The organism is Kluyvera sp. NPDC087067 (genome assembly GCF_044745165.1).
Taxonomy (GTDB): Bacteria; Pseudomonadota; Gammaproteobacteria; order Enterobacterales; family Enterobacteriaceae; genus Kluyvera.
This window is the reverse complement of the sequence record NZ_JBIUZS010000003.1, coordinates 1-57671: the sequence shown is the minus strand read 5'-3', so window position 1 is coordinate 57671 and position 57671 is coordinate 1. Positions and strand designations below refer to the sequence as shown.

The window sequence follows — 57671 nt, the reverse complement described above, 5'->3', positions numbered from 1 at the left end:
TTTTGGCGATTTGCATGGCAATATCTTTAAGCATTTCATCCGCTCAGCGGAATTCCAGGCAAGTTTTCACAAACCACCGGTGATCTGCCTGAGTATTTCCAACAAAAACAACTATGAACAAACCGGTAATCGCCATCCTGTATTAGGCATTGAATATCAGCAGCACGGTACTTCGCTGACGGAAAAATATTTCAGCAAAATGGGCTTAAAGGTGCGTTACTTTATGCCTAAAAACAGCGTGGCGCCGTTAGCCTTCTACTTCGCTGGTGATTTGCTGAGTGATTACACGGATCTCGAACTGATCGCGACCATCAGCACCATGGAAACGTTCCAGAAGATTTATCGACCTGAAATTTATAATGCAAACTCTGCGGCCGGATACTATTTCCAGCCGAGCCTTAATCACCAGGATCATTCATTAACCAAGATTGTTTACGATCGGGAAGAGCGTAGCCAATTAGCGATTGAACAGGGCAAATTCACGGAAGAGCACTTTATCAAACCCTATAAGCAAATCCTTGAACAGTGGTCTGCTCAGTACGCTATTTGATTAAAACAGAATATAAGGTCATTTATTATGAAAAAATTACTGCCAACATCGACTGCCGGTAGCCTGCCGAAACCTTCATGGCTTGCACAACCGGAAACCCTGTGGTCTCCGTGGAAGTTGCAAAACGAAGCGTTAATTGAAGGCAAACAGGATGCTCTGCGTCTGTCTTTAGCCGAACAGCTTCACGCCGGAATTGATATCGTCAGCGACGGTGAGCAAACGCGCCAGCACTTTGTCACCACGTTTATCGAGCACTTAAGCGGCGTTGATTTTGAAAAGCGCGAGACCGTGAGAATTCGCAATCGTTATGACGCCAGCGTGCCCACGGTGGTCAGCGCCGTTGAACGCCAAAAACCGGTGTTCGTGGAAGATGCGAAATTCTTACGCCAGCTCACCAGCCAGCCTATCAAATGGGCACTGCCGGGGCCGATGACCATGATCGATACGCTTTACGATAACCACTATAAAAGCCGTGAAAAACTGGCCTGGGAATTTGCCAAAATTCTCAATCAGGAAGCTCGCGAATTAGAGGCGGCGGGCGTGGATATTATCCAGTTTGATGAACCGGCTTTTAACGTGTTCTTTGATGAAGTGAACGACTGGGGCATTGCCGCATTAGAAAGAGCCGTTGAAGGGCTGAAGTGCGAAACCGCAGTGCACATCTGCTACGGCTACGGCATTAAAGCGAATACCGACTGGAAAAAGACCCTGGGTTCAGAGTGGCGCCAGTATGAAGAAGCGTTCCCTAAACTCCAGCAGTCGTCGATTGATATCATCTCACTGGAGTGCCATAACTCACGCGTACCGATGGATTTACTGGAACTGATTCGCGGTAAAAAAGTGATGGTGGGGGCGATTGATGTGGCAAACCACACCATTGAAACCGCCGAGGAAGTGGCCGACACGCTGCGTAAAGCGCTGCAATTTGTCGATGCCGATAAGCTCTACCCGTCAACCAACTGCGGCATGGCACCTCTGCCGCGCCACGTGGCCCAGGGCAAGCTCAACGCGCTGAGCGCGGGGGCGGAAATCATTCGTCGCGAGCTGGCGGCGAAGTAACGTCATAACATGCAGGCGATCGCCATGATCGCCTGTTGTTACGCGGGCTACGCGTTCTGATAAAGATCCCAGCGGTTGCCATACAGATCTTCAAACACCACCACCGTACCGTACTCCTCCTCACGCGGCGCTTCACAGAAATGCACGCCTTTCGCCTTCATGGCATGGTAATCGCGCCAGAAATCATCGGTCTGTAGGAACAGAAAGACTCTTCCACCGCATTGGTTGCCGATAAAACCTTCCTGCCGTTCGTTGGACGCGCGCGCCAGCAGCAGATTACAGTCGCTTTCCGGGTTGGGTGATACCACTACCCAGCGTTTGCCCGGCTGTGGCGTATCTTCAACAAGCGTGAACCCTAGTTTATCCGTGTAGTACTCAATCGCGCGGTCGTAGTCGTCGACCACGATGGCGACGTGCCCCAGGCACCGTTTTTGCGTTCTCATTCGTTGCTCCATTCAGATTCATACGCGAATACCCTACACGTTTTCACGCATAAAAAAACCGCCGATAAATCGGCGGTTTTTCACATCATCACGCTGGATTACATCAGCGGCATCGCCAGCTGAACAATACTAATCAGCGGCTGCGGATAAATACCCAGCACCAGCACCAGCAGTGCGGAGATAAGCACCACAATCCCGCCCGCGCTGTACTGCCAGTTCGATGGCGCATCGCGGTTTGGTTTTTCCGGCGCGCTCAGGTACAGGCTCACGGCTACGCGCAGGTAGTAGTACAAACCAATCGCGGAACCGACAACCACGGCACCTACCAGCCACCACAGATGCGCTTGCACACCCACGGCCAGCACGTAGAACTTACCGATAAAGCCGAGCGTCATTGGAATACCGGCCAGAGACAGCATCATCACGGTCATCACTGCCGCCAGAATCGGACGGTGCCAGAACAGACCACGGTAGGCGAACAGCGATTCAGCATCCGGGCCACGGTATGGGCTGGACATCAGGCTCACTACGCCAAATGCGCCGAGGCTGCTGAACAGATAACCGGCCAGATACACGCCGACGGTTTCCATCGACATCTCACCGCTGTGCAGAGCAATCAGCGCCACCAGCAGGTAGCCGAGGTGAGAGATTGAGGAGTAACCGAGCAGACGCTTGATGTTGGTCTGGCTCAGCGCCATCAGGTTACCGAAGATGATGGAAGCGAAGGCAATAAGGCCCAGCACCACGCGTACCGCTTCGCTGTCGCCCACCGGGGCGTACAGGAACAGACGCATCACCACGCCAAAGATAGCAATCTTGCTGGCGGTGGCCAGGAAGGTTGAAACCGGCGCAGGCGCACCCTGGTAAACGTCCGGCGTCCACAGGTGGAAAGGCACCAGTGAAAGCTTGAAGCCCAGACCAACAATCATCATCCCCAGACCCGCCAGCAGCAGCGGTTCGTGGAGCATGTTATCGCCAAGACTCTTACCGAGCGCGACGAAAGACAGGTTGCCGGACTGTGCGTACAGCAGCGCCATACCGAACAGCAGGAACGACGAGGCAGCGGCGGACAAAATGGTGTACTTGATACTGGCTTCCAGTGAGCGTTTCTGACGGAAGGCATAGCCCACCAGCCCGAACAGCGGCAGAGAAATCAGTTCAATACCAAGGAACAGCGCCGCCAGATGGTTGGCGTTCGCCAGCAGAATGCCGCCCATGGCCGCAATCAGCACCAGCAGGTAGAACTCTTCCTTGTTGTCGGTGTAGCCCTCAAGCCACGGATAGGCAAAGGTACAGGTGGCAAGGCTCGCCAGCAGCACCAACCCGGTGTAGAACATGGCGTAGGCGTCAACGCGCATCAGCGGCGTCACATCCATTGCGCCCGCCTGACCGACGAACCAGAGCGAAACCAGCGCAGCGTTAAGCCCCAGTACCGACAGCGTGGCATTGAGGAAGTGATTGCGTCGCCACGCAATGGAGAGCATCACAACCACCACCGTCAAGCCGACGATCAGCAGCGGTAATAGCGCGATCAGTTGTTGTGGAGTTATTGTCATGGCGAATTACGGCCTTGTAGTAGTAACGGAATTAACAAACCACTGCTGGATGTTACTCATCGCAGAATGTGACGTGTCCAGAATCGGCTGCGGGAAGAAGCCCAACAGCACCAGAAGCACGACCAGCAACAGGACGATAAACAGTTCACGCAGCGACATCCCTGGCAGTTCTTTTGCAGCAATCTCGGTTTTAGCTTTACCGAAATAGGCGCGGTGCAGCATAGCCAGCGAGTAGACGGAAGCAAAGACCAGACCGAAAGTGGAAATCACGGTAATCACCGGTACCACTTTGTAGCTGCCGAAGAGGATCATGAATTCGCCGACGAAGTTACCGGTGCCCGGCATCCCCAGCGTACAGACCGCGAAGAACATCGAAAGCGCTGGCAACCATTTAATTTTGCTCCACAGACCGCCCATCTGACGCATATCACGAGTATGCAGACGTTCGTACAGCTGACCACAAAGAATAAACAGACCGGCAGCGGACAGACCGTGCGCAATCATCTGAATTACCGCGCCCTGGTACGCCAGCTGGCTGCCGGTGTAGATAGCAATCAGCACGAAGCCCATGTGGGACACGGAGGTGTAGGCAATCAGACGTTTGATGTCGTATTGGGTAAATGCCATCCATGCGCCGTAGAAGATACCAATAACGCCCAGCCACATGGCGATTGGCGCAAATTCAGCAGACGCGTTCGGGAACAGCGGCAGCGCAAAGCGCAGCAGACCGTAAGCCGCGGTTTTCAGCAAAATACCAGCAAGGTCAACGGAACCCGCAGTCGGTGCCTGGGAGTGAGCATCCGGCAGCCAGCCGTGCAGCGGCACCACCGGCATTTTCACCGCGAAGGCGATAAAGAAGCCCAGCATCAGCAGATATTCCACACCGTGCGACATTGGCGTTTTCAGCAGGTCTTCATAGTTGAAGGTCCAGACGCCGGTAGCACCGTGGTGAACAAACACCAGCCCGAGGATAGCAATCAACATCACCAGACCACTTGCCTGGGTGTAGATGAAGAATTTGGTCGCCGCCGTGATACGCGTTTTACCATCGGAAGCCTTGTGGCCCCAGAGCGCTATCAGGAAGTACATCGGCACCAGCATCATCTCCCAGAAGAAGAAGAACAGGAACATGTCGATGGCGAGGAACACGCCGATTACGCCGCCCAGGATCCACATCAGGTTGAGGTGGAAGAAGCCCTGGTATTTCTGGATTTCACGCCAGGAACAGAGCACCGCCAGCACGCCCAGCAGCCCGGTCAGCACCACCATCAGCAACGACAGGCCGTCTAATGCCAGATGGACGGAGATACCAAAGCGCGGGATCCACGGCAGAATAAACTCAGACTGCCACTGCGGCAGGCCGGTGGATTGTGTGAGCGAGTAGCCACCCTGCAACCACAGTTGCAAAGACAGCGCCAGCGTCAGTCCCATGGTGATCAACGCAATCCAGCGCGGCATCTTCACGCCAAAGCGTTCAGTCTGCCAGCAGAGGAAACCGCCGATAAAGGGAATCAGTATTAGCCAGGGTAATAACATGGCAATTCATTTCCTTATTCATCTATCCGGTGACGAAACGCCCGCCGGAACAGGAAAACAGCACGACATTTTCATGGGGAGGAAAAACCTCCCCAACGAATTAACGCAACACCATCAACAACACCAGCACCACCACGGCACCAATGCTCATTGACGCAACATACCAGCGCAGGTAGCCATTCTCGCTCATCACAAGGCCTTTGCCCGCAAAGCGAGAGAGGATAGCCGGAATGTTCATCAGCGCATTGAGCGGGTCGCTTTTCAGCAACCAGGCGATGCCGAGGAATGGCTTAACGAACACTTTGTCGTACAGCCAATCGAAGCCCCAGGCGTTGTACCACCAGGTGCTCAACAGACGGCCCGGCGCGCTGTTGGCGATAACGGTCACAAGCGTACGTTTACCCAGCCACAGCCATGCCGCAATCAGGATGCCCGCAATCGCCACCACGCCTGAGGTAATTTCCAGCGTCAGTACACGGCCGTGTTCAAGCTCGGTGGTAGACGGCAGAACGCCCTGTAACGGTGGCACGATCATCGCGCCGATAAAGGTCGACAGGATCATCAGCACAATCAGCGGCAGGTGGTGGGTAATCCCCTTCCCTGCATGCGCGTGGATCTGCTCTTTACCGTGGAAGACGATGAAGATCATGCGGAAGGTGTAGAGTGAGGTCATGAATGCACCGACCAGACCCGCCACCATCAGATTGATATGACCGTTTGCCATGGCACCGGCTAAGATCTCATCTTTACTGAAGAAGCCTGCGGTAATCAGCGGCAGCGCGGACAGCGCGGCACCACCGATCAGGAAGCAGGCATACACCAGCGGAATCGACTTACGCAGGCCGCCCATCTTGAAGATGTTCTGTTCGTGGTGGCAGGCGAGGATAACCGAGCCGGACGCCAGGAACAGCAGCGCTTTGAAGAACGCATGGGTCATCAGATGGAAGATGGCCGCATCCCACGCCTGAACGCCCAGCGCCAGGAACATGTAGCCAATCTGGCTCATGGTGGAGTACGCGAGAACACGTTTGATGTCGGTCTGCACCAGCGCGGCATAGCCTGCCAGCACCAGCGTAATCGCCCCGACAATCCCGACCAGATGCAGCACTTCCGGCGTCAGCAGGAACAGGCCGTGGGTACGCGCAATCAGATAGACACCCGCGGTGACCATGGTTGCGGCGTGGATCAGTGCAGAAACCGGCGTTGGGCCCGCCATCGCATCAGCAAGCCAGGTTTGTAACGGCAGCTGAGCCGATTTACCCACCGCGCCGCCTAACAGCATCAGGGTTGCCCACATCAGCATGTCGTTGCCTGCGGCAAAGTGCGCTGGCGCCAGTTCAACCATTTCGCGGAAGTTCAGCGTGCCCAGCTCGTTGTAGAGAATGAACAGCGCGAACGCCAGGAACACGTCACCGACACGGGTCACCACGAAGGCTTTCATGGCTGCGGCACCGTTCTTCGGATCGGTATAGTAGAAACCGATCAGCAAGTAGGAGCACAGGCCCACGCCTTCCCAGCCGAGGTACATCAGCAGCAGGTTGTCCGCCAGTACCAGAACCACCATGCTGGCGATAAACAGGTTGGTGTAAGCGAAGAAGCGGGAGTATCCCTCTTCCCCACGCATATACCAGGAGGCGAACATGTGGATCAGGAAGCCCACGCCGGTCACCACGGAAAGCATGGTCAGCGACAGGCCGTCCAGCACCAGGTTGAAGCCGATGTTGAAGTCACCTACGGACATCCACGTCCACAGCGGCTGGCTAAACGCCTGCTTGCCGCCCGCGAAGAAATCCATACCGGCATACGCCGTCACCAGCGCAGACAGACCAATCGACCCGATACCGATAGTGGCGGAAAGATTTTCCGACCAGCGGCCACGGGAGAAGGCCAGCAGCACAAAGCCAATCAAGGGGAAAATAATGGTTAAGGCAAGCATGTTCATCCGCGCAACTCACTTACTGAATCGATGTTCAGGTTCTGGCGGCGACGATGGAGCTGCAGCAGCAGCGCCAGGCCAATACTCGCTTCCGCAGCCGCAAGGGTAATGGCGAGGATATACATTACCTGACCATCGGTCTGGCCCCAGTAGCTACCGGCGACCACGAAGGCCAGCGCGGCGGCGTTAATCATGATTTCCAGCCCAATCAGCATAAACAGCAGATTACGACGGATAACCAGACCGGTCAGACCCAGCACGAATAAAATCGCCGCGAGGATCAGCCCATGTTGTAAAGGAATCATGCGCGTTCCTCCGTTTTCCTTTTCGCGCTATCGCCTGCACGATTGCTCAGCACTTCACCCGGACGGTCTTCACGACCGAGGTGGAAGGCCACAACCAGACCCGCCAGCAGCAGCATAGAGGCAAGCTCCACCGCCAGGACGTATGGCCCGAACAGGGCGATACCCACTTCTTTCGCGCTGATGGCGTTGCCGTCAATGCCCTGGTCGTTAATGCCGAGAATGGCGTAAACCATCACCGCGAGCAGCACGGCGGACAAAATCGCCGGGCCAATCCAGATTTGTGGTTTCAGCCACTGACGTTCCTGGGCGATTTCAGCGCCGCCCAGGTTCAGCATCATCACCACAAAGACGAACAGCACCATGATGGCACCCGCGTAGACGATGATCTCCAGCGCACCGGCGAAGTAAGCGCCCAGCGAGAAGAACACCCCGGCAATAGCCAGCAGCGAGATGATCAGATACAGCAGTGCGTGTACCGGGTTAGTGTGCGTAATCACTCGCAGCGTCGCGAGGACAGCAACAAGGCCACAGATATAAAAAGCGAATTCCATTGCCCCTCTCCTTACGGTAACAGGCTCTTGACGTCGATAGGCTTAGCTTCGTTCTGCGCTTCGCCTTTATCTTTGCCGTCGATTGCCATACCCGCCATCCGGTAGAAGTTATATTCCGGGTATTTGCCCGGACCGGAAATCAGCAGATCCTCTTTTTCGTACACCAGATCCTGACGCTTGTATTCGCCCAGTTCAAAGTCTGGGGTCAACTGAATCGCCGTGGTTGGGCACGCTTCTTCACACATGCCGCAGAAGATGCAGCGTGAGAAGTTAATGCGGAAAAACTCCGGATACCAGCGGCCATCTTTGGTCTCTGCTTTTTGCAAAGAGATACAGCCTACCGGGCAGGCTACCGCACACAGGTTACAGGCCACGCAGCGCTCTTCACCGTCCGGGTCGCGTGTTAACACGATACGGCCACGATAGCGCGGCGGCAGGTAGACCGGCTCTTCCGGGTACATTTGCGTTTCGCGTTTGGCGAACGCATGCAGGCCGATCATCCAGATACTGCGTACCTGGGTGCCGAAACCTACGATAATTTCTTTTAAGGTCATGGTCTCATCGCCCCTTATGGCTGCTGCCAGAGAATGACAGCCGCCGTTACCAGCAAGTTGATTAGCGTCAGCGGCAGGCATACTTTCCAGCCAAACGACATTACCTGGTCATAACGCGGACGCGGTAATGAGGCGCGAATCAAAATGAACATCATCATGAAAAACGCGGTTTTCAGCGCGAACCAGATGAATGGCGGTAAGAACGGGCCTTGCCAGCCACCGAAGAACAAGGTCACTATCAGCGCCGACACGGTAACGATACCGATGTATTCGCCGACGAAGAACAGACCGAACTTCATGCCGGAGTATTCAATGTGGTAACCGTCCGCCAGTTCCTGCTCGGCTTCCGGTTGGTCAAACGGGTGACGGTGACATACCGCCACGCCCGCAATCGCAAAGGTCACGAAGCCAAAGAACTGAGGGATAACGTTCCACAGATGTGCCTGGTTGTTGACGATGTCGGTCATGTTAAATGAACCGGCCTGCGCCACCACGCCCATCAGGGAAAGCCCGAGGAACACTTCGTAGCTCAGGGTCTGTGCAGACGCACGCATCGCCCCCAGCAGGGAGTATTTGTTGTTGCTAGACCAGCCAGCAAACAGCACTGCGTATACCGCGAGGCCTGCCATCATCAGGAAGAACAGGATCCCGATGTTAAGGTCAGCAACCACCCAGCTTGGGCTAACCGGCACAATCGCAAAGGCCAGCAGCAGCGAGGTGAAGGCGATAACCGGCGCCAACGTAAAGATCATGCGGTCCGAGAATCTCGGCACCCAGTCCTCTTTAAAGAACATTTTGATCATGTCGGCAACCAGCTGGAGCGAACCGCCCCAGCCGACGCGGTTTGGCCCGTAGCGGTTCTGGAACAGACCCAGAAGGCGACGTTCGCCGAAGCTCATGAACGCCCCGCAGGTCACGACCACCAGCAGGATGACCACGGCTTTGATGATGCTAATCAGGATCTCAATCAGATCCGGCGTTAACCAACTCATTGCTGTGCCTCCTGCAGATTTTCAAGACGCGCACCCGCCAGCACCGGCGCAATACCCGGCATGCCCATTGGCAAACCAACCTGCCCTGCCACCAGCCCGCTGGAAATCACCAGCGGCAGCGTGACAGTCTGACCGTCGTAGCTAAACGCCATCGTCGCACCCGCATTCACGCCAAGCGCCGCGGCGTCCGCCGGGTTGAGCTTGAGGTAAGGCTGCGGCATACGGGTCTGGAACACCGGCGCGCGCTGTGACATTTCGTCGCTACCAAACAGATGGTAGTACGGGGCCACACGCCATTTTCCGGCTTCAGCCTGGAAGCTTTCCGGCACGGTGGTGAAGTAATCCAGACCGTTGTCAGAGGCTTCAATCAGACGTACGCCCGGATCGCCGTGACGCAGTTTGCCGCCCACTTCAGCCTGGAACTTGTTCCATGCCTGCGGGGAGTTCCAGCCCGGCGCCCATGCGAATGGGATCTGCGAGCGTGGTGCTTCTGGCTGGTTGTTCCCTTCCATCGAGAAGGCGAACATGGTGTCTTTATCCTGCGGCTGACGCGGTTCATGAACGCTGAGATTCGCGCGCATTGCCGTACGGCCACTGTAACGGTGCGGTTCACGCGCCAGTTTCTGACCACGAATACGGAACGACGCATCCGGCGCAGCATCTTTGATACCTGCCAGCTGCGGCAGTGCCGCAACGGCGGCGTCAATCACGTGATCAAGCTGGGTCCAGTCAACCTGACGGCTTTCCAGCGTGCTGTGCAGCGAATGCAGCCAGCGCCAGCTTTCCAGCATCACGGTTTTGCTGTCGTAGTAGCTTGGGTCATACACCTGGAAGAAGCGCTGTGCGCGGCCTTCGTTGTTAATGACCGTACCGTCGCTTTCCGCAAAACTTGCCGCCGACAGCACCAGATGAGCGTGATCCATAATGGCCGTGCGCTGATGGTCAATGACCATCACCAGCGGCGCTTTGTCCAGCGCAGCATTGACGCGGCTGGCAGAAGCATGACGGTGCAGATCGTTTTCCAGCACGATAACCGCATCTGCGGCACCGCTTTCCAGCTCAATGAGCGCTTCATCAAGTGAACCGCCGCCAATCATGCCAAGACCGACGCTGTTTACCGCGCGAGCAATCATCGTCACGCCGACATCGCTGCCGCGCGCTTTCAGCGCTTTCGCCACGTTAGCCGCCGCCTGAATCACGTCAGCGCTTCCGGCGTTGGTGCCGGAAATAATCAGCGGTTTCTTCGCCCCGGACAGCGCCTGGACAATAACGTCGATTTTGCCCTGCAGGTCGCGGTCAATACCGTCAACCGCCGGTGCGTTGTTATCCAGCGCATGGGCAATCGCAAAGCCTAAACGCGCCTGATCTTCTACCGGTGCGCGGTAGGTCCACGCGGCGATATCGTCCAGACGGGTGTCATCGACGTTGGTGACAAACAGCGGATGTTTCGCACGCTGACCGATGTTGAGGATCGCCGCAATCTGCCAGTCAGCCACTTTCTGGGCTGCGGCCATTTCGCGCGCTTTACCTTTCACCGCCTGACGAACCGCCAGCGCCACGCGCGCGCCGGTCTGGGTAATGTCTTCACCCAATACCAGTACCGCGTCGTAAGATTCAATATCACGCAGCGCAGGGGTATGAATTCCGCCTTCACGCAGCACTTTCAGCGCCAGTTGCAGACGTTCCTGCTCGCCTTTGGCGATACCGGTATAGAAGTTATCCGCACCGACTAATTCACGCAGCGCGAAGTTGCTTTCTACGCTGGCGCGCGGGGAGCCGATACCAATCACTTTCTTCGACTGACGCAGAATGTCCGCCGCGCCCTGCATTGCCTGTTCGGCGTTGAGGGTGATGAGATCGTTGCCACGACGCTGCACCGGCTGGCGTGGACGGTCTTTCAGGTTCACATAGCCATAGCCGAAACGACCACGGTCGCAGAGGAAGTAGTGGTTAACGGTACCGTTGTAACGGTTTTCGATACGACGCAGTTCGCCGTAGCGCTCGCCCGGGCTGGTGTTACAGCCGATGGAACACTGCTGGCAGATGCTTGGCGCAAACTGCATGTCCCACTTACGGTTATAGCGCTCAGAGTGCGTTTTGTCGGTAAAGACGCCGGTCGGGCAGATTTCTACCAGGTTACCGGAGAATTCGCTTTCAAGCGTACCGTCTTCCGGGCGACCGAAGTAGACGTTATCGTGCGCGCCGTACACACCCAAATCGGTGCCGTCCGCGTAGTCTTTGTAATAACGCACGCAGCGGTAGCAGGCGATGCAGCGGTTCATTTCGTGAGAGATGAACGGCCCCAGGTCCTGGTTGCGGTGGGTACGTTTAGTAAAGCGATAGCGACGGAAGCTATGGCCGGTCATCACGGTCATATCCTGAAGGTGGCAGTTACCGCCCTCTTCACAAACCGGGCAGTCGTGCGGGTGGTTGGTCATTAACCACTCCACCACGCTTTCACGGAACTGCTTCGCTTCTGCGTCGTCGATTGAAATAAAAGTGCCATCGGTTGCCGGGGTCATGCAGGACATGACCAGGCGACCACGCGTGTCTTCCGCGTTTTGATATTGCTTCACCGCACACTGGCGGCAAGCACCGACGCTGCCTAGCGCCGGGTGCCAGCAAAAGTACGGAATATCAAGGCCCATAGTCAGACATGCCTGTAACAGGTTGTCTGCACCATTCACCTCGTATTCTTTGCCGTCTACATGAATCGTAGCCATTAGCGTGCTTCCAGTTGGCTCAGTCGAAACCGAGTATTAATCAAAATTCGTTCCCCTCACCCCGGCCCTCTCCCCAAAGGGGCGAGGGAGAAAACCAGATCCGGTTCATCCTTTAAGGACGAGAGAGAAAACCATCTCCGGCTCGTCCCCTCTCCCCTCAGGGGAGAGAGTTAGGGTGAGGAGTGAAAATCACCAGCGCGTCTTAAGCAGGTTCGGCTGAATCCCATGAATAGCCTGGGTATTGCTGAACTGTTGCTTAATGCCTGCCTCGAATTCTTCGCGGAAGTATTTAATTGCGCTCTGCAGCGGTTCAACCGCGCCGGGCGCATGCGCGCAGAAGGTTTTCCCTGGGCCTAAGAATCGACACAGTTGCTCAAGTGTCTCGATATCGCCAGGCTGGCCTTCCCCTTTTTCCAGGGCGCGCAGAATTTTCACGCTCCACGGCAGACCGTCGCGGCACGGTGTACACCAGCCGCAGGACTCGCGGGCGAAGAACTCTTCCAGGTTACGCACCAGCGGCACCATGCCGATCTCATGATCGACGGCCATTGCCAGCGCGGTGCCCAGACGGCTACCCGCTTTACCGATGCTTTCAAATTCCATTGGCAGGTCAAGGTGCGCTTCGGTGAGGAAGTCAGTTCCCGCACCGCCCGGCTGCCAGGCCTTGAATTTCAGGCCATCACGCATGCCGCCAGCATAGTCTTCGAGGATTTCACGGGCGGTAGTGCCAAACGGCAGCTCCCACAGGCCCGGATTTTTCACGCGACCCGAGAAGCCCATCAGCTTAGTACCGGCATCTTTACTGGTAGAGATGTTCTGATACCACTCAACGCCGTTGGCCAGAATCGCCGGAACGTTACACAGGGTTTCAACGTTGTTAACGCAGGTCGGCTTGCCCCACACGCCCGAGCTTGCCGGGAACGGCGGCTTGGAACGCGGGTTGGCACGACGGCCTTCCAGGGAGTTAATCAGCGCGGTTTCTTCACCGCAGATATAGCGCCCGGCCCCGGTGTGCACGAACAGTTCGAAATCGAATCCGCTGCCCATGATGTTTTTGCCAAGCAGGCCTGCTTCGGTCGCTTCGGCAATCGCGCGGCGCAGATGCACCGCGGCTTCAATGTATTCACCGCGCAGGAAGATGTAACCACGGTACGCTTTCAGCGCAAACGCGGAGATCAGCATGCCTTCCACCAGCAGGTGCGGCAGCTGTTCCATCAGCAAACGGTCTTTGTAGGTGCCCGGCTCCATTTCATCGGCGTTACACAGCAGGTAACGGATGTTCATGGATTCGTCTTTTGGCATCAGGCTCCACTTTAAACCGGTGGAAAAGCCTGCGCCGCCGCGCCCTTTCAGGCCAGCGTCTTTTACCTGGTTGACGATTTCATCCGGTGCCAGACCGGTCAGCGCTTTACGCGCACCTTCATAGCCGTTTTTGCTACGGTATTCGTCCAGCCATACCGGCTGTTTGTCATCGCGCAGACGCCATGTCAGCGGATGCGTTTCGGGTGTACGAACAACGGTTTTCATTATTTGTACCGCTCCAGTAGCTCAGGAATGCCTTCCGGGGTCAGATGCGCGTGAGTATCCTCATCGATCATCATGCTCGGCCCTTTATCGCAGTTCCCCAGACAGCAGGTCGGCAGCAGCGTAAAGCGACCATCGAAAGTCGTCTGCCCCGGTTTGATGTCCAGTTTTTTCTCCAGCGCCGCCTGAATGCCCTGGTAGCCGTTGATGTGGCACACGACGCTATCGCAGTAGCGGATCACGTGACGGCCAACCGGCTGGCGGAAGATCTGGCTGTAGAAAGTCGCCACGCCTTCAACATCGCTTGCGGGAATATCCAGTACGCTTGCTATCGCATGGATAGCGCCGTCCGGCACCCAGCCGCGCTGCTTCTGAACGATCTTCAGCGCTTCAATGGACGCCGCACGCGGATCTTCATAGTGGTGCTTCTCGTGCTCAATGGCTTCACGCTCTACCGCACTCAGCTCAAAGGCCTCGGATTGGGATTGTTGGTTCTCGTGCATAATTAGCGGTCCACGTCTGACATAACAAAATCGATACTACCCAAGTGAACGATCAAGTCGGACACCAAGCTACCGCGCACCGCCGCCGGGATCTGCTGCAAATGCGCATAGCTCGGGGTACGGATACGGGTACGATAGCTCATGGTGCTGCCGTCGCTGGTCAGGTAGTAACTGTTAATACCCTTAGTTGCTTCCACCATCTGGAAGGATTCTTGCGCCGGCATAACCGGGCCCCAGGAAACCTGCAGGAAGTGGGTAATTAGGGTTTCGATATGCTGCAGCGTGCGCTCTTTCGGCGGCGGCGTGGTCAGCGGGTGATCCGCTTTGAACGGGCCTTCCGGCATGTTCTTGAGACATTGCTCAAGGATGCGCAGGCTCTGACGCAGCTCTTCCACTTTCAACATCACGCGGATATAGCAGTCGGATACACCGCCGCCAACCGGGACTTCAAAGTCGAAGTTTTCGTAGCCAGAATATGGACGTGATTTACGCACGTCGAAATCAATGCCGGTGGCGCGCAGCGCAGCACCGGTGCAGCCCCATTCCAGCGCTTCTTTCTTGCCGTAAGCGGCAACGCCTTTGGAACGACCAATCAGGATGGTGTTACGCAGTGCGGCTTTCTCGTAAGAGTCCAGACGTTTTGGCATCCAGTCGAGGAAGTCACGCAGCAGTTTATCCCAGCCGCGCGGCAGGTCGTGTGCAACACCGCCGATACGGAACCAGGCCGGGTGCATACGGAAGCCGGTGATCGCTTCTACCACGTCATAGACTTTCTGACGGTCGGTGAAGGCAAAGAACACCGGCGTCATCGCGCCGACGTCCTGAATAAACGTCGAGATGTACAGCAGGTGGCTGTTGATACGGAACAGTTCGGAGAGCATCACGCGGATCACGTCAACGCGCGCCGGTACGGTGATGCCAGCCAGTTTTTCAACGGCCAGCACGTACGGCATTTCGTTCACGCAGCCGCCGAGGTATTCGATACGGTCGGTATACGGAATGTAGCTGTGCCAGGACTGGCGCTCGCCCATCTTCTCAGCGCCACGGTGGTGGTAGCCGATATCCGGTACGCAATCGACAATCTCTTCGCCGTCAAGCTGAAGGACAATACGGAAAGCACCGTGTGAGGACGGGTGGTTCGGGCCGAGGTTGAGGAACATGAAGTCCTCGTTTTCGGTGCTACGCTTCATGCCCCAGTCTTCCGGCTTGAAGGTCAGCGCTTCCATCTCCAGATCCTGTTTGGCTTTGGTCAGCTCAAACGGGTCGAATTCGGTGGCGCGCGCCGGGTAGTCTTTACGCAGCGGGTGGCCTTCCCAGGTCGGCGGCATCAACAGACGCGTCAGGTGCGGGTGGCCATTAAAGGTAATGCCAAACATCTCCCAGGTTTCACGCTCATACCAGTTAGCGTTCGGGAAAAGTTTGGTGATTGTCGGCACATTCAGGTCGTTTTCAGACAACGCCACCTTGAGCATAATATCGCGATTGCGGTCTATTGAGATCAGGTGGTAGAAAACGGAAAAATCCGCGGCCGGTAAACCGTCGCGGTGTGTGCGTAGGCGTTCGTCCATGCCGTGCAGGTCGAACATCATGACGTAAGGTTTCGGCAGTTTCTTCAGGAAATCGATAATTTCCAGCAGTTGTTCGCGCTTAACCCAAACGACAGGTACCCCGGTGCGGGTGGCCTGAATGGAAAATGCATCCGGCCCAAAACGGTTGCGCATCTCGCCGATGACCGGATCATCAAGATGATCGCGGGTTTGCCATGCGGCGACTTCTGGCGCAGTTAAATCGGTCATATTGTTCACCATTGCAAAAGTTCGTGGTGACTGCCGGGCGTGGCTTCGCGCTGTTGTATATTGATTTGCGAATTTAAAAAGGTGCCACCGCCCGCAGGCGCAAATTAAATCTCGTCCGGGGAGCGGAGATTCGTCACAGCAATGCGTTCGCCGCGTTTACGCTCGCGTTCCGACTGCATATTGGCGCGATAAACGCCCTGATCGCCAACCACCCACGAGAGAGGACGGCGCTCTTTACCAATCGATTCTTGCAGCAGCATCAGCGCCTGCATGTAGGCTTCCGGGCGCGGTGGGCAGCCAGGAATATACACATCGACCGGGATAAACTTATCGACACCCTGCACCACGGAGTAGATATCGTACATGCCGCCGGAGTTTGCACAGGCGCCCATGGAGATAACCCACTTCGGTTCCAGCATTTGATCGTAAAGACGCTGAATAACCGGTGCCATTTTGGTAAAGCAGGTACCGGCGACAACCATCAGGTCAGCCTGACGCGGTGACGCACGCAGTACTTCTGCACCAAAACGCGCAACGTCATGCACGGCCGTGAATGACGTCACCATTTCAACGTAGCAGCAAGAAAGGCCGAAGTTGTAAGGCCAGATTGAGTTCTTACGACCCCAGTTGACCATGTCATGCATCGCGTGTTCGAGTTTCCCCATGTACACGCTTTTGTTCACTTCTTGCTCCAGGGGATCGGTCACAATCTCCTGTTTTTGCAGGGGGTAACGGTCGTTCTCACCGTTAGGATCTATGCGGGTGAGCGTATAATCCATCTTATTGCCTCGCTTTTACTGCGTATTACGGTTAGTGACGCTGTCGGTTTCTGGATTTACCAGCGTGCGGCGAGAACGCGCAGGCGTCCAATCAAGCGCGCCAATACGTACGAGGTAAACCAGGCCGGCCAGCAGCACAAATATGAAAATCGCGGCCTCAATAAAGCCAACCCAACCGCTTTCGCGAATGGAGGTTGACCAGGCATACAGATAGAGCGCTTCGACGTCGAAGATGACAAAGAACATAGCCACCAGATAGAACTTCGCGGACAGGCGCAAACGCGCGGTGCCAACGGAGTCGATACCCGACTCAAACGGAGTGTTTTTGCTTCTGGCGCGCGCGCGACCACCAAGGTACCAGCCGCCGATTAACATCATGCAGCAAAGGCCAATGGCAATGATCAGAAATATAGCGAATGCCCAATGATGAGCGATGATTTCAGTGGATGTTGACATACGCAAAGCTTTACCAAATAGGTAGCATGACCACCACTGCTCTTACCGGCAGATGGACGCTACATGATTCATGGGGAGGATTAAAAAACCTACAAACAGCCCAATTCAAAACATAGACCGCAAAATATGGAGGTTTTTTACTCCTTTCTATAACCTTTTGTCAACTTTAACAAAAGTTTCCTCACATTAATTTACATCAAAAGCATTTCATTAACATTACGTGCCCTTTGATTCATTTTGCTTCAGCAGACCTTACGGATTGCCTGTTGTTGAATCGTGTCCGTTTTGTAGCAATGACAAGAATTACCCCGCTATTTTGACAGGAATTTCTAATGATTCCTCCCCCTATTGAGGGGTATTTTCTTGATCTAAGACACGCTTTTGTTAATTCGACCAGTAAAACGGCAACAATCTATCCGTTTTTTTAACATTAGCAGGAGATATGATGTCATGTTTGATGATAAGCCATTTACAGAGAGTAATAATTGTAATTACATGATTATTATCACATTCCAGGATTTGATTTTTCAGATAGGTTCTACAAGTGTGAAAAAAGAACCGCAAACTGAGTTTTATTCGTCTACGGTTCTTTTTTGAAGTTACATTTTGTTACTACATTTCAACGGAGATGTTAATCCATATCCCTCTCATGAATAAGGGAATTATCTCCCTCTTCAGAGGTATATGCCCCCGCCTGCGGCCAGGGATCGTTACGCTGCACCTGAGACTGGAAAATCATCTGCGCCAGTTCATTTTCATTGTGTGGATTGTAGGTCAGCATGTATTCCGTTTCCGGTAATTCTGGCATTCCCTCAGCTTTCCCGAGCGCTCTGAGATCGGGGCTCATCATTTCAACCGGGCGCGCGGTGACGCCAAGCCCCGCTTTAACCGCCGCACGAACGGCTGACAGCGTCGAAGCAACATAGGCCAAACGCCATGGCATTCCCGCCGCATCCAGCGTTTTTATGATGGTGTCGCGGAATGGGCTAGGATCGTCGAGCAGAACCAACGGCACCGGTTCTTCCGCGCGCATTGAAAATTCAGCGGCACAGTACCAAAGCGTAGGTGACGCACGCAGTAGCGTCGATTCAAAACCTTCCAGCGGATGGGTGGTGAGGGCCAGATCGACCTCCCCGCTTTTCAGCATACCGGCCATCACACTATGACGTTTCACCCGAACATCAAGCGCCAGCTTAGGGTACGACGAGCTGACGCGATTTAATAAGAACGGCAAAATAGTGTCCGCTGATTCATCGGATGAGCCCAGCGTTAACTGCCCCTGTAGAGAGTTGAACATGAGGGAAGTACAGGCTTCATCATTAAATCGCAGGATTTTTCGCGCATAGCCAAGCAGCTGAATACCGTGTTCAGTCAGAAGCTTATTACGCCCATGACGGGCAAAAAGCTCTTTACCCACCAGCTGCTCCAGACGCTGCATTTGCTGACTCACCGCAGATTGCGTGCGGCACACCGCGGAGGCGGCGGCGGCAAAGGTGCTCAGGTCAGCAACAGCAACAAAAGTTCTCAGCAGATCGAGATCAAGATTTAGAATCGGACGATTGGCATTTATCATATAAATCCACTTACAGGTACGAATAAGACCTGACGTATTGATGCTGCACTCTAAAATTTCAGGCTAATCCTTTAAATCATCGTTCCCCAGTGAGGGAGTGAATGATGAGCTGATGAGTGTCAGTATTAAAATTGTCTGTTACTTCAAAGAGCAACAGTTCCCTTTGCAATATATCCTTTAACCCGAAGGCTATTTATCTGGTTCTCTCTCGGCAGTCTGCTGCGTAAGAAGTTGTAGGTTGTAATGCTGCTTTAATGCACCAGGAGGAAAGCCGTATTTTAAATTAATGCAATAAATAGACAAAAATCATCAAGTTAACTCAGACGCATTGATAATCATCAACAAAAATCGGAAGCAAAACTTGCATCTGCCTTCGCATATTAACCGAAAACCATTAACTTTATAAGCTTAATTAAGATCTATCTCAAGCGCACTGAAAGCTTCAGATTTCAACCAATTTAGGTAGCCTCACGATGCTTTGAAATACCTTTTCAAAATATAAAGAAATATTAATATATATTGAGGCCTGAGATTAACAACACTTTCACAAGGCGAGTATTAGTCCTAATACTTATTAGCCTGAATATAAATAAAGATATAAATAGGTAAAGTTAGTTAATGTATTTATGCCTATCAGTCCCTAAGGTAAACCATTTTCTTTTTGCTCAGTCAAAAAAACCATAAGTTTAGTTAATGATAGTGAATTGAGCTGCATAATTCCGAAGTCGCAATAGATATCATAGAAATCATCGGATGAAAGCAGTAAAAAAGAATGCTCCATCAATAAAAGCTGAACAAAATCTTCTACTGTTAACCCTTCAAAACTACGGGGATGCGGAGTACATTGTTCCGTGCTGACTTCCACGGCAGGGAGTGGCAATCACAGCTAAAAAGGTCAAAGATTCATGTCACCCATCGAAAAATCCAGCAAGTTAGACAACGTTTGTTACGACATTCGCGGCCCGGTACTCAAAGAGGCCAAACGCCTTGAAGAAGAAGGCAACAAGGTTCTTAAACTCAATATCGGTAACCCCGCGCCATTTGGGTTCGATGCGCCGGATGAGATTCTGGTTGATGTGATTCGTAACCTGCCAACCGCGCAGGGTTACTGCGATTCCAAAGGTCTGTACTCTGCGCGTAAAGCCATCATGCAGCACTATCAGGCTCGCGGTATGCGCGATGTGACGGTCGAAGATATCTACATCGGCAATGGTGTTTCTGAGCTTATTGTGCAAGCGATGCAGGCGCTATTGAACAGCGGTGACGAGATGCTGGTGCCAGCACCTGACTACCCGTTGTGGACAGCGGCCGTGTCGTTATCCAGCGGAAAAGCGGTGCATTATCTGTGTGACGAGTCGGCTGACTGGTTCCCTGACCTTGACGATATCCGTGCCAAAATTACGCCACGCACCCGTGGCATCGTCATTATTAACCCGAACAACCCAACCGGCGCGGTTTACTCAAAAGAGCTGCTGCAGGAAATTGTCGAGATCGCCCGCGAGCATAACCTGATAATCTTCGCCGATGAAATCTACGACAAGATCCTCTACGACGAAGCCCAGCACCATTCAATCGCCGCCCTGGCGCCGGATCTGCTGACGGTTACCTTTAACGGTTTGTCCAAAACTTACCGCGTGGCGGGTTTCCGCCAGGGGTGGATGGTATTAAATGGGCCGAAGAAGCACGCCAAAGGCTATATCGAAGGGCTGGAGATGCTTGCGTCCATGCGACTTTGTGCCAACGTTCCGGCACAGCACGCAATTCAGACCGCGCTGGGCGGCTATCAGAGCATCAGCGAGTTTATCGCTCCCGGCGGACGTTTATACGAGCAGCGTAACCGCGCGTGGGAGTTAATTAACGAGATCCCTGGCGTCTCCTGCATGAAGCCGAAAGGCGCGCTGTATATGTTCCCGAAAATCGATGCCAAGCGCTTTAACATTCATGATGACCAGCGCATGGTGCTGGATTTCCTGTTACAGGAAAAAGTGCTGCTGGTGCAGGGAACCGCTTTTAACTGGCCGTGGCCGGATCACGTTCGTATCGTGACGCTGCCGCGTGAAGACGATCTGGAAATGGCGATCACCCGTTTTGGCCGTTTCCTGTCGGGCTATCGTCAGCTGTAATCCCCTTCTCGCCGCCGGAAATTTGCATCCGGCGGCTTTCTCAGCGCACAATGCCTTTACTGAAGTCACCGAGTAAGGGATGTTATGAGTCAGAATCAGAGTCATTTTTTTGCCCACCTCTCCCGCCTGAAGTTAATCAATCGCTGGCCGCTGATGCGCAATGTGCGCACGGAAAACGTCTCTGAGCACAGTTTACAGGTTGCCATGGTCGCCCACGCCCTCGCGGCGATTAAGAATCGGAAATTTAACGGTCAGGTCAACGCCGAACGTATTGCGCTGCTGGCGATGTATCACGACGCCTCGGAAGTATTAACAGGCGATCTTCCAACCCCGGTAAAATATTTCAATTCGCAAATTGCGCAGGAATACAAAGCGATTGAGAAAATCGCGCAGCAGAAACTGCTCGATATGGTGCCAGAAGAGCTGCACGACATCTTCGCGCCGCTCATTGACGAACATCAGAGTAGCGATGAAGAGAAAGCGATTGTGAAGCAGGCTGATGCGCTATGCGCTTATCTGAAGTGCCTGGAAGAGCTATCGGCCGGTAATAATGAGTTTCTGCTGGCAAAAGGCCGCCTTGAAAAGACGCTGGCCTCACGTCGCAGCGATGAGATGGACTATTTTATGGCGATGTTTGTCCCAAGCTTCCATCTTTCGCTCGATGAAATAAGTCAGGACTCACCGCTTTAGTCCCTTCCTTCTACACATTCCGGGGTCCGGCACCGAGCCGCCCCGGAGTCGGTGCATTCGCACCTCGTCCGGGCTACAAAACCGCACCGCGCACAGAAAATGTAGCCCGGCCAAGCGCAGCGCCGCCGGGATGGCACCGCGCCGCCCCAGAGTCGGTGCGTTCGCACCTCGCCCGGGCCACAAAACCGCACCGCGCACAGAAAATGTAGCCCGGCCAAGCGCAGCGCCGCCGGGAACGTGCTATCAGAATGGGAACAGAATTGGGATCAGCACCACGCAGACAATCATCACCAGCACCGTAAACGGCACGCCAATTTTGAGGAAATCACTGAAGGTGTATTTACCAGGCCCTAACACCAGCGTATTCACCGGGGAGGAAACCGGCGTCATAAACGCCGCTGAAGCCGCCATTGCCACAACCATGGCAAACGGATAAGGCGACACGCCCATCGTTTTCGCCGCCGCGAGTGCAATTGGCGCCATTAATACCGCCGTGGCGGTGTTGGAGATAAACAGCCCAATGGCCGCACACATCACGAACAGACAGCCCAGCATCAAATATGGTCCCTGCCCGCCGCCGATATCCATCAAACCTTTCACAATAAGATCCACGCCGCCGGTTTTCTGCAAAGCCAGCGCGAACGGCATCATCCCGACAATCAAAATAATGCTCGGCCAGTGAATCGATTTATAGGCGCTCTGCGCATCGATGCAGCGGAATTTCCCCATCAGCAGGCACGAGATTATCGCGGCAATGGGGTTTGGGATTTCATCGGTGAGCATCAGCGCCACCATCAGTACCAGACAGAAAATAGCATGCGGAGCCTGGCTGTGCGCCGGTGACGCATCGCTGACTTCAACCGGCAGATTGAGCACCACGAAATCTCGCCCTTTTTGCGCCAGCTGGCTTATCAATTTCCAGTTGCCGACCACCAGCACAATATCGCCAAGTTGCAGAGGTTCATCGACCACCGACCCGTCTACCGCCTGACCATTACGCTTCATGCCCACAATATTGAGGCCGTAACGGGTACGAAAGCCCATTTCACGGACGGTTTTACCCAGCAGTTCGGAATCAGGGATAAGCGATACTTCCGCCATACCCACATCCAGCGCCTGGTCTGAGAAATATTCCCCGCGCAGAACCATCGGCTCAAGCATCTGCTCCGTGCAGAATTGGCGCAAATCTATCTCAGCCGCCGACATATCAATCAGCAGCACGTCGCGGGCACGGAATTCGGATACCCCGTTAACATTCACAATCACCCGACGAAAACGACGCCAGCGCTCGACGCCAATAATGTTGGCACCGTAACGTTCACGCAATTTCATGTCGTCAAGACGTTGGCCTATCATCGGCGAGCCGGGGCGGATAGCCAGGCGGCGTGCGCGTCCGGTCAGGCGATACTCTTTAATCAGATCGCGAAAGGTGCTGCGTTTGCGGCCGTCGCGCTGTTGATTTTCGTCATCGCCATTAAGCATAAATCGTGTCAACAGCATATAGATGATGCCGAGCACCAGAACGACCAGACCAATCGGCGTGACGCTAAAGAAACCAAAGCCGTCTAGCCCTTCGCGGAGCAATTCACTATTGATAACCAGATTTGGCGGCGTGGCGACTAATGTCATCATGCCGCTGATAAGCCCGGCGAAGCTTAGCGGCATCATCAGGCGCGAGGGGGAGATATTCATGCGTGTCGAGACGCTTAACACCACCGGGATAAAGATAGCCACCACCCCGGTTGAACTCATAAAGGCACCGAGTCCGGCGACGGTCAGCATCAGGAACACCAGCATTTTGATTTCGCTGTTGCCCGCGACCTGCACCAGCCAGGAACCCATTTTGGTGGCGACGCCGGTGCGAACCAGACCATCGCCAATAATAAACAGTGCGGCAATCAAGATAACGTTGGGATCGCTAAAACCGGAAAACGCTTCGCTTAACGTCAGCGTGCCGCTCAGGACAAATGCCACAATAATGCCCAATGCGATAGCATCCATGCGTACCTTGCCGGTGGCAAACAGCACCACCGCAATCGCTAATAAACAGAGCACCCAAATCAATTCACCGTTCACAGTACATCCTTGTCATCAAATAAGCGGTAACATCATCAACTATAAGGCGTTAATCATATTGACAGAAAAAAGCCCCAACGATGTGGGGCTAAATCATAAGATCATGCATTCTGCGTAACGTTTACCTGGTTATCCGGTAATTTTTCGACGCGCAGCGCATCGAGGGTCGAGAGAACAAAATCGACCTCCAACAGCTCCGGCGTTTCTGCCGGTACATTGACAGCCGCGACCAGACATCCCGCAGCGATTCCTGCCTGGATGCCAGCCTGAGCATCTTCAACCACCAGACACATTTGCGGTGGCAGCCCCAGAAGCTCGGCACCTAATAAATAGGCATCCGGCTGCGGTTTGCCGTGTTTAACCTGTTCGGCGGTGACAAACACTTCAGGCGTCGGCAGACCTGCCGCCCGATGGCGCGCGTGAGCCACCGGAATTGACCCTGAGGTCACAATGGCCCAGGGGATCGCGTTAGCCTCTAAGTGCTCCAGCAATTCAATGGCCCCCGGCAGCGCGCGAATCCCGTCCAAATCGGTAGCTTCAATATGCTCAAGACGCAGAAACTCAGCCTGGATCTCCGCTTCCGATTTATCCGGCATAAAGTGGCGCAAGGTGGTGATAGCCTGCTTACCGTGAATAAAATCCAGCACCGCATCCGGGTCAACGCCATAGCTTTTAGCCCAGCATCGCCAGGAGCGTTCGACCACGGGCAGCGAATCCACCAGCGTACCGTCTAAATCAAACAGGAAACCTTTGCACAGCACGGCCGCCTCCATTACGCGTTGATAATCTGGTTAATTTCGTTGCTGCTCAGGTGGTATTGGCGCGGGCAGCCGTGCCAGACATTCAGCATGCGCTGATATTTATCCCACATTGGCGTTTGGGCGTTGAAACCGTGAGTACCGGCGTCGAAGTGGGTATAGCGGCCTTCAACATTCACCATAAAGCGAACGTAGCCGAGGAAGCGCGCTTCCGTGGCGGCATCAAAGCCGAGGAAGGTGACGCGTCGCTCGTCAATGGCGGCGGCGTCTTTCAGATTGGTCCACGATACGTGCAGCGCATGGTACATCTCCATGATGTCGATGACGATACGACAGGTCTCTTCTTTGAGCTCGCCAAACTCGCGGTCCAGCTCACGCATCTGTAAACCATAACCACGTTCAATAATTGTTTGCAGGCGGCGATAGCGCTCAGCGTTGTCGGGATCAAGCATTGTCATCATTTTGTACTGATTGGACAAAATCAGACGTTGTGCATGGGTCATTTCCATTCTTCGACTCCTGTTGCGCTTGGCAGCATAAAAAAAGACACAATAATTGTGTCTTCTTTTATATGCGTTTTTCGCTATCAATTACAAATCATCGAGGAAAGTTTTATCCAGTTGTTTGAAGGCGCGCTTAAGCGTGTCAGCCAGCGCCTGATAATCCGGTTTGCCTTCTACCGGTGCGAGAGCTTGCCCCGCCTCCTGTAATTTGCCACGAACTTCATAAAACCACTGTAGCGTTGACGGCGGTAATGGGGTGACGGAACGTTTCCCCAACCACCACAGCCCCTGCATCGGCAAACTTAGCGCGAATAACGCGGTGCCAACGGCCGGGCCGAGTTGCCCGCCCAGGGCAATTTGCCAGCACAGCGTAAAGATAGCCAGCGGCGGCATGAAACGTATAGCGTGACGCGTCGCGCGGATGACCCGGTTTTCAACAAACACCGGTGCAAGGCGTTTTTCCAGCGGCCACGTTTTTGAATAGTGCTGTCCCCGGCTAAATAAATTGAAGAAACTGACCGGGCGTTGCTCGGGGGTTGACATGGCTCACCTCAACTTCACGTATAAAGATTAAAATATTTTTGCAAAACAACAACTGTGTATGACATCGTTCAAAAGATTTTGGCATAGCCCTTGCAATCGGGTATCCTGTGCCAGCCTGAGATAGCCAGATTCTATCCCTTCTGGCATATCAAATTATCGCATATTCTGCCATTGGCTGAAAAATATGCAAAATGGCTTAGAATCAATATGTATTTCTTAGATCATGCCCGAAAATTGTTCCAGGCATGATGTTAATCATAAATGTCGGGGTCATCCTGCGCTACGCTTAATGACTCATTGACGTTTTTTTAGCCACGTATCATAAATAGGTACTTCCATGTCGAGTAAGTTAGTACTGGTTCTGAACTGCGGTAGCTCCTCACTGAAATTTGCCATCATCGATGCAGTTAACGGTGAAGAATACCTCTCTGGTTTAGCCGAATGTTTCCATCTCCCAGAAGCACGTATCAAGTGGAAAATGGACGGCGGTAAACAAGAAGCGGCTTTAGGCGCAGGCGCCGCTCACAGTGAAGCGCTGAACTTTATCGTTAATACTATTCTGGCACAAAAACCAGAACTGTCCGCGCAGCTGACCGCAATCGGTCACCGTATCGTACACGGCGGCGAGAAGTACACCAGCTCCGTTGTGATCGACGAATCCGTGATTCAGGGTATTAAAGATTCTTCTTCTTTTGCTCCGCTGCATAACCCAGCTCACCTGATCGGTATTGCTGAAGCGCTGAAATCTTTCCCTAACCTGAAAGATAAGAACGTTGCCGTATTCGATACCGCGTTCCACCAGACTATGCCGGAAGAATCTTACCTGTATGCCCTGCCGTACAGCCTGTACAAAGAACACGGCATTCGTCGCTACGGCGCACACGGCACCAGCCACTTCTATGTAACTCAGGAAGCAGCAAAAGTACTGAACAAGCCGGTTGAAGAACTCAACATCATCACTTGCCACCTGGGCAACGGTGGTTCTGTTTCTGCTATCCGTAACGGTAAATGTGTTGATACCTCCATGGGTCTGACCCCACTGGAAGGTCTGGTGATGGGTACTCGCTCTGGCGACATCGACCCTGCCATCATTTTCCACCTGCATGACACTCTGGGCATGAACGTTGATCAGATCAACAAAATGCTGACCAAAGAGTCTGGCCTGCTGGGTCTGACCGAAGTCACCAGCGACTGCCGTTATGTAGAAGATAACTACCAGGATAAAGCTGACGCTAAACGTGCAATGGACGTTTACTGCCACCGTCTGGCGAAGTACATCGGCTCCTACTCTGCGCTGATGGAAGGCCGTCTGGATGCGGTTATCTTCACCGGTGGTATCGGTGAAAACGCCGCTATGGTTCGCGAACTGTCCCTGGGCAAACTGGGCGTTCTGGGCTTCGAAGTTGATCACGAACGTAACCTGGCTGCCCGTTTCGGCAAGTCTGGTTTCATCAACAAAGAAGGCACCCGCCCTGCCATCGTTATCCCGACCAACGAAGAGCTGGTCATTGCACAAGACGCCAACCGTCTGACTGCCTGATATCACACCGCCAGCTAAGCTGGCGGTGCTGTTTTGTAACCCGCCCAATTGCGGCGGTAACGAAAGAGGATAAACCGTGTCCCGTACTATTATGCTGATCCCTACCGGAACCAGCGTCGGCCTGACCAGCGTCAGCCTTGGCGTTATCCGTGCTATGGAACGCAAAGGCGTTCGTCTGAGCGTCTTTAAGCCTATCGCTCAACCTCGTAGCGGTGGCGATGCGCCAGACCAGACTACCACCATCGTTCGCGCCAGCTCTTCCACGACGACTGCCGCTGAACCGATGAAAATGAACCACGTAGAAGCGCTGCTCTCCAGCAATCAGAAAGATGTGCTGATGGAAGAGATCATCGCTAACTACCACCAGAACACCAAAGATGCGGAAGTTGTACTGGTTGAAGGCCTTGTCCCAACCCGTAAGCATCAGTTCGCGCAGTCTCTGAACTACGAAATCGCGAAAACGCTGAACGCGGAAATCGTCTTCGTCATGTCTCAGGGTACCGATACCCCAGAGCAGCTGAACGAGCGTATTGAACTGACTCGCAGCAGCTTCGGCGGCGCAAAAAACACCAACATTACCGGTGTTATCGTCAATAAGCTGAACGCACCCGTTGACGAACAGGGCCGTACTCGCCCGGATCTGTCTGAGATCTTTGACGATTCTACCAAAGCGAAAGTGGTAAAAATCGATCCAGCTAAGCTGAGCGGCTCTAGCAGCCTGCCGGTGCTTGGCGCGGTGCCATGGAGCTTCGATCTGATTGCGACCCGTGCAATCGATATGGCTCACCACCTGAACGCGACCATTATTAACGAAGGCGACATCAACACTCGCCGCGTGAAATCTGTGACCTTCTGCGCACGTAGCATCCCGCACATGCTGGAGCATTTCCGTGCAGGTTCCCTGCTGGTGACTTCCGCAGACCGTCCTGACGTTCTGGTTGCAGCGTGCCTGGCCGCCATGAACGGCGTGGAAATCGGTGCTCTGCTGCTGACTGGCGGTTACGACATGGATCCACGTATCAGCAAACTGTGCGAACGCGCATTTGCTACCGGCCTGCCGGTATTCATGGTGAACACCAACACCTGGCAGACCTCTCTGAGCCTGCAGAGCTTCAACCTGGAAGTGCCGGTTGACGATCACGAGCGCATTGAGAAAGTTCAGGAATACGTTGCTAACTATATCAACGCAGACTGGATTGATTCGCTCACCGCAACTTCTGAGCGCAGCCGTCGTCTGTCTCCTCCAGCCTTCCGCTACCAGCTGACCGAGCTGGCACGTAAAGCCGGCAAGCGCGTTGTTCTGCCAGAAGGCGACGAACCGCGTACCGTTAAAGCTGCGGCTATCTGTGCTGAACGTGGTATCGCAACTTGCGTACTGCTGGGCAACCCGGATGAAATCACCCGCGTTGCAGCCTCTCAGGGCGTAGAACTGGGCGCTGGCGTTGAAATCGTTGATCCAGAAGTGGTTCGCGAAAGCTACGTTGCTCGTCTGGTCGAACTGCGTAAAAACAAAGGCATGACCGAAACCGTTGCTCGCGAGCAGCTTGAAGACAACGTTGTTCTTGGCACCCTGATGCTGGAACAAGACGATGTTGACGGCCTGGTTTCTGGTGCCGTTCACACCACGGCAAACACCATTCGTCCACCGCTGCAGCTGATTAAAACTGCACCTGGTAGCTCTCTGGTGTCTTCTGTGTTCTTCATGCTGCTGCCAGAACAGGTTTATGTTTACGGTGACTGCGCGATCAACCCAGATCCAACGGCTGAACAGCTGGCAGAAATCGCTATCCAGTCTGCTGACTCCGCGATTGCTTTCGGTATCGAACCACGCGTGGCAATGCTCTCCTACTCTACCGGTACCTCTGGTGCAGGTAGCGACGTAGAGAAAGTTCGCGAAGCAACTCGTCTGGCTCAGGAAAAACGTCCTGATCTGATGATCGACGGCCCGCTGCAGTATGACGCCGCGGTTATGGCTGACGTTGCGAAATCCAAAGCACCGAACTCTCCGGTTGCAGGTCGCGCTACCGTGTTCATCTTCCCGGATCTGAACACCGGTAACACCACCTACAAAGCGGTACAGCGTTCTGCCGACCTGATCTCTATCGGGCCGATGCTGCAGGGTATGCGCAAGCCGGTGAACGACCTGTCTCGTGGCGCACTGGTAGACGATATCGTCTATACCATCGCTCTGACCGCGATCCAGTCTTCACAGCAGCATTAATTCCTTTTACCGTCCGTTCGCGGGCGGTTTTAAGGCAAAAAAAATCCAGAAGCGGGAAACCGTTCTGGATTTTTTTATGGCTGCAAGTCAGCGCGATGTTATTCGGCTTCTTCCTCAACCTGTTTTTCGTTATTCGCGTTGCGGGTCATCCACAGCGCCAGCGCCTTCAGGGAATCATCGGTAAAGTCATCGCAACGGGCGGTGATCTCTTCTGGCGTCATCCAGCTGACCTCACTCACCTCTTCTTCCTGTAAGGCAAACGGCCCGTGGGAGACACAGCTAAACAAGCTGCCCCAGACGCGACAGTTCTTGTCTTCAAAATAGAACTGACCGTGATCGGCAAACGGCACGCCTGCAATCCCGAGTTCCTCTTCTGCTTCACGACGGGCGGATTCCAGCAACGGCTCATCAGCCTGGACAACACCCCCAGCGGTGGCGTCCAGCATACCCGGCTGATAGTCTTTCGTCTCAGTGCGGCGTTGCACCAGAATTTTCCCCATCCCGTCATGCACGACGATATAGGTTGCCCGGTGACGCAGACACTGCGCGCGCATTTGTTCGCGGCTCGCTTGCGCGATGACCTCATTGTCTTCGCTGACAATATCGACCCATTCCGTGCTTGCCAAATGATTCTGCTCGACCATCAGAAAACCTTAAATTGAATGCGCTCTTGCGGCGCGTTTTATGATTGATGGGTAAATTACGGGTTAATGGTGACCTCTGCAATAACCCGCTGATCATTAAGTGCTAAAACTTGCAGTTTGCCCTCGTCCATCATTCCGAAGCTTGCAGCAAAACTGCCTTTAGGAATGCTAACCGAACCGGGGTTAAATAAGAATATCTCGCCGTGCTTTTCTGCCACCGGCAGGTGCGTATGGCCAAAAATTAGCACATCGTCTGTCGCCAGCGGCGGAAGATTATCCGGGCCATAAAGATGACCGTGAGTCAGAAACAGTCTCTGTTTGTCGGTCAATATCTGCTGCCATGGCGCCGTCATGGGGAAATGCAGCAACATCTGGTCGACTTCGCTATCACAGTTGCCACGTACCGCGATAATTCGCTCAGCAACGCTGTTCAGACACTCGGCAACCTGCGATGGCGCATATCCTTCAGGAAGCGCGTTACGCGGCCCATGATTGAGCACGTCGCCCAGAATCACCAGCCAATCTGCACCGCTTTGTTTAAATAGCGACACGACGCGTTCAGCGGCGGGCAAAGCGCCATGAATATCCGAAGCAAACATCAATTTCATTCATCAAATCCCTACAATGATAATCCCTGCTATCATAATGGATTTCATCGTTATTTTCAGCCCGACCGTTTTGCCGAGAGCGCCACGTAGCGCTGTAGCGATGACCGCTGCCATTGGAAGGTCGCGTAATCCGCCAGTCGCTCCGGGACATCATCGCCATTCATCACCAGCCGATTAAGCATCAGCGCCAGACAGCTATCCGCAATACACCACTCACCAAACAGATTCGGCTTGCCATGGGAGAGGAGCGCCGCCGCAGTATCAAAAAGTTTAGCCGCGCTTTGACGTCCTGCTTCGCTTAAAGGTGCTTTTTTCTCACCCCCAAAAACCACCGCCGTGGATCGTTCTTCACGAATTGGCATCAGGTCGCTGCGTAACCATGCCTGCACCTGACGGGCGCGTGCTCGTTTCTGGAGATCGTATGGGTACAAGCGTTCCCATTCAGGTGGTGAAAAACGCTCGTCAAGGTACTCGGTAATGGCAGACGATTCGCTCAGTTCAAAATCATCAACCACCAACAGCGGTACGCGGCGAGTGGCGCTATAGCCTCGCCATCCCGGTTGAAGATGTTCGCCGAGGCCAAGATTTACCGTTTTCAGGGTAAACGGTAGCCCTTTTTCCTGTAGCGCAACGTAAACTGACATAACATACGGCGAGAAAAAATCAGAGTCTGACCAAAGCGTTATCACAGGCTGGCTCATCGCGCATCCTCAATCACAGGTTACAGGGCACAAATGACGGACGCAAAGAACCTGCCTCCGACGGACATAACAGCCAACATAGCTTGTCTTAGAATAGATGTCACTCGTCTGGTACATGAGGTTTTTGCAACTAACAGGCTTGCGTAAATCGCGCTTTATTAAACAAGCACCTGTTCCCCCTCTGCCGCAACAAACCCGCTTTCGTGTATGATGCCAAGGACAACAATAATTAAGGAGAATACCTGCAATGTCACAGTCCGACGCCATTATCCGCATCAAAAATCTGCGGCTGCGTACGTTTATCGGTATTAAAGAAGAAGAAATTGCCAACCGCCAGGATGTGGTTATCAATATCCAGCTTCGTTACCCGGCAGATAAAGCGCGCAATAGCGAAGATATCAACGATGCGCTGAACTACCGCACCATCACCAAAAGCATTATTTCTCACGTAGAGAATAACCGTTTCTCTTTGTTGGAAAAATTAACTCAGGATGTGCTCGATATCGCACGCGAACATCACTGGGTCACTTATGCTGAAGTAGAGGTCGATAAAGTTCACGCGCTGCGTTATGCCGACTCGGTATCAATTACCTTAAGCTGGCAACGTTAAGCGCTCCTTCGCTTGGAGGTCGCATGCAAATTCTCATTACCGGTGGCACCGGGCTAATTGGTCGCCATCTGATCCCGCGTTTACTGACGCTGGGCCACACGGTCACAGTGGTGACGCGAACGCCTGAGAAAGCACGTCAAACGCTAGATGCGCGCGTTGAGATATGGGCCGGGCTGCAGAAAGTAACGTCACTTGATGGCATCGACGCCGTCATTAACCTCGCCGGAGAGCCGATTGCCGATAAGCGCTGGACCGAGGAGCAGAAACAGAAACTCTGCGACAGCCGCTGGAGGATAACCCAACGGCTTAGTGATTTAATTCAGGCAAGCGACACCCCGCCGGCGGTGCTGATTTCCGGTTCAGCTATCGGATACTACGGCGATCTGGGTGAAGTGGTCGTGACCGAAGAAGAACCGCCGCATAACGAATTTACCCATAAGCTTTGCGCGCGCTGGGAGCAGATTGCCTGCACCGCGCAAAGCGACCGTACCCGTGTTTGCCTGCTGCGCACCGGCGTGGTTCTTGCCGCAAAAGGCGGGATCCTCGGCAAAATGCTGCCACCGTTTAAACTCGGGCTCGGCGGCCCTATCGGCAATGGGCGGCAGTATCTGGCGTGGATTCACATTGACGATATGGTCAACGGTATTTTGTGGTTACTCGACCACAATCTCCGTGGGCCATTTAATATGGTTTCGCCCTACCCGGTGCACAATGAACAATTTTCTCACGCCTTAGGTCATGCACTGAATCGTCCGGCAATCTTACGCGTTCCCGCAACCATGATACGCCTGCTGATGGGCGAATCGTCGGTACTGGTGCTGGGCGGTCAGCGCGCGTTGCCAAAACGCTTAGAAGCCGCCGGTTTTACCTTCCGCTGGTACGATTTGGATAAAGCGCTGGGCAATATTATCGGCAAACGGCCTTAACTGTCTCTGCCATTGAGGATATTGAATCCGCGCCCATGCTCAATGCGCGGGTGGAATCAGTGGATGCCACGCTGGTTGGGCTAAGCGATATTGCCGAACTCACCGGGCTTTCCCGCCAGGCTATCTCGCTTTTGAAAGAGGGCGCTCGGGGGGCGGGAAAATTTCCCGGCCCCGTACAACGCTTGAAGGGCAACTCGCCGCTTTGGCGCTGGCAAACGGTCGTTGAGTGGCTGATTGATGAAGGGCGCTTATCCACGGCATCACCACTGGTGGCCCATGCCCGCACGCTGGATAGCCTGAATCTGGCCCTCCAGCTACGCGCCTCCAAAGAGAGCCAGACGGTGCTCGACTATTTCCGTGAGCTTAGCAGTAGCGCATCGCTTAACCGTTAAGGCCTTGTTGTGGCGCCTTTTTGGGTGCTAAGGTATGGCTTTGTTCTCGCATACTGGCCTCTTTATGGTGACGCTGACAACCCCACGCTTACTGCTAACTCCCTTTAACGAACGCGACTGGCCTTTTTTTCTGTCGCTACGAAAAAACGCTGACGTCATGCGTTTTATGGGCGAAGTGCTGGACGAAGCGGCGATACGGGCGGTGTTCAGGCTGCGATGCGAAGAACCCAATATCTTTGTCATTCGTGATGAAAATAATGTGGCATTAGGTGATATCGGCCTGCGCGTTAGCCCAAAAAACCCGCATGAAGCAGATATCGGTTACGCGCTGCTCCCCGAAGCTCAGGGCAAAGGCTATGCCAGCGAAGCGCTCACCGCGCTTTGCGACTACGGCTTTCATCAACTGTCGCTGTGGGCCATTAATGCGTGGGTGTTAGGGGCCAATCAGGGCTCCTCACGGCTGCTGGAAAAACACGGTTTTACGCGCACTCAGGTGCTGGAAAAAGCCTATTTGCTCAATGGGGAATACTATGACGATTGGGTTTACCGACGCGAGAATACCCTCACCGAGCGGTGAGGGCTAAGAGTATTTATTTTAACGCACCGCTCAAAAACTGCTGCAAACGTGCGCTTTTCGGGTTACCAAACACGTCATCTGGCGCGCCCTCTTCTTCAATTTTGCCCTGATGCAGGAAAATCACGTGCGAGGAGACATGCCGCGCGAAGCCCATTTCATGCGTCACGACAACCATGGTTTTCCCCTCTTCCGCCAGCTTCTGCATAATACGCAGCACTTCGCCTACAAGCTCTGGGTCAAGCGCGGAGGTGGGTTCATCAAACAGCAAGACTTCCGGCTCCATAGCTAAGGCACGCGCAATGGAGACGCGTTGCTGCTGTCCACCGGAGAGATGTACCGGATATTTCCCCTGCTGGCGTTCATCAATACCCACTTTCGCCAGGTATTTCACCGCCCGCTCGCGCGCCTCTTGCTTGCTTAATCCCAATACCTGAATGGGAGCTTCCATCACGTTTTCCAGCACCGTCATATGGCTCCAGAGATTGAAATGCTGGAACACCATCGTCAGACGGGTACGCAGTAAACGCAGCTGATTTTTATCCGCCACCTTCAGCTGTCCGTCATTATCACGAACCAGACCAATATTCTGGCCATTGACGATAATCGTGCCTTCACTCGGTTTTTCGAGGAAGTTAATGCAGCGTAAGAAAGTACTTTTACCCGAACCGGACGAACCGATAATGCTGATAACATCGCCCGCGTTCGCCTGTAGCGATACGCCCTTCAGCACCTCATGCTCGCCATAACGTTTATGCAGATCGATGACGTTAAGTTTTTTCTCAGACATTTTGTTCTCAGTGCGTAGAAGACGGTTGCACATGCTGCAGCCAGCGCTTTTCCGCTTTGCGGAACAGGCGAATCAGCACGTAAGAGATCATTAAGTACAGCACCGCCGCAATCCCGAAGGCGGTAAACGGTTGATAGGTCGCGGAGTTGATATCGCGAGCAATCTTGAGCAAATCAGGCACGGTCGCGGTAAACGCCAGCGCCGTAGAATGCAGCATCAGGATGACTTCGTTACTGTAGGCTGGCAAAGCCGTGCGCAGCGCTGAGGGCAGAATAATGCAGCGATAAAGTTTAAACGACGAGAAACCGTAGGCCCTTGCCGCTTCTACCTCACCTGCCGGAACGGCACGAATCGCCCCCGCAAAAATCTCCGTTGTATACGCGCAGGTGTTTAGGGTTAACGCCAGTACGGTACAGTTAAGACCGCTGCGGAAAAAGGCATTGAGCATCTCGGTGCCTTTAACGATTTCCAGCGTGTACATGCCGGAGTAGAACACCAGCAGCTGCACATACAGCGGGGTACCGCGGAAAATATAGGTGAAAAGCCACACCGGGAATTTGATGAATTTATTACTGGAGACACGAGCGATAGCCAGAAAAAGCGCCAGAATACCGCCCATCACCACCGACAACACCAGCAACCACAGCGTAATCGCTACGCCGGTAAAACGGTAACCATCACTCCAAAGAAGCGCCTTCCAGTACTCCTGAATAATCTCTATCACAGGTCAGCCCTCTTCACACCCACGGAGTAGCGGCGTTCGAGCAGAAGCAACACGCCATTGGAAACGGTGGTAAACAGCAGATAAATCAAGCCGCAGACGATGGCGAAGTAAAACGGCTCCCAGGTGCTTTTGCCAGCAAGTTGGGTGGCTTTCACCACATCTTCAAGACCGAGCAAAGAGACCAAGGCGGTCGCTTTCAGGATCACCTGCCAGTTATTACCAATACCGGGCAGCGCATAGCGCATCATCGCGGGGAATAAAATCCGACGGAAAGTTTGCGCCCCGGTGAAACCAAAGGCGGTGGCCGCTTCAATATGTCCTTTTGGCACTGCCATAAACGCGCCACGGAAGGTTTCCGTAAAGTAAGCGCCGTAGATAAAACCGAGGGTGATAATCCCGGCTATCATCGGATCAATATCAAATTGTGATAACCCGAGCGAGTCGGTTACCACGTTCAATGCCATCTGCAAGCCATAAAAAATCAGCAGCATCAGGACCAGATCGGGCACGCCCCGAATCAAGGTGGTGTAGCCCTCAAATATTAACGCCAGTACGCGATTTCGGGAGAGCTTCGCCCCCGCGCCAACCAGACCAATAAGCACGGATAGCACCACTGAGCTAAGTGCGAGCTCAAGCGTGACTATCGCCCCCTGGAAAATAACCTGTGAAAACCCGTACAGCATGCTGCAGCCCTGTCTTGACGTCCATCGCCCGGTCATGCCAGGCGATGGGTTACTCGTGATGATTACTCGCCGTAAACGTTAAAATCGAAATACTTTTTCGCCAGCTTGTCGTAAGTACCGTCAGCGCGCATCTCAGCGAAAGCCTTGTTAAGCGCGTTCAGCAATTCGGTATCGTCTTTACGCAGTCCCATTCCGGTACCCACACCAAACAGTTTCTCGTCTTTAATTGACGCGCCACCGAACTGGTAGTCTTTACCGATAGGCTGTTTGAGGAAACCTTCACTCGCCGCCACTTCGTCCTGGAATGCCGCGTCAATACGACCGGCCGTCAGGTCAGAGTAGATATTGTCCTGGCCCTGATAGGAGACAATTTCAACCCCTTTTGGCGCCCAGTGTTCGTTACCGTAGGTTTCCTGCGTGGTGCCTTGCAGCACGCCCACACGCTTGCCTTTAAGCGAAGCGAGATCGGACGTAACCGGGGAGCCCTTCTTCACGACCAGACGCGAGTCGGCAGCATAAAGTTTGTCGGTAAAGGCGATTTCCTGCTGACGTTTTTCAGTGATCGACAGCGATGACATAATGGCATCGATTTTTTTCGCTTTCAGCGAGGGGATCAGGGCGTCCAGCGGGTTCTCCACGAAGGTACATTGTGCCTGGATGCGCTTACAAAGCTCTTTTGCCAGATCAATGTCAAAACCCACCAACTCACCCTGTGCATTTTTTGATTCGAAAGGTGCATAGGTAGGGTCAGTACCAATACGCACTTTTTGCCCGACTGCTGCAAATGCGCTTGATGCAGACGCAAGCGCTAAGACCAGAGAAAGAGATAACGCCAGTTTTTTCATATTATCCTCAACAGACAGTAATTCTTGGGGGTTTTATCGAAATAATCTGAGCGGTTATCGTGCCATCTTTCGGCCCATCAAGGCAAAGCATTCTGCCCTGTTGGTTGGCTTTTTTCTCATTCAAAATGCTTAATTATGCAAGCATGCGTAACTTTCGAGCAAAAAACGCACTATCGTGGTGCATCCAATAATAGATGCACCACGATGATACATCCGGCGTGATTAGTCGCCGTAGACGTTGAAGTTAAAATACTTCTTCGCCATCTTGTCATAAGTGCCATCGGCGCGCAGTTCTGCGAGCGCTTTATCAAACGCCGCCTTCAGCTCAACGTCGTCTTTACGCAGACCCACGCCCGTACCGTCGCCAAAATATTTTTTGTCTTTTACCGAAGGCCCGGCAAAGTCAAAGTCTTTGCCCGCAGGCTGCTTGAGGAAACCTTCGCTAGCGGCGACTTCATCTTGTAAAGCCGCATCCAGACGGCCCGCCGTGAGGTCGGAGTAAATCAGGTCCTGGTTTTGATAGGCCACCACATCAACGCCTTTGCTGCGCCAGTTTTCGTTGGCGTAGGCTTCCTGCGTTGAGCCTTGTAACACCCCGATATGCTTGCCTTTAAGTCCATCAAGCGTCGGGGTAATTGCCGCCCCTTTGGCGGCAATCAGACGTGAATCCGCCGCATACAGTTTGTTGGAGAAGGCAATTTCCTGCTGGCGTTTTTCGGTAATCGACAGTGAGGAGATAATGGCATCAATTTTCTTCGCTTTAAGCGACGGGATCAGGGCGTCAAAATCGCTGCCCACCCAGGTACATTTGATGCTGGCGCGTTTACACATCTCATTACCCAGATCGATATCAAAGCCGATAAAATCGCCTTTGGCATCTTTTGAGGAGAATGGCGCATAGGTGGTGTCAGTGCCGATACGAATACTCTGCGGGAGTGCGGCAAATACGCTGGAGGCGCTGCTGAGACCCAGCAGCAAAGAGAGAGCCAGAACCGTCTTCTTCATACATTCCCCTATAAAATCGTGATGTCGTTAACTGCGCATAATTATGTTGTGTTGTGTCTGCATAACCTTGTTTGCATCTTCTGTGCCATCTTTAGCAACGCCTTAAATGGCGATGTTAAATTTGTTAATGAAAAGATAACAAAAGGTAATCATAAGGAAAGATATCAGCCACAGCGCATAAATCGAGCACAAATACACATTTGGGACGATTAAATAGCGAGGATTTGATCGGCGTTACAGAATTGCCCCGAAACGGGGCAATTGAGAGGGTATGCACTCTCTTTGGGCGCGATTACGCACCGTTCCAGCGGGTAAAGAGATCTTCCGGCAGCTCGATGTCGAAGAGATCCAGCACACGATTGACGGTTTGGTTAATCACATCATCCAGCGTCTGCGGACGGTGATAAAACGCCGGCACGGGCGGCATAATCACCGCGCCAATTTCAGCGGCCTGGGTCATTAAACGCAAATGTCCCAGATGCAACGGCGTCTCTCTGACGCACAGCACCAGCGTCCGACGCTCTTTGAGCACGACGTCAGCCGCACGGGTCAGCAAGCCATCGGTATAGCTATTGACGATGCCGGAAAGCGTCTTCATGGAACACGGCAGAATCACCATGCCGGCGGTTTTAAATGAACCGGAGGAAATATTGGCGGCGATATCGCGCGCATCGTGCACCACGTCGGCCAGCGCCTGAACATCGCGTAAAGAGAGATCGGTTTCCAGCGCCAGCGTCTGGCGGGCAGCCTGGCTCATCACCAGATGCGTTTCCACATCAGGAAGAGCGCGTAGCACCTGTAATAAGCGTACGCCGTAAATCGCGCCACTCGCGCCAGAGATACCAATGATGAGTCGTTTCACACAAACCGCCCTGTTTCCATAATGAAGCAAACTTTGCCGGATTACGGCGCCAGACGCAACCGTGACGCATGAACATCGGTTACCGAGCTTCCACGGGTGACTAAACGTACCGGTAACAACAGGTTTCTTTCGTTCTCGTCGTTCATGAGAAGCTGGAAAGCATCACGCCCTAGCTCACGCTTATCGACCACCACCGTAGAAAGCGGCGGGTGCGCCCAGGCGGCAGCATCAATATCATCAAACCCCACCACCGCAATGTCTTCCGGTACACGAATACCGCGGCGGGCGCATTCGCGCATTGCCACAAGCGCGGCCATGTCGTTATAAGCAAAGATAGCATCCGGTGGCTCCGGCAACGCCAGCAGTCGCGCCATCCCTTCCACCAGCGCTTGCTCAATATCTTTTACTGGCGGGACTTCAACACGGTATTCGGCGGGTAACATCCGTCCGGCATCAAACAAGGCCTGTTGGTAGCCTTCAACGCGTTGACGAATACTGTAATGGCGCTGCGAAGTGCCCAAAAATGCGATTCGCGTTCGGCCTTGCTCCAGCAGGTGCCGCGTCGCGACAAAACCGCCGTGGTAGTTATCGGGATTCACACACGGAAAGTCTGCCGCCCACAAATCAACCAGCGCCACCGGTAACGTCGTCAGGCGCAGCTCGGCTAATACTTCGGGTTCCAGATAACCGGCGCAGATTAACGCATCCGGCTGATGTAAATTTATCAGATCAGCCACCGAATCATTCGGGCCAATGGGCTGAAAACTCATCGCTACCTCATGTTCCCGACAGGCATCTGCCACGCCGAGCATTACTGAGGAATAAAAGGGTAGCGCGCAGGCGATATTATGTTCGCGATGCAACAGAAACAGCAGTCGCTTGATACGCCCATTACGTAATCGACTTAAATCATACCCCTGCGCCTGAGCAATGGAGACAATGCGCTGGCGCGTTTCGTCGCTTAATCCAGGTTGCCCTTTCAACGCACGTGATACCGCGGCAATAGATACACCGCTGGCTGCAGCAATATCTTTAATGCGAATTTTTTTGACCATTTCGTTTTTTCCGACAGTTAACCACAACGTCAACCAAAGAATATCATGCAGCGCGTGAATATGAATAAATAAAACATTCATGTTTACTAAACATTTTCATGAAAATACCTATCTGGTCATATTTCATGCAAATTCACCGCTAAATCTACAGTCAATTGTGATTTAAGTCACCTTTCAAAATTAATTTATAGTAAAAATAAGATCGAATTCACCCTTTCAATTACCGTCTATATACCGCCATTACATCCACGAACTATGCTCAGCGCGGTTAGTTATTTACTAAAAACCGTCAGAGATACGCCGTAATGACTTTTTAAATCATCACACCCTGTTCGAGGATTGGTTATGACAATTGCTGATAACCTGGATACTGATGTACAGACAGTTGATGCGGGAGAGAAACTCTCTACCCGCGAAAAAATAGGCTATGGATTAGGCGATGCAGGTGGGCATTGCATCTCAGATTTGATCAGTGGTTTTTTACTCTTTTTCTATACCGACGTGTTTGGCTTAAGCCCGGCGATTGTCGGCGTGATGTTTTTTGTTCTGCGCATTTTCGATGCGGTCTCCGACCCCATTATGGGGATCGTGGCTGACCGCACCCGCAGCCGCTGGGGGCGATTCCGTCCGTGGCAGTTGTGGACCGCTTTGCCGCTGGGCATTATCGGCATCCTGACCTTCACCGTTCCCGATATCAGTGCGAATATGAAAATCGCCTGGGCCTTCGGCACCTATTTCCTGCTCTCACTGGGCTATACCGCCAACAACGTTCCTTACTGCGCGCTGATTAACGCGGTCACCAATCGTCCCGACCAGGTGATGTCCTGCCAGTCATGGCGCTTCGTGTTAAGCGGCATCGCCGGTTTCCTGGTGTCCGTGGGTCTACCGTGGATGGTCGATTTCTTCGGTCAGGGCAACCTGGCAAAAGGCTACCAGTATGGTGTGGCGGTGCTGTGCTGCATTGGCGTAGTGATGTTTTTACTGTGCTTTAGCTGGGTTAAAGAGCGTGTGCCGTTGTCGGTGGTGGGCAATTTTACCATCCGTCAGCACCTTTCGGGGCTGCGTAAAAACGATCAGCTGCTACTGATGCTGGTGATGTCCTTCCTGCTGATTAATATCCTGTGCATCCGTGGCGGCGGCTATATGTACTTCATCTCCTATGTCCTCGAGGGCGGGGCTGGATACATGTCGATGTTCTTCGGCGTACTGACCGTCGCAGGGATTGCCGGGGCGATGATTGTGAATCCGCTTTCACGTCGCTTCGATATGGTGCGCTTGTACTACTACACCAACCTGGTGCTGGTGGTGTTCGGCATTGTGATGTGGTTCCTGCCAAGCGGGCCGCAATACCGCATGATGTGGCTGGGTTGCATTGCGCTCAACAGCGTGATACTCGGCTTCACCCTGCCGCTGCATTTCTCCATCATGGCGTTTGCCGATGATTACGGTGAGTGGAAAAACGGCGTGCGCTCAACCGGCATGAACTTCGCCTTCAACCTCTTCTTTATCAAACTTTCATGGGCGTCTTCCGGTGGCATTATCAGCGTGTTGTTGATTCTGGTGGCCTATCAGCCGGGGCTTGAAAACCAAACCGCCGCGTCGCTTCAGGGCATAACCCTGATACAAAGCATCATCCCGGCCATTTTCCATCTGGTACTGGCGCTGTGCTTGCTCAAATGCCGTCTGAACGGGCCAATGATGGCGCGCATTTCTTCCGATCTTCACCAACGACATTCACACATTTCTTGAGGTAAACATGATGCAGTCTGATGTGATTGAAGCTGATTTGAACAACATCACCATTACCGATCCGTTTTTAGGTGAATACCAGCGCCTGATTCGCGATGTCGTCATCCCCTATCAGTGGGAGGCGTTAAACGACAATATCGCCGAGGCCGAGCCTAGCCACGCGTTGGCGAACTACCGCATTGCCGCAGGTCTTGAGGAAGGTGAGTTTTACGGCATGGTTTTCCAGGACAGCGATGTCACCAAATGGCTGGAAGCCGTGGCCTGGTCATTAAGCCAAAAGCCGGATGCAACGCTTGAGAAAACCGCCGACGAGGTCATTGAATTACTGGCCCAAGCGCAGTGTGAAGATGGTTATCTCAATACCTGGTACACCGTGAAAGAGCCAGGCTTACGCTGGAGCAACGTCGCCGAATGCCATGAGCTGTACTGCGCCGGACACCTGTTTGAGGCGGCGGTCGCGTTCTTTAACGCGACGGGCAAACGTCGACTGCTGGAGATCGCCTGCCGCTTTGCCGATTATATCGATACCGTATTTGGCCCTAATGAAGGCCAGCTGCGCGGCTATCCGGGGCATCCCGAAATTGAGCTGGCGCTGATGCGGCTGTATGAAGTCACCCATGAACCGCGCTACCAGGCGTTGGCCTGCTTCTTTGTTGAGGAGCGCGGTCAACAGCCTTACTACTACGATATCGAGTTTGAAAAACGCGGCGGCACCCAGCACTGGGTCGGTTGGGGCGACGCGTGGCCTGGGATGATAAAAGATAAAACCTACACGCATTCGCACAAGCCGCTGTCCGAGCAGAGCGAAGCCGTGGGTCACGCGGTGCGTTCGGTGTATCTGATGACCGGGCTTGCGCATATTGCACGCATGACCAACGACGAAGAGAAACGCCAGACCTGCCTGCGTATCTGGAACAATACGGTTCAGCGCCGGATGTACATCACCGGCGGCATTGGTTCGCAGGGAATTGGCGAAGCCTTTACCAGCGATTACGACCTGCCAAACGACACCGCCTATGGGGAAAGTTGTGCCTCTATCGGCCTGATGATGTTTGCCCGTCGAATGCTGGAGATGGAGGGCGATGCCCACTATGCCGACGTGATGGAACGTGCGTTCTATAACACGGTGCTTGGCGGTATGGCGCTCGACGGTAAACATTTCTTCTATGTTAACCCGTTAGAAACGCACCCAAAAAGCATTCCGCATAATCATATTTACGATCATATCAAACCGGTTCGTCAGCGCTGGTTCGGCTGCGCCTGCTGTCCGCCGAATATTGCCCGCACGCTGGTTGCGATTGGTCACTATATTTTCACCCCACGTCCTGACGCGCTGTTTATCAACTTCTACGCCGGAAGCGAAGCGCAGTTTGCCGTCAAAGAGCAGACGCTGGCGCTGAAAATCACCGGTAACTATCCGTGGGATGAGAAGGTTACGCTCACCCTCACCCAGCCGCAGGCGGTCAGCCACACGCTGGCGCTGCGCTTGCCGGAGTGGTGTGAAGCGCCACGCGTGCAGGTCAACGGAGAAGCGGCTCAGGGTGAAGTGATCAAGGGTTATCTGCATCTGCACCGCCAGTGGCAGGCGGGAGACACCATTATCCTCAATCTGCCGATGACGGTTCGCCGCGTCTATGCCAACCCGCTGGTGCGTCATGCCGCAGGCAAAGTCGCCATTCAGCGTGGGCCGCTGGTCTATTGCCTGGAACAAGCGGATAACGGTTCTGAGTTGCACAATTTGTCGCTGCCAAAAGAGAGCGAGCTGCGGGAAATTCAGGGCGTGGGCGTGTTAAAAGGAAAAATTCTTTTGCAGGCTGAAGGGGTTCGCGTGTTAACGGCGCAAGAAGATAAACCGCTGTACAGCTTTGATAACCGCCAGACAGCAGTCGAGAAGCAGACCTTAACCTTTATTCCGTGGTTTAGCTGGGCCAACCGAGGGGAAGGCGAAATGCGCATTTGGGTGGACGAGGTGTAATAAAAAGCCGGAGGGCGGCAACGCCTTATCCGGCCTACAAAGCGAGCAGAACGTAGGCCGGATAAGACGCAAAGCGTCGCCATCCGGCATACCCTGACTTATCCTTCGTTATGCATCTCTAAGCTCTCAACTTCATTGAGCAATTGAATGGCTTTCGCGTCGTCATTGCGCAGTGAGTCGAGGAAATCAAGATAAGCCTGATCCACGTCTTTAGTGACATACACGCCATTGAATACTGAGCATTCAAACTGCTGAATATCCGGGTTCTCGGCGCGTACTGCTTCAATCAGATCGTTAAGATCCTGGAAGATAAGACCGTCTGCACCGATGATCTGGCGAATCTCATCCACTTCACGCCCATGAGCAATCAGCTCAGTGGCGGTAGGCATATCAATACCATAGACGTTCGGGAAGCGAATTTCCGGGGCCGCTGAGGCCAGATATACCTTCTTCGCGCCAGCTTCACGCGCCATTTCGATAATCTGTTCAGAGGTCGTGCCACGCACGATGGAATCATCCACCAGCAGCACGTTTTTATCACGGAACTCAGCGCGGTTGGCGTTCAGCTTACGGCGAACCGATTTACGACGCAGTTGCTGGCCGGGCATGATAAAGGTGCGCCCCACGTAGCGGTTTTTCACAAACCCCTGGCGGTACGGTTTATCGAGAATACGGGCGATTTCCAGGGCGATATCACAAGACGTTTCCGGGATCGGGATAACCACGTCGATATCCAGATCGTCCCACTCACGCGCAATTTTCTCGCCAAGCTTCGTCCCCATATTCACGCGGGCGCTATAGACGGAAATTTTGTCGATAAAGGAGTCCGGGCGCGCAAAGTAGACGTATTCGAACAGGCAAGGGTTACTGACCGGGTTATCCGCACACTGACGGGTAAACAACTGCCCTTTCTCAGTAATGTAGATGGCTTCACCCGGCGCTACGTCACGCAGGAATTCAAAGCCCAGCGTATCCAGCGCCACGCTTTCGGAGGCCACCATATATTCGGTGCGACCATCGCCAATATCACGCTTGCCAAGCACCAGCGGGCGAATACCGTTTGGATCGCGGAAAGCCACCATACCGTGACCGATAATCATCGCCACGCAGGCATAGGCACCACGGATCTGACGATTCGTCGCGGCAATGGCGGCGAAAATGTTATCGGCTTCCAGCGGATAATGGCGGAAGTTATCCAGCTCACTGGCGAAAATATTGAGCAGGATTTCAGAATCGGAAGTGGTGTTGATGTGACGGCGTTTTTCTTCAAACAGCTTTTGACGTAACTCATGCGCATTGGTCAGATTGCCGTTGTGCGCAAGCGTAATACCATACGGAGAGTTGACGTAAAAAGGCTGGGCTTCGGAAGCACTGGAGCTGCCCGCCGTTGGATAACGCACATGGCCAATACCCATATTGCCCTGCATACGTTGCATGTGGCGAGCTTCAAAGACATCGCTGACCAGGCCGTTCGCCTTACGCAACCGGAAGCAGTTGTTGGCATCAATGGTGATGATGCCAGCGGCATCCTGACCACGGTGCTGAAGCACCGTTAGCGCATCATAAATCGACTGGTTAACCGGCATGACACCGGCGATACCGACAATACCGCACATACGTCTTTTCCTCGTTCAGCAACGACCCAAGGCCTATACCTTGGGCAAGAAACTTGACGAGCTTTGCAGGTAGTCAAAAAACCATCTGATGACGGGTGAGAAATAAGGAATAAACTGCGAGTGTTGCCAGTCATCGCTTTTCGCCATTCCGGTAAAGGTGTCGAGGAAGAACAAGATAGCGGCGATAATCAGCACCCCACGTAAAGCGCCAAAGCAGATCCCCAATACCCTGTCTGTACCCGACAGACCGGTTTTTTCCACCAGCTGGCCTATCACGTAGTTCACGCTAGCACCAACGATGAGCGTCACGATAAACAGCGCCGCAATAGCAATCCCATTTCGAACACGTTCATCTTCAAAGCCCGTAAACCAGACAGACAGTTCCGTGTAGTAATGGCTGGCAACATAGAAGGCACAGCCCCAGGTTACCAACGATAACGCTTCACGAACGAAGCCGCGGATAAGGCTCACTAAGCAAGAAAAACCCAGTACCGCGATAATGGCATAATCAATCCAGACCATAAATGTCCCACGATTTTACGCCCTGTCATCCAGTTCGGGCGCATTCTAACAGAAAAAGAAAACGTTTGCGTAGGGATTTCCTTCCCGAGCATAAATAAAAAATGGCGCTGAAAAAATATTCAACGCCATCGTTTTTGGGCCGTTTTCAGCGTTGTGCAGGCCCCCTCACCCTAGCCCTCTCCCCACAGGGGAGAGGGAACCGTTGAGAGCCGTCGATAAGTTCGGTATCGGCTTTCTGCCTCGCCCCATTTAGGGAGAGCACCGCCGAGAGCCGGTATTAAGTCCGGCACCGGCTTTCCCTCCCCCCTCTATGGAGAGCGACCGCCGAGAGCCGGTGTTAAGTCCGGCACCGACTTTCTCCCTCGCCCCTTTAGGGAGAGCGACCGCTGAGAGCCGTTGTTAATCCCGGCACCGACTTTCTCCCTCGCCCCTCTGGGGAGAGGGCCGGGGTGAGGGGAAATACCGACACCTTAGTTCGGCGTGTATCCCATCACGACGCCACTCAGCCCCGACAGCTGTTTCAACTCACCCAGTGAGCCTTTGAGCTTATCTTTCGAGGCATCGGGCCCCACCAGAATTCGGGTGATTTTACCCTGAACCGGCGTTGAAGGCGACGTGTAAGCACGATATCCCGCACCTCGCAGGCTGGCGACGATTTCATTCACCTTATCCGCATTTTTCAATGCGCCGAGCTGAACCACATACGCTTTACCAACCGGTGCCGCTTTTTCTTCCGCCGCAGCTTTCGGCGGCGGCGTAGTCGCCGCGACCTGCTCGGTCGCTGGCTGTGGTTTTGGCTGCGGCTTCGGTTTTTCTACCGGCTTAGGCTTCGGCAATTCAGCCGCAGGCGGGATCTGTTCAAGATCACCATTGCCATTCACCGACAGGCGGCTGGAGTCCAGCGACGGCGCGGCGGCATCCCCCGCCCTCACCTCTTCAGCAGCGCCTTCAGGCGGCTGAGCGGGTAAGGCCTGAGTTGCCGTTGGCAGCATATCAGGTTCATCGCGATCGCCCGGTTTTGGCACCAGTGGGATCGCGGCAAATTCATCCTGATAATGTTTTTTTTGCCCGTCGAGCAGCCCGGGCAGCACGATAACGCCCAACGCCACCAATACTATCGTCCCGACCAGACGGTTTTGAAACTTACTTGCCACCGGCTCTCCCCGCGTCTAACTCTTCCATCACATGCGCTACCGTGTGGAATGACCCACACACCAGCACCGTATCTTCGGGCGCTGCATCAGCCATGGCGGCATGCCATGCCTGCGCGACGCTGATATAAACGGTCCCCGCGCGCAAATGTTCGCGCAATTGCTCGGCCGTCGCTCCGCGCGGCCCTTCAAGAGGCGCGCAATACCAGCGGTCTACCACCTCATCCAGGCATGTCAGCGTACCGGCAATATCCTTATCATGCAGCATACCAATAACTGCCAGTACTCGCCCAGTTTTCGGCAACGATTTGAGACGCCCGGCAAGGTAGGCGGCGGCATGCGGGTTATGCGCGACGTCAAGGATCACGCGCGGCGCAAGCTGGATGGTCTGGAAGCGGCCCGGCAGAAGCGCGTTAGCGATCCCCTCCCGGATAGCCTCTTCGCTTACCGCAAGCTGACTTGCTCGCAGCGCCGCCAGCGCGGTTGCCGCATTGGGCTGCGGCACCTGCGGTAGCGGAAGCCCGCTCAGCTCGCCTTCGGCATCGCTAAACGTCCAGCTGTCAGCCTCGACCGTGTAGCGCCAGTCGACATCACGCTGACGCAGCACCGCGCCTTTCTCGCGCGCGACATCGGCGATGGTATGCGGCATATCAGGTTCACCCACAATCGCCGGGCGGCCACCGCGGAACACGCCCGCTTTCTCGCGGCCAATGCTTTCGCGATCGGGGCCCAGCCAGTCGGTATGATCCAACGCAATGCTGGTCACCACGGCAACATTCGCATCCACGATGTTGGTGGCGTCCAGTCGTCCACCCAGACCGACTTCAAGGATAACCACGTCCACTTTAGCCTGCTTAAACAGCCACAGCGCCGACAGCGTGCCGTATTCAAAATAAGTCAGCGATGTCTCGCCGCGCGCCGCTTCAATCGCCGCAAATGACGCCGTGTGGGCACTTTCAGCCAGTTCGCTGCCCTGTACGCGCACACGTTCGGTGTAGCGCACCAGGTGAGGAGAGCTATAAACCCCCACGGAGTAACCCGCCGCCATCAGGATAGCTTCAAGCGTCCGGCAGGTCGTGCCTTTACCGTTGGTGCCCGCGACGGTGAATACAAAAGGCGCAGGCTGGAGCACGTCCAGATGTTCAGCAACCAGGCTGACACGCGCCAGGCCAAGATCGATGGTTTTGGAGTGAAGGTTTTCCAGATAAGAAAGCCACGTAGCCAAAGGCGACGTGGCCTGAGGAATGAGATGTTTTTCCATGGTGCCCGCAACTTTCAACGGTGAATAATAACAAAAAGGGCAGCGCCACCCGGCTCTGCCCTTTTTCTCGTCGTCTTTCAAGCTGCAGGTGCGTTGGCAGCATCTGCCCACCTGCAACCCGAAATCCATAGAGCAATGATCAGGCCTCTGGTTCCTGATCCGGTACTGGCGGAACCACCACGCTTTCACGCGGCGCATCCGGATTCGGTGCCGGGAGATTCATCAGCTTCGCCAGGATACTGGCCAGCTTCAGACGCATTTCCGGGCGACGAATAATCATGTCGATAGCGCCCTTCTCAATGAGGAACTCACTGCGCTGGAAGCCAGGCGGCAGTTTCTCACGCACGGTCTGCTCGATAACCCGCGGGCCCGCAAAGCCGATAAGCGCTTTTGGCTCAGCGACGTTCAGATCGCCCAGCATCGCAAAGCTCGCAGACACGCCGCCCATGGTTGGGTCGGTCAGCACGGAGATATACGGTAAACCGCGCTCCTGCATTTTCGCCAGCGCCGCAGAGGTTTTCGCCATCTGCATCAGCGACATCAGCGCTTCCTGCATACGTGCGCCACCGGAGGCGGAGAAACAGATCAGTGGACAGTTATCTTCCAGCGCCTGTTCAACCGCACGAACAAAGCGCGCACCAACAACGGAACCCATTGAGCCGCCCATAAAGGAGAACTCAAATGCCGCAGCAACAACCGGCATGGTATGCAGGGTGCCTTTCATAACAATCAGCGCATCTTTCTCGCCCGTTTCTTTCTGAGCGGATGCCAGTCTGTCTTTATACTTTTTAGAGTCACGGAACTTCAGCAGATCTTTTGGCTCAAGTTCGCTACCTAGTTCAACCAGGGACCCTTCGTCCAGCAAGCTATGCAGGCGATTACGCGCTGACATACGCATGTGGTGATCGCACTTCGGGCAAACCTCAAGGTTACGCTCCAGCTCCGCACGATACAAAACCTGACCACAGCTATCACATTTGGTCCATACCCCTTCCGGGATGCTCGCCTTACGGGTAGGTGTGATGTTACTTTTAATTCGTTCAATCCAGCTCATTGATAACCTTTCTGCCTGAACCTGGTCGATGCCAGTTTTGCCATTAAGGGGGCGCGCATAATGCCACTTTCGCCCCTCATAGACCATGAATGTTGCACATTAAAACATAACAGCCCGAAACTTGGCATAAAAAAGTGGTCGAACCGCGAAACATGCCGTAACAGGGCACGGCTGAATCGTGCCCTATGTATTACGTTTATTTAACCTGTTTTGCTGCTGCTCGGCGGTGACGGATCACCTCGATAACGCCTGGCAATATCGACAGGACGATAATCGCCACAATCAGCAGTTTCAGGTTTTCCTGAACGATAGGCAGGTCGCCAAACAGATAGCCCGCGTAGGTAAACAGCAGTACCCACAGCAGCGCACCGGTGACGTTATAGATTGCAAAATGACGATAGGACATATGGCCCATTCCCGCCACAAACGGCGCAAATGTTCTGACGATCGGCACAAATCGCGCCAGGATTATCGTCTTGCCACCGTGCTTATCGTAAAACGCATGCGTCTTATCAAGGTAGCTACGACGGAAGATTTTCGAGTCCGGGTTACTAAAGAGCTTTTCTCCGAACATGCGGCCAATCGTGTAGTTCACCGCGTCCCCGACGATGGCGGCTATCACCATCAATACCACCATCAGATGAACGTTCAGATCGTTAGTGGGCAGCGCGGAAAGCGCACCGGCAACAAACAGCAGCGAGTCGCCTGGTAAAAATGGCGTCACCACTAGCCCGGTTTCACAAAACAGGATCAAGAACAAAATGGCATAGACCCAGACGCCGTACTGCGCGACCAGTTCCGCCAGATGCACATCGATATGCAGGATGAAATCAATTAAAAAACGAATAAGATCCATATTGTTTTAGCCCCAAATGACTACGTTAGTCCGCCAGGAAAAGCGGCCCCATCGGCACGGAAGGCAGTTCAAAGTGTGCGGGGTAGTCTACCGCCACCAGGTACAATCCTTCCGCTTTCGCCGTCGCTGCGGCAAGCGTCCTGTCTTTTGCCGCCAGCAGTTCTGCAATCCAGCTCTCCGGCTGGTTTCCTGCGCCAACTTCCATCAGGCTGCCAACAATATTCCTTACCATGTGATGCACAAAAGCATTCGCTTTGATGTCCACCACAATGTACGCGCCGTAGCGAGTCACGTTGATGTGCATCATATTGCGCCACGGCGTGCGCGATTGGCACTGAACGGCGCGAAACGAGGTGAAGTCATTCTCACCCAGCAAACTCTGCGCCGCGCGATGCATCCGCTCAGCATCCAGCGGCTGATGATAATGCGTCACGCCCTGACTTAACACCGCCGGACGTAGCCGGTGATTGTAAATAATGTAACGATAGCGACGCGCCGTGGCGCTAAAGCGCGCGTGAAAATCATCGGGGACAGCTTTCACCCAACGCACCGCAATGTCTCCAGGCAAATTCGCATTTGCGCCTAACGTCCACGCGATATCTTTACGCACAGCGTGAGTGTCGAAATGCACAACCTGGCCGGTGCCATGCACGCCGGAGTCGGTGCGCCCGGCGCAGAAGACGTTGATCGGTTCATTCGCCACCTGCGAGAGCGCTTTTTCCAGCTTTTCCTGCACGCTGCGCACTTCATTTTGCCGCTGCCAGCCGTAGTACTTGCTGCCGTCGTACTCAATGCCCAGCGCAATTCGATAGACCGGCAGTTGCTCCATGTCGGACATTAGTACAGATACTCCTGCACCAGCTTCTCAGCCGTTTTTACCGCCATCAACGCGCCGCCGAAACGGACGTTATCGGCAACCGACCAGAACTGGATCTGCTCTGGCATACCGTAATCATTGCGCACGCAGCCAACGGACAGGTGCGCGCTACCGGAAGCATCGCCAACCTGAGTCGGGAATTCACCCTCTTCAGACAGCGCGATATCTTCACCACGTTCAAAGGCATCACGCGCTTCTTCCGCCGACAGCGGGCGCATCGCTTCAAAAGTGACCATCTGCGCATGACCGTAGAACACCGGTGTTTGAATGACGCTTGCGGAGATCATCAGACCGTCGTCCTGGAGGATTTTACGCACCTGGTCAACAATACGACGCTCGTCAGGCACGCTGCCTGCGCGGTCTGGCAGTAATGGCAGCATGTTGAATGCCAGTTGACGACCAAAGAAATCGTCTTCGTCGATAGGAATACCGTTGAGCAGTTTTGCGCTTTGCCCCGCCAGCGCATCGACCGCTTTTTTGCCATGCGCAGAAGCAGAAAGCAGGTTGGTAACCCCAATGCGAGACAGACCGCCATCATCGATGAGCGGTTTTAAGGCGCTCAACAGCTGGCTGGTCTGGCTATCGGCGACGGCCACCAGGTTGCGGTTACGATAGTCAGCGAGGACAAACGGATTCACATCCGGCACCACCAGCGGCACGTCAGGCTCAAGGGCAAACACACCGCTAAGATCGATAATCAAACAGCCCGCGTTGCTGGCTTCTTCAGCATAAGTTGCCGAGGCTTCTTGTCCTGCGGCAAAAAAGGCCAGCTGCGCCTGAGTCCAGTCAAACTCAGCGGCGTCCTGCACCATTACCGTTTTACTGTTAAAACGCAGATTCTCACCCGCGCTTTCGCTGCGCGCTAGCGCGTAGATATCACCCACCGGAAACTCGCGTTCAGCAAGGGTTTCAATCAGGGCGCGGCCCACGGCGCCAGTTGCGCCCAGAATGGCAATGTTCCAGCCTTCAGACATGGTGATTTACTCCAGAAAAATAGCGCCCTTGCCGGAGTATCCGACAAGGGTATTAAGAAGACATTAACGATGTACGGCGTTAAACCCGATTTGCTGCAGCAGCGCGGCGGCGTCTGCATCGTCGCATTCCACGGTGAGCGAAGACCATTCGCGGCGCTCAAGATAGTTCTTGCGCAGCTTGTCAAATTCCCCCGGGATCCCGGCAACTTTTCGCAGCGGTGCGTCATCGCGGCGCACATCATACACCAAATGAACCAGTCTTTTCAGCGTTGGCTGATCGAGCGGCCCGTGCAAAGTGATGTGGCCAAATTCCGGTGCGGGTAAGAGCGAAGAGAGCGCCACTTCCTGCGGCTGACCGATAAACTGGCTGTAAGCTTCAAACACCTGAGTGGTGCCGCGCGCTTTGCCTTCCAGGGTGTAGCCCGCAATGTGTGAGGTCCCTAAATCAACCTTCGCTAACAGCGCCAGGTTAAGATCCGGTTCTGGTTCCCAGACGTCCAGCACCACACTGAGATCTTGCCCAGCTTCCAGACGCGACAGCAGCGCGGCGTTATCTACCACCGGGCCACGGCAGGCGTTGATAAGTATCGTCCCCGGCTTCAGGCGGCGTATCAACGCTTCATCGGCCAGGTGCAGGGATTTGTAAGCCCCCTCTTTATAGAGCGGCGTGTGGAAGGTCAGCACGTCGGCATTTTCAACCAGTTCTTCGAGCGTGCGGAAATCCCCTTCGTCGCCATTATCCGCCCGAGGCGGATCGCATAGCAGCGTTTTGATTCCCAGGGCTTCCAGCCGTTTTTGCAGGCGACCACCGACATTGCCCACCCCGACGATCCCGACGGTGCGGTCGGTCAGCGCAAAACCATCACGTTCAGCCAGCATCAGCAGCGCCGAGAAGACATACTCAACAACGGCAATCGCATTGCATCCCGGTGCGGCGGAAAATCCAATCCCTGCCTGCTGTAGCCACGGCTGATCAACGTGGTCGGTGCCCGCCGTGGCGGTGCCTACGAATTTAATCGCTTTGTCGCCTAACAGCGCTTCATTGACTTTAGTGACGGAGCGCACCATCAGAGCATCGGCGTCGGTCAACGCTTCGACTGGGATGGGACGGCCAGGAACAGCTTTGACCTCACCCAAACGGCTAAAAAGCTCGCGCGCGTAGGGCATATTTTCATCAACAAGGATTTTCACGGTTAGTACCTGTCTGAGAACGAGAGTAAACGCGGGAAGTGTGCCATAATCTCGCCGCCAGGCATACTTGCGCCTGGCGTCAGTAAAGCAATATGGAAAGGATGAATCATGACACAACCCATTTCAGGTATGCCTGCGCGCCCTCCGGGGGCCGGTATTCCTCCCCTCTCCCCTGCCGGAGAACAGCCGCTTAGCACGCAGCAACGTACCGTGCTGGAACGGTTGATAACGCGATTAATCGCCATGACCTCGCAGCAAAATGCGGAAGTCTGGGCGGGGGTTAAGCACGATCTGGGTCTTAAGAATGATACGCCTTTACAGGCTCGTCACTTTCCCGCCGCCGAACAAAACCTCAATCAGCGTATCGGCACTGCCGAGCAAAAGCTGAGCACACGACAAACGCTGTCGCAGCTGACTGAGCTGCTGGGTCAGGGTAATAACCGCCAGGCCGTCAGCGACTACATACGCCAGCAGTTCGGTCAGACCGCCCTAAGCCAATTGACGCCACAGCAGTTGAAGAGCGTTTTGCAGCTATTACAGCAGGGGCAGCTGTCTATTCCGCAACCCCAGCAGCGTCCGGCAACCGATCGCCCGCTGCTTCCGGCTGAGCACAATACGCTGAATCAACTGGTGACCAAAGTCTCTGCCGCCACCGGTGATTCAACCAAACTTATCTGGCAATCACTGCTCGAACTCTCAGGTGTTAAAACCGGAGATACGCTGCCCGCCCGGCACTTCAACGCGCTGGTGACGCTACTACAGGCGCGGCTGACGTTAAGCTCACAGGCGGCGCCAACGCTTAATACGCTCCAGGCGGCGTTGAAGCATCCGATGGAGTCACAGGAGTGGCAGTCGGTACGTGATTACGCCCAACAGAACTGGAACGGTACGCCGCAAACGATACTCACCCCGGTGCAGGTTCAGGAATTGCTGAATTTACTGTTCTTAAAACGAATTGAACGCGAACGCGTGGCACACACGCTGGAAGCTCGCGACCTGCAGCCTATCTATGCGCCATTTGCGCCGGTAATCAGCTCTTTGAAATCGCTTTCGGCCCGGCCCGGGCTGGCGTTTGTGGTGGTCATTGTGGTGTTTGTATTGTTGTGGCTGGTGATCTAAGAGTTACACCGCGGCATCAGGATTTAAACCGATTGTTCCCTCTGGTAATCGCGAAAGAAGGGAGGGTAAGAAAGACATTTTTTCTTATTCTCTCCTTCAGCTTGCATGTATCCATGCATATCTATAATCGCATATTCCTTATATCTCTCAGCCATAAAGTCAGCATCTATACTTGTATCACACACTTAATATTATTGATAAATTGAATGTACAAAATAATTTATTCAATCGTGTTGCCAATGATATTTATAAATATATTCATCCGACAGAACTCTTGCCTCTTCCATTTGCCCCTTCGTTAGTTGCGAACCAATATGCTCTCTATTTTTCTTTGCCTCTTCCTTGCCGTTGACACTCGCGACAGAATACCAAGCATAGGCCTTTAGATAGTTTTTAGGCAGATTATCAGTACCTTCTTCATATAACATCCCGAGGTTATATTGAGCCTCTCCCCATCCCTGCATAGCTGATTGTTGAAGCAAATGGATGGCCTTATCCTTATCTATAGGCAGTCCACCGTTACCATTAAAATAAAAAAATGCCAGACTATTTTTAGCTTCCATTGAGCCGTGCTCCGCTCCTTTCTGTAACCATTCAACTGCTTTCCGGTCATCTTTTTCAACCCCAATCCCGAGATAATACATTCTCCCAAGATTAAACTCAGCCATTGGTTCGTTTTTATTTGCGGCGTGCATAAACCATTCTTTCGCCAATGAATAATTCGGCGCCCCCACTTTGCCATCAAGGTATATCAGACCTAAATTAAGTTGTGCCGCTGAGTAATTCTTTTCAGCGGCTTTAAGATACCAATATTCTGCCTGCTTATAATTCCGCGTCGTACCTTTACCATATTCATATGCAACCCCTAAATCTGATTGAGCTTCAACCATTCCTTTACTTGCGGCTTTTGTATACCAATTGAACATTTTTTTATAATCTTGTGATACGCCATGTCCGCGGCTGTATAGAATTCCTAGAGAATATTGGGCATCAGGGTCGCCTTGTTCTGCTGCCTTAAGAAACCATTTTGCTGCTTGCTGATAATCTTTATTAATATATTTCCCGTAGTAATAGTACCTTCCTAGCTGTTCTTGCGCTCTAATGCTACCATGTTCCGCTTCTTGTTTAAGCGAGAGAATATTAATTTCTGCAGAATAGACAGAATTAACACTAACAAAAACAACAATCGCTACAAAAAACAACACGATTCCTTTGTTTTTTCTAACACAATTGTATTCTTTTAAGTAAGGATTATTCATCATTTATGTTTTTAGTCACGTTATCACCATCAGCTTCACCAGCTATCCCTGTTGCAATGGATAACAAAGGTGAACCAAGGAAAGAGAATACTTTCCCAAGTGTCATGCTCTGACATTCAGTTTTATCCTCGAACAGGACAATTTCGATAAAGATAGATTGTTCGCACCTCCCTATAACTTGTCTAATTCACCCCCCTCCGTTAAGGATATCTACATTCTGTTTGAGACTTATAAATATCATCCTCAACTGGGGAGGCACGATATTTATGACTGTATTCCGCTGCCATTTCCTTGGCCACGACGAGCTCTTTGCCACTCATTTTACTGGTAAGTAAATTAAGTTCATCTTGAGAATTCAAAGAACCATTTATATATGCGGTATAATACCAAGCATATGATTTTTTATAATCAATTGGCGCTTCACCATCATTTTCCATATAAAATGAAGCAAGGTTCATTTGGGCTTGAACATACCCCTGACATGCTGATGCTTCAACAAGTGGTAAAACTTTTTCAAGATCTTCTGGATGACTTCCCAATCCTTTACCATAAAAGGCTCCCAGTGAATTCCTAGCACTCATCGAACCAAGGGCAACGGCTCTCAGATACCATTTCTCAGCCTGAGCGTTGTCTTTTTCAGTACCCAAGCCATGAACATACATCTGCCCAAGATTATTCATTGCGACAGTATTGTTTTGTTCAGCTGCTCTTAATAACCATTTTTTGCCTTCCAAATAGTTCCTTTCGGCACCTGTGGTCGTGACATACAATGTTCCTAAATTAACTTGAGCATTTACCATCTTTTGCTCAGCTGCTTTTGTATACCACTTTATCGCTGTTTGAATATTTTTTGCAGCACCCCAGCCATGTTCGTAATAAAGTCCTAAATTAAATTGAGCCTGCGCATAGCCTTGTGTAGCAGATTTCTTGTACCAATACATTGCTTTTTCATAATCCTTCTTTACACCATTGCCATTTCCATAAGCAAGACCAAGATCGGTTTGGGCTTCTGCATTGCCCTGCTCAGCTAACATGGCAAGATGTTCTATATCATCCTCAACACTCTTTTTAATCACCTTGTAATACAAAAAACAAAACGACATAATTACTAATAAAATAGTAATAGTCACTGTGGTTTTTTTCTTTGAAAGATTGACCATCCCCACCCCTAGTTACCATTTGGTAAATAAAAACCCGCAACACATATTGAATACATAATTATTGTTTTTGCTCATAAGATGAGAGTATATCAGTAAGATAATCTAGCGTCTTACCCTGGTGATCTGACCCGCCTTCATTTATAAAACTTTTACCACAAGTTAATAATAAATTCTTGGGTTCTCTTTCTCCATCCTTTATAACAGCATCAGCAACATCTTTAATACATGCTGAGCTTTTCTCAGCTACCGTTGCCGAACCGAAATTCATCCCTCCCAGCCCTATAATTGCAGAGCCAACAGACACACCTAAAACATATTCAGACAATGGATTGGGTACATTATGCATTGTTTCCATATTATGTATTACACCAGCGGCTTCATCTGTTGATAAATAATTAACAGCTGAGCCAGCCTGTTGGCAATATTGCCTCATTCCATCGCCAAAAGAAGCCAATCCTGCTAATCCTAGTGGATCAATATTTTTGACCGGATTTAATGGATACTGGTATGGATTCAACCCACCTTCCAGCCCAATCGGATCCTGCGTGATATACCTCCCCATCAGCGGCTCATAATACCGGTGCCGGTTGTAGTGCAGTCCCGATTCCTCATCATACTGCTGGCCCGGCAGGCGGAAATTCTGCGTGATACTGTGCGGGTTGTTCTCACTGAGCTGACTGCCCCACTCATTGTACTCTGCCTGCCAGACGATGTTTCCTTCGCTGTCCACCAGTGCCAGCGGCAGGCCCCGGTGGTCGCAGTGGTACAGGTGGATTGCTCGATTCGGCTCATAAATTGGCTCCAGCTGTGCTGCCATTCTTTCCACCGTCAGGCCGCAGCCTGCCAGCCAGCGGCGGTTTTCCTCACTGACCGCGTTGTGCCGCAACTCAGCTTCAAGTTTGTCCAGCATCTGTATCAGCACCGGCGGCATCATGACCGGCTGACCGTTTTCACTGCCCTCCTGCTGGAGCTTCTCCGCCAGGCTGCGGTGGTGGGCCTTTGCCAGTTCGGCAACGTCTGTTTCGATACGAATGAGCGGGGTGAAGCTGCCCGGCGTATACAGCGTCTGGATGCGGGTCTGCTGCGTCTGCTCGGTGACCAGACGGTCGCCGTCCCAGCCGTACCAGGTGACGTACGGTTTACGGGAGAAGGCCATCTGGTCGTGGTCAGGGTGGTCGCGTTCCAGTTTCCACACCTG

At 53.3% G+C, this 57671-nt stretch carries 53 protein-coding genes and 1 pseudogene (1 of these 54 running past the window's edge); 13 read left to right on the top strand and 41 right to left on the bottom strand.

Annotated features, from left to right (window positions below):
- Together ACIPDS_RS09105 and ACIPDS_RS09100 are read left to right on the top strand one after the other, a co-directional pair.
- Positions 1-550 carry the 3' portion of a DUF1852 domain-containing protein gene (locus tag ACIPDS_RS09105; protein ID WP_400735568.1) on the top strand. 428 nt of this gene lie to the left of the window's left edge, so 550 of the gene's 978 nt are visible here — the last part of the coding sequence; the start codon falls outside the window, past its left edge; the stop codon is at positions 548-550.
- A gap of 27 nt (positions 551-577) precedes the next feature.
- Positions 578-1609 carry a methionine synthase gene (locus tag ACIPDS_RS09100; RefSeq protein WP_400734813.1) on the top strand — a complete coding sequence of 344 codons (1032 nt, stop codon included), beginning with the start codon at positions 578-580 and terminating at the stop codon, positions 1607-1609.
- A gap of 47 nt (positions 1610-1656) precedes the next feature.
- Here the strand turns inward: ACIPDS_RS09100 and ACIPDS_RS09095 are convergent, their stop codons facing one another.
- The 15 genes from ACIPDS_RS09095 to lrhA form a co-directional block, all read right to left on the bottom strand.
- Entirely contained in the window at positions 1657-2052 is a 396-nt protein-coding gene (locus ACIPDS_RS09095) for a VOC family protein (RefSeq protein ID WP_166516140.1), read from the bottom strand.
- A gap of 98 nt (positions 2053-2150) precedes the next feature.
- Entirely contained in the window at positions 2151-3608 is a 1458-nt protein-coding gene (gene nuoN, locus ACIPDS_RS09090) for an NADH-quinone oxidoreductase subunit NuoN (RefSeq protein WP_166516139.1), read from the bottom strand.
- A 6-nt stretch (positions 3609-3614) separates the two neighbouring features.
- The gene (gene nuoM / locus ACIPDS_RS09085) at positions 3615-5144 is read right to left on the bottom strand and encodes an NADH-quinone oxidoreductase subunit M (protein ID WP_400734810.1); all 1530 of its coding nucleotides are present in this window, start codon (positions 5142-5144) and stop codon (positions 3615-3617) included.
- A gap of 100 nt (positions 5145-5244) precedes the next feature.
- Positions 5245-7086 (bottom strand): NADH-quinone oxidoreductase subunit L, encoded by a 1842-nt coding sequence (nuoL, locus tag ACIPDS_RS09080; RefSeq protein ID WP_400734808.1) that lies wholly within the window; start codon positions 7084-7086, stop codon positions 5245-5247.
- Complete coding sequence (gene nuoK / locus ACIPDS_RS09075; RefSeq protein ID WP_035892477.1) at positions 7083-7385, bottom strand: NADH-quinone oxidoreductase subunit NuoK; 303 nt, start codon at positions 7383-7385, stop codon at positions 7083-7085. The genes nuoL and nuoK overlap by 4 nt, the downstream gene beginning before the upstream one ends.
- Positions 7382-7936, bottom strand: a complete 555-nt coding sequence (nuoJ, locus tag ACIPDS_RS09070; protein ID WP_062772586.1) for an NADH-quinone oxidoreductase subunit J — start codon at positions 7934-7936, stop codon at positions 7382-7384. The genes nuoK and nuoJ overlap by 4 nt, the downstream gene beginning before the upstream one ends.
- Positions 7937-7947: 11 nt before the next feature.
- On the bottom strand, positions 7948-8490 hold the full coding sequence (nuoI, locus tag ACIPDS_RS09065) for an NADH-quinone oxidoreductase subunit NuoI (RefSeq protein WP_062772589.1): 543 nt from the start codon (positions 8488-8490) through the stop codon (positions 7948-7950).
- Between the two features lie 14 nt (positions 8491-8504).
- Entirely contained in the window at positions 8505-9482 is a 978-nt protein-coding gene (gene nuoH / locus ACIPDS_RS09060) for an NADH-quinone oxidoreductase subunit NuoH (protein WP_166516137.1), read from the bottom strand.
- Positions 9479-12205 (bottom strand): NADH-quinone oxidoreductase subunit NuoG, encoded by a 2727-nt coding sequence (gene nuoG / locus ACIPDS_RS09055; RefSeq protein ID WP_400734804.1) that lies wholly within the window; start codon positions 12203-12205, stop codon positions 9479-9481. The genes nuoH and nuoG overlap by 4 nt, the downstream gene beginning before the upstream one ends.
- A gap of 189 nt (positions 12206-12394) precedes the next feature.
- On the bottom strand, positions 12395-13732 hold the full coding sequence (gene nuoF, locus ACIPDS_RS09050) for an NADH-quinone oxidoreductase subunit NuoF (protein WP_166516135.1): 1338 nt from the start codon (positions 13730-13732) through the stop codon (positions 12395-12397).
- Positions 13732-14232 carry an NADH-quinone oxidoreductase subunit NuoE gene (gene nuoE, locus ACIPDS_RS09045; RefSeq protein ID WP_166516134.1) on the bottom strand — a complete coding sequence of 167 codons (501 nt, stop codon included), beginning with the start codon at positions 14230-14232 and terminating at the stop codon, positions 13732-13734. Before nuoE ends, nuoF begins: the two co-directional genes overlap by 1 nt.
- Positions 14233-14234: 2 nt before the next feature.
- Positions 14235-16040 carry an NADH-quinone oxidoreductase subunit C/D gene (nuoC, locus tag ACIPDS_RS09040; protein ID WP_400734801.1) on the bottom strand — a complete coding sequence of 602 codons (1806 nt, stop codon included), beginning with the start codon at positions 16038-16040 and terminating at the stop codon, positions 14235-14237.
- A 92-nt stretch (positions 16041-16132) separates the two neighbouring features.
- A complete protein-coding gene (gene nuoB / locus ACIPDS_RS09035; protein ID WP_062772606.1) occupies positions 16133-16807 on the bottom strand; it encodes an NADH-quinone oxidoreductase subunit NuoB in 675 nt (224 codons plus the stop codon).
- Positions 16808-16822: 15 nt separating this feature from the next.
- Positions 16823-17269, bottom strand: coding sequence for an NADH-quinone oxidoreductase subunit NuoA (gene nuoA / locus ACIPDS_RS09030; protein WP_166516132.1), 447 nt, complete (start codon positions 17267-17269; stop codon positions 16823-16825).
- A gap of 625 nt (positions 17270-17894) precedes the next feature.
- Positions 17895-18836 carry a transcriptional regulator LrhA gene (lrhA, locus tag ACIPDS_RS09025; protein WP_400734798.1) on the bottom strand — a complete coding sequence of 314 codons (942 nt, stop codon included), beginning with the start codon at positions 18834-18836 and terminating at the stop codon, positions 17895-17897.
- Between the two features lie 905 nt (positions 18837-19741).
- Between lrhA and alaA the strand changes: the two genes are divergently transcribed.
- Together alaA and yfbR are read left to right on the top strand one after the other, a co-directional pair.
- A complete protein-coding gene (gene alaA, locus ACIPDS_RS09020; protein WP_153742455.1) occupies positions 19742-20959 on the top strand; it encodes an alanine transaminase AlaA in 1218 nt (405 codons plus the stop codon).
- Positions 20960-21043: 84 nt separating this feature from the next.
- Positions 21044-21649, top strand: coding sequence for a 5'-deoxynucleotidase (yfbR, locus tag ACIPDS_RS09015; protein WP_166516130.1), 606 nt, complete (start codon positions 21044-21046; stop codon positions 21647-21649).
- 243 nt (positions 21650-21892) lie between these two features.
- Here the strand turns inward: yfbR and ACIPDS_RS09010 are convergent, their stop codons facing one another.
- From ACIPDS_RS09010 to yfbV, 4 genes are all read right to left on the bottom strand, one after another.
- Positions 21893-23725 (bottom strand): SLC13 family permease, encoded by a 1833-nt coding sequence (locus ACIPDS_RS09010; RefSeq protein ID WP_400734795.1) that lies wholly within the window; start codon positions 23723-23725, stop codon positions 21893-21895.
- A 101-nt stretch (positions 23726-23826) separates the two neighbouring features.
- Entirely contained in the window at positions 23827-24498 is a 672-nt protein-coding gene (locus tag ACIPDS_RS09005; protein WP_400734793.1) for a sugar phosphatase, read from the bottom strand.
- The gene (locus tag ACIPDS_RS09000) at positions 24498-24992 is read right to left on the bottom strand and encodes a YfbU family protein (RefSeq protein WP_400734791.1); all 495 of its coding nucleotides are present in this window, start codon (positions 24990-24992) and stop codon (positions 24498-24500) included. The genes ACIPDS_RS09005 and ACIPDS_RS09000 overlap by 1 nt, the downstream gene beginning before the upstream one ends.
- A gap of 81 nt (positions 24993-25073) precedes the next feature.
- Positions 25074-25529, bottom strand: a complete 456-nt coding sequence (yfbV, locus tag ACIPDS_RS08995) for a terminus macrodomain insulation protein YfbV (RefSeq protein ID WP_400734789.1) — start codon at positions 25527-25529, stop codon at positions 25074-25076.
- A 337-nt stretch (positions 25530-25866) separates the two neighbouring features.
- Here yfbV and ackA point away from each other — a divergent pair, with 337 nt between their 5' ends.
- Entirely contained in the window at positions 25867-27069 is a 1203-nt protein-coding gene (gene ackA / locus ACIPDS_RS08990; RefSeq protein ID WP_400734787.1) for an acetate kinase, read from the top strand.
- A 76-nt stretch (positions 27070-27145) separates the two neighbouring features.
- Positions 27146-29290: a phosphate acetyltransferase gene (gene pta / locus ACIPDS_RS08985; protein WP_400734785.1), complete on the top strand. Its 2145-nt coding sequence runs from the start codon at positions 27146-27148 to the stop codon at positions 29288-29290.
- A 98-nt stretch (positions 29291-29388) separates the two neighbouring features.
- Here pta and yfcD read toward each other — a convergent pair whose 3' ends face one another.
- Genes yfcD through yfcF form a run of 3 tightly spaced genes read right to left on the bottom strand, consistent with a single transcriptional unit; the run spans position 29389 to position 31243 of the window.
- A complete protein-coding gene (yfcD, locus tag ACIPDS_RS08980; RefSeq protein ID WP_400734783.1) occupies positions 29389-29934 on the bottom strand; it encodes an NUDIX hydrolase YfcD in 546 nt (181 codons plus the stop codon).
- 56 nt (positions 29935-29990) lie between these two features.
- Positions 29991-30542 carry a phosphodiesterase gene (gene yfcE, locus ACIPDS_RS08975; protein WP_400734781.1) on the bottom strand — a complete coding sequence of 184 codons (552 nt, stop codon included), beginning with the start codon at positions 30540-30542 and terminating at the stop codon, positions 29991-29993.
- 56 nt (positions 30543-30598) lie between these two features.
- A complete protein-coding gene (gene yfcF / locus ACIPDS_RS08970; RefSeq protein WP_400734779.1) occupies positions 30599-31243 on the bottom strand; it encodes a glutathione transferase in 645 nt (214 codons plus the stop codon).
- Positions 31244-31490: 247 nt separating this feature from the next.
- Between yfcF and folX the strand changes: the two genes are divergently transcribed.
- From folX to ACIPDS_RS08950, 4 genes and pseudogenes are all read left to right on the top strand, one after another.
- Positions 31491-31853 (top strand): dihydroneopterin triphosphate 2'-epimerase, encoded by a 363-nt coding sequence (folX, locus tag ACIPDS_RS08965; RefSeq protein WP_400734777.1) that lies wholly within the window; start codon positions 31491-31493, stop codon positions 31851-31853.
- Between the two features lie 23 nt (positions 31854-31876).
- The gene (locus tag ACIPDS_RS08960; RefSeq protein WP_400734775.1) at positions 31877-32779 is read left to right on the top strand and encodes a TIGR01777 family oxidoreductase; all 903 of its coding nucleotides are present in this window, start codon (positions 31877-31879) and stop codon (positions 32777-32779) included.
- A 2-nt stretch (positions 32780-32781) separates the two neighbouring features.
- Positions 32782-33171: pseudogene (locus tag ACIPDS_RS08955) on the top strand (helix-turn-helix transcriptional regulator); the annotation flags it as partial.
- A 64-nt stretch (positions 33172-33235) separates the two neighbouring features.
- Entirely contained in the window at positions 33236-33748 is a 513-nt protein-coding gene (locus ACIPDS_RS08950; protein WP_400735566.1) for a GNAT family N-acetyltransferase, read from the top strand.
- A 13-nt stretch (positions 33749-33761) separates the two neighbouring features.
- Here the strand turns inward: ACIPDS_RS08950 and hisP are convergent, their stop codons facing one another.
- From hisP to ACIPDS_RS08915, 7 genes are all read right to left on the bottom strand, one after another.
- Entirely contained in the window at positions 33762-34535 is a 774-nt protein-coding gene (hisP, locus tag ACIPDS_RS08945) for a histidine ABC transporter ATP-binding protein HisP (protein WP_166516117.1), read from the bottom strand.
- A 7-nt stretch (positions 34536-34542) separates the two neighbouring features.
- A complete protein-coding gene (locus ACIPDS_RS08940; RefSeq protein ID WP_166516116.1) occupies positions 34543-35259 on the bottom strand; it encodes an ABC transporter permease in 717 nt (238 codons plus the stop codon).
- A complete protein-coding gene (locus ACIPDS_RS08935) occupies positions 35256-35942 on the bottom strand; it encodes a histidine ABC transporter permease HisQ (RefSeq protein WP_062772662.1) in 687 nt (228 codons plus the stop codon). The genes ACIPDS_RS08940 and ACIPDS_RS08935 overlap by 4 nt, the downstream gene beginning before the upstream one ends.
- Before the next feature lie 62 nt (positions 35943-36004).
- Positions 36005-36787: a histidine ABC transporter substrate-binding protein HisJ gene (hisJ, locus tag ACIPDS_RS08930; RefSeq protein ID WP_166516115.1), complete on the bottom strand. Its 783-nt coding sequence runs from the start codon at positions 36785-36787 to the stop codon at positions 36005-36007.
- A 222-nt stretch (positions 36788-37009) separates the two neighbouring features.
- Positions 37010-37792 carry a lysine/arginine/ornithine ABC transporter substrate-binding protein ArgT gene (argT, locus tag ACIPDS_RS08925; protein WP_400734771.1) on the bottom strand — a complete coding sequence of 261 codons (783 nt, stop codon included), beginning with the start codon at positions 37790-37792 and terminating at the stop codon, positions 37010-37012.
- A gap of 292 nt (positions 37793-38084) precedes the next feature.
- Positions 38085-38654 (bottom strand): UbiX family flavin prenyltransferase, encoded by a 570-nt coding sequence (locus ACIPDS_RS08920; RefSeq protein ID WP_400734769.1) that lies wholly within the window; start codon positions 38652-38654, stop codon positions 38085-38087.
- Positions 38655-38695: 41 nt separating this feature from the next.
- Positions 38696-39709, bottom strand: coding sequence for a LacI family DNA-binding transcriptional regulator (locus tag ACIPDS_RS08915; RefSeq protein ID WP_400735564.1), 1014 nt, complete (start codon positions 39707-39709; stop codon positions 38696-38698).
- 345 nt (positions 39710-40054) lie between these two features.
- Here ACIPDS_RS08915 and ACIPDS_RS08910 point away from each other — a divergent pair, with 345 nt between their 5' ends.
- Together ACIPDS_RS08910 and ACIPDS_RS08905 are read left to right on the top strand one after the other, a co-directional pair.
- Entirely contained in the window at positions 40055-41458 is a 1404-nt protein-coding gene (locus ACIPDS_RS08910; protein WP_400734767.1) for an MFS transporter, read from the top strand.
- Between the two features lie 7 nt (positions 41459-41465).
- Positions 41466-43433 (top strand): glycoside hydrolase family 127 protein, encoded by a 1968-nt coding sequence (locus ACIPDS_RS08905; RefSeq protein WP_400734765.1) that lies wholly within the window; start codon positions 41466-41468, stop codon positions 43431-43433.
- 98 nt (positions 43434-43531) lie between these two features.
- On the opposite strand, the gene purF is transcribed toward ACIPDS_RS08905, so the two are convergent.
- From purF to pdxB, 9 genes are all read right to left on the bottom strand, one after another.
- Positions 43532-45049, bottom strand: coding sequence for an amidophosphoribosyltransferase (gene purF, locus ACIPDS_RS08900; RefSeq protein WP_166516110.1), 1518 nt, complete (start codon positions 45047-45049; stop codon positions 43532-43534).
- 33 nt (positions 45050-45082) lie between these two features.
- On the bottom strand, positions 45083-45571 hold the full coding sequence (gene cvpA / locus ACIPDS_RS08895) for a colicin V production protein (protein WP_400734763.1): 489 nt from the start codon (positions 45569-45571) through the stop codon (positions 45083-45085).
- 470 nt (positions 45572-46041) lie between these two features.
- The gene (gene dedD, locus ACIPDS_RS08890; RefSeq protein ID WP_400734761.1) at positions 46042-46725 is read right to left on the bottom strand and encodes a cell division protein DedD; all 684 of its coding nucleotides are present in this window, start codon (positions 46723-46725) and stop codon (positions 46042-46044) included.
- Positions 46715-47983: a bifunctional tetrahydrofolate synthase/dihydrofolate synthase gene (gene folC, locus ACIPDS_RS08885; RefSeq protein WP_400734759.1), complete on the bottom strand. Its 1269-nt coding sequence runs from the start codon at positions 47981-47983 to the stop codon at positions 46715-46717. The genes dedD and folC overlap by 11 nt, the downstream gene beginning before the upstream one ends.
- A gap of 139 nt (positions 47984-48122) precedes the next feature.
- Complete coding sequence (gene accD / locus ACIPDS_RS08880) at positions 48123-49037, bottom strand: acetyl-CoA carboxylase, carboxyltransferase subunit beta (protein WP_400734757.1); 915 nt, start codon at positions 49035-49037, stop codon at positions 48123-48125.
- A 196-nt stretch (positions 49038-49233) separates the two neighbouring features.
- Complete coding sequence (locus tag ACIPDS_RS08875; protein WP_166516105.1) at positions 49234-49893, bottom strand: DedA family protein; 660 nt, start codon at positions 49891-49893, stop codon at positions 49234-49236.
- A gap of 25 nt (positions 49894-49918) precedes the next feature.
- On the bottom strand, positions 49919-50731 hold the full coding sequence (gene truA, locus ACIPDS_RS08870) for a tRNA pseudouridine(38-40) synthase TruA (RefSeq protein ID WP_166516104.1): 813 nt from the start codon (positions 50729-50731) through the stop codon (positions 49919-49921).
- Positions 50731-51744, bottom strand: a complete 1014-nt coding sequence (locus ACIPDS_RS08865; protein WP_166516103.1) for an aspartate-semialdehyde dehydrogenase — start codon at positions 51742-51744, stop codon at positions 50731-50733. The genes truA and ACIPDS_RS08865 overlap by 1 nt, the downstream gene beginning before the upstream one ends.
- A 63-nt stretch (positions 51745-51807) precedes the next feature.
- Positions 51808-52935, bottom strand: a complete 1128-nt coding sequence (gene pdxB, locus ACIPDS_RS08860; protein ID WP_400734753.1) for a 4-phosphoerythronate dehydrogenase PdxB — start codon at positions 52933-52935, stop codon at positions 51808-51810.
- 108 nt (positions 52936-53043) lie between these two features.
- On the opposite strand from pdxB, the gene flk reads away from it, so the two are divergent.
- Complete coding sequence (gene flk / locus ACIPDS_RS08855) at positions 53044-54054, top strand: flagella biosynthesis regulator Flk (protein WP_400734751.1); 1011 nt, start codon at positions 53044-53046, stop codon at positions 54052-54054.
- Positions 54055-54278: 224 nt separating this feature from the next.
- Here the strand turns inward: flk and ACIPDS_RS08850 are convergent, their stop codons facing one another.
- The 3 genes from ACIPDS_RS08850 to ACIPDS_RS08840 form a co-directional block, all read right to left on the bottom strand.
- The gene (locus ACIPDS_RS08850; protein WP_400734749.1) at positions 54279-55316 is read right to left on the bottom strand and encodes an SEL1-like repeat protein; all 1038 of its coding nucleotides are present in this window, start codon (positions 55314-55316) and stop codon (positions 54279-54281) included.
- A 197-nt stretch (positions 55317-55513) separates the two neighbouring features.
- The gene (locus tag ACIPDS_RS08845) at positions 55514-56473 is read right to left on the bottom strand and encodes a tetratricopeptide repeat protein (protein ID WP_400734747.1); all 960 of its coding nucleotides are present in this window, start codon (positions 56471-56473) and stop codon (positions 55514-55516) included.
- 58 nt (positions 56474-56531) lie between these two features.
- Positions 56532-57671, bottom strand: a 1140-nt coding sequence (locus tag ACIPDS_RS08840; protein ID WP_400734745.1) for an RHS repeat-associated core domain-containing protein, incomplete at its 5' end; no start/stop codon positions are given.

Bases quoted from the DNA above. Each gene is read 5' to 3' on its own strand.
- ACIPDS_RS09100 (WP_400734813.1), top strand. From the start codon at position 578: ATGAAAAAATTACTGCCAACATCGACTGCCGGTAGCCTGCCGAAACCT.
- ACIPDS_RS09095 (WP_166516140.1), bottom strand. From the start codon at position 2,052: ATGAGAACGCAAAAACGGTGCCTGGGGCACGTCGCCATCGTGGTCGAC.
- nuoN (WP_166516139.1), bottom strand. From the start codon at position 3,608: ATGACAATAACTCCACAACAACTGATCGCGCTATTACCGCTGCTGATC.
- nuoM (WP_400734810.1), bottom strand. From the start codon at position 5,144: ATGTTATTACCCTGGCTAATACTGATTCCCTTTATCGGCGGTTTCCTC.
- nuoL (WP_400734808.1), bottom strand. From the start codon at position 7,086: ATGAACATGCTTGCCTTAACCATTATTTTCCCCTTGATTGGCTTTGTG.
- nuoK (WP_035892477.1), bottom strand. From the start codon at position 7,385: ATGATTCCTTTACAACATGGGCTGATCCTCGCGGCGATTTTATTCGTG.
- nuoJ (WP_062772586.1), bottom strand. From the start codon at position 7,936: ATGGAATTCGCTTTTTATATCTGTGGCCTTGTTGCTGTCCTCGCGACG.
- nuoI (WP_062772589.1), bottom strand. From the start codon at position 8,490: ATGACCTTAAAAGAAATTATCGTAGGTTTCGGCACCCAGGTACGCAGT.
- nuoH (WP_166516137.1), bottom strand. From the start codon at position 9,482: ATGAGTTGGTTAACGCCGGATCTGATTGAGATCCTGATTAGCATCATC.
- nuoG (WP_400734804.1), bottom strand. From the start codon at position 12,205: ATGGCTACGATTCATGTAGACGGCAAAGAATACGAGGTGAATGGTGCA.
- nuoF (WP_166516135.1), bottom strand. From the start codon at position 13,732: ATGAAAACCGTTGTTCGTACACCCGAAACGCATCCGCTGACATGGCGT.
- nuoE (WP_166516134.1), bottom strand. From the start codon at position 14,232: ATGCACGAGAACCAACAATCCCAATCCGAGGCCTTTGAGCTGAGTGCG.
- nuoC (WP_400734801.1), bottom strand. From the start codon at position 16,040: ATGGTGAACAATATGACCGATTTAACTGCGCCAGAAGTCGCCGCATGG.
- nuoB (WP_062772606.1), bottom strand. From the start codon at position 16,807: ATGGATTATACGCTCACCCGCATAGATCCTAACGGTGAGAACGACCGT.
- lrhA (WP_400734798.1), bottom strand. From the start codon at position 18,836: ATGATAAATGCCAATCGTCCGATTCTAAATCTTGATCTCGATCTGCTG.
- alaA (WP_153742455.1), top strand. From the start codon at position 19,742: ATGTCACCCATCGAAAAATCCAGCAAGTTAGACAACGTTTGTTACGAC.
- yfbR (WP_166516130.1), top strand. From the start codon at position 21,044: ATGAGTCAGAATCAGAGTCATTTTTTTGCCCACCTCTCCCGCCTGAAG.
- ACIPDS_RS09005 (WP_400734793.1), bottom strand. From the start codon at position 24,498: ATGGAGGCGGCCGTGCTGTGCAAAGGTTTCCTGTTTGATTTAGACGGT.
- ACIPDS_RS09000 (WP_400734791.1), bottom strand. From the start codon at position 24,992: ATGGAAATGACCCATGCACAACGTCTGATTTTGTCCAATCAGTACAAA.
- yfbV (WP_400734789.1), bottom strand. From the start codon at position 25,529: ATGTCAACCCCCGAGCAACGCCCGGTCAGTTTCTTCAATTTATTTAGC.
- ackA (WP_400734787.1), top strand. From the start codon at position 25,867: ATGTCGAGTAAGTTAGTACTGGTTCTGAACTGCGGTAGCTCCTCACTG.
- yfcD (WP_400734783.1), bottom strand. From the start codon at position 29,934: ATGGTCGAGCAGAATCATTTGGCAAGCACGGAATGGGTCGATATTGTC.
- yfcE (WP_400734781.1), bottom strand. From the start codon at position 30,542: ATGAAATTGATGTTTGCTTCGGATATTCATGGCGCTTTGCCCGCCGCT.
- yfcF (WP_400734779.1), bottom strand. From the start codon at position 31,243: ATGAGCCAGCCTGTGATAACGCTTTGGTCAGACTCTGATTTTTTCTCG.
- folX (WP_400734777.1), top strand. From the start codon at position 31,491: ATGTCACAGTCCGACGCCATTATCCGCATCAAAAATCTGCGGCTGCGT.
- ACIPDS_RS08960 (WP_400734775.1), top strand. From the start codon at position 31,877: ATGCAAATTCTCATTACCGGTGGCACCGGGCTAATTGGTCGCCATCTG.
- ACIPDS_RS08950 (WP_400735566.1), top strand. From the start codon at position 33,236: ATGGTGACGCTGACAACCCCACGCTTACTGCTAACTCCCTTTAACGAA.
- hisP (WP_166516117.1), bottom strand. From the start codon at position 34,535: ATGTCTGAGAAAAAACTTAACGTCATCGATCTGCATAAACGTTATGGC.
- ACIPDS_RS08935 (WP_062772662.1), bottom strand. From the start codon at position 35,942: ATGCTGTACGGGTTTTCACAGGTTATTTTCCAGGGGGCGATAGTCACG.
- hisJ (WP_166516115.1), bottom strand. From the start codon at position 36,787: ATGAAAAAACTGGCGTTATCTCTTTCTCTGGTCTTAGCGCTTGCGTCT.
- argT (WP_400734771.1), bottom strand. From the start codon at position 37,792: ATGAAGAAGACGGTTCTGGCTCTCTCTTTGCTGCTGGGTCTCAGCAGC.
- ACIPDS_RS08915 (WP_400735564.1), bottom strand. From the start codon at position 39,709: ATGGTCAAAAAAATTCGCATTAAAGATATTGCTGCAGCCAGCGGTGTA.
- ACIPDS_RS08910 (WP_400734767.1), top strand. From the start codon at position 40,055: ATGACAATTGCTGATAACCTGGATACTGATGTACAGACAGTTGATGCG.
- ACIPDS_RS08905 (WP_400734765.1), top strand. From the start codon at position 41,466: ATGATGCAGTCTGATGTGATTGAAGCTGATTTGAACAACATCACCATT.
- purF (WP_166516110.1), bottom strand. From the start codon at position 45,049: ATGTGCGGTATTGTCGGTATCGCCGGTGTCATGCCGGTTAACCAGTCG.
- cvpA (WP_400734763.1), bottom strand. From the start codon at position 45,571: ATGGTCTGGATTGATTATGCCATTATCGCGGTACTGGGTTTTTCTTGC.
- folC (WP_400734759.1), bottom strand. From the start codon at position 47,983: ATGGAAAAACATCTCATTCCTCAGGCCACGTCGCCTTTGGCTACGTGG.
- accD (WP_400734757.1), bottom strand. From the start codon at position 49,037: ATGAGCTGGATTGAACGAATTAAAAGTAACATCACACCTACCCGTAAG.
- ACIPDS_RS08875 (WP_166516105.1), bottom strand. From the start codon at position 49,893: ATGGATCTTATTCGTTTTTTAATTGATTTCATCCTGCATATCGATGTG.
- truA (WP_166516104.1), bottom strand. From the start codon at position 50,731: ATGTCCGACATGGAGCAACTGCCGGTCTATCGAATTGCGCTGGGCATT.
- ACIPDS_RS08865 (WP_166516103.1), bottom strand. From the start codon at position 51,744: ATGTCTGAAGGCTGGAACATTGCCATTCTGGGCGCAACTGGCGCCGTG.
- flk (WP_400734751.1), top strand. From the start codon at position 53,044: ATGACACAACCCATTTCAGGTATGCCTGCGCGCCCTCCGGGGGCCGGT.
- ACIPDS_RS08850 (WP_400734749.1), bottom strand. From the start codon at position 55,316: ATGATGAATAATCCTTACTTAAAAGAATACAATTGTGTTAGAAAAAAC.
- ACIPDS_RS08845 (WP_400734747.1), bottom strand. From the start codon at position 56,473: ATGGTCAATCTTTCAAAGAAAAAAACCACAGTGACTATTACTATTTTA.